Origin of the sequence: Arthrobacter sp. N199823 (genome assembly GCF_002929705.1) — a bacterium.
Taxonomy (GTDB): Bacteria; Actinomycetota; Actinomycetes; order Actinomycetales; family Micrococcaceae; genus Specibacter.
The window spans coordinates 115,056-165,607 of record NZ_PJIN01000008.1; the positions used below are offsets into that span (position 1 = coordinate 115,056).

Here is a 50,552-nt window from a genome sequence, read left to right on the forward strand (position 1 = left end):
CGCCCATGCGGCCAGTCCTGTGGCCAGGCCGCCGCGGCGCCGCAATTCCAAGACCTGGGCGGGGCACCAAAGTTTGCAGTGGACGCTGGACGCAGTCACTGCCGGCCCAGCGTTCGTCCGCAACGGACGTATGGACATCTTGGCCGCCAACCCGCTGGCCCGGGCGTTCTACAAGGACGTCTATGACATGCCGGGCCAGCCGCCCAACATCGCCCGGTACACCTTCCTAGACGAGCGGGCACACGACTTTTATCCCGATTGGGAGTTATTTGCGGAGGTGACGGTCGCTATCTTGCGCACGGAAGCGGCCCGCGACCCGCATAATAAGGACCTTCACGATCTGATCGGGGAGATTAGTACCCTCTCCGAGGACTTCCGGCGACGGTGGGGCGCGCACAACGTTCGCCATCACGGGACCGGATCCAAGACCTTCCACCACCCGGTTGTTGGCGAGCTCACCCTCGCATTCGAGGGCTTGGAGATGGCTGCCGAACCTGGTCTGACACTGACCATTTATGCCGCCGAACCTGGCTCCGCCTCCGAACAGTCGCTGCGCCTGCTCGCCTCGTGGGCGGCTACCGAATATGGTGCCCCGACGTTACCTGTCCACACGTCGGCAGTCCAAAACCCGGCTGTACAGACCTCCGCAATTCCGGCACCGGAATCCACTGACCGCTGACGGTGACGCTGACGCTCCACGATTCTTCACTGCCCGCGAGTTGACCGGCCTTGACAGTCCGGTTGCGGGCTGTCAGGCAATATGTGGTTGCTCATGCTTTTGCGTGGCAGCGTAGCTGCTCTGACGAGGAGCCAAGGAGTAATATGTCGCCATGACCAGCACGGAGCATGGCAAGGACGCTGCCACACATTCAGCCACGTCCAGCGCGGCCTCAACCAATGGCAGCTTTGAGCTGCGCGATGCCATGACAGGTAGGGCAAGCCCCGCGAAAGCGGCGGTTGGCGACAACCCGGTGTTCGCGTATATCGCCAGTCTTCCGGAACCGCAGCGTGGAATTGCCGAGGCCGTTGATGCGCTGGCGGCCAAGACTCTGCCGGGTCTGGAACGCTCCATTAAGTGGGGCATGGCCTACTACGGCATAGGCAAGGGTTGGTGTTTCAGCAGCGGTGCGTTCGTGGGCCACATCAAGCTTATGTTTGTGAACGGAGCAGCGCTCCAGCCCGTCCCGCCGGTGACGCCGGTGGGCATGGGCAAGGCGACGCGGGGCGTAGAGATCGCGTCTCTAGCCCGGATGGACCATTCCCAGATTGCTACGTGGATGCAACAAGCCACCGCCGTGCCCGGTGTGGGTGGGAAACGGACTTGACCGCGCCGTCGGCGATCGCTTTCCCATAGGCCTCAAGATTCTAGCTCGTGCAATCGGTTGCCAGCTACTATGGTGGGTCTGACAAGTCCACATGATTCAAGAGCTAGGTTGGCTGATATGGCAGAGACATTTTTTCAAGTTGTTGTCCGATATACCGTTAAATCCGGCGAGGTTGACACGGTGCTGGCGTTGCTCGGTGAGATGGCTGCTGCCACCCGCCAGGAAGCCGCAAACGTGTCCTATGATTTCTTTCAAGGCGCCGAGGACCCTGACCACATCGTCATCCTGGAACGCTACACCGACGCCGAAGGATTTGCCGCACATCGCGAGTATGAACATATTGCGCGGATTGGCGCGTCGCAGATCATCCCGCGCTTGGCCAGCCGGTCCATCCAGACTTTTGCGAACCCCACCGATTCCTAGTCAGGGCACTCACAGGATCTTCAGCCGTGTTGCTAAATGGAGCTCAAGGACGGGGGAGCGGCCGCCAAGAGTGAACGCGTGTACTCATGCGCCGGCGCAGTGAAGACCGATTCGGTAGTCCCGGATTCAACCACTTCCCCTGCGCGCATGACCAGCACGTGATCGCTCATGTGCCGGATGACCGCAAGGTCGTGGGAGATGAACAGGTAGCTCAGGCCAAGGCGCTGCTGCAGCTCATCCAACAGGTCAAGGACCTGGGCCTGCACGGAGACATCCAGCGCCGAGACCGGTTCGTCGCAGATCAGCACCTTCGGCTTCGGTGCCAGCGCGCGGGCTATGGCCAGGCGTTGGCGTTGTCCGCCCGAGAGCGTGGCCGGACGGCGTTGTGCCATGTCCGGCGCCAAGCCCACCAAACTAAGTAATTCAGAGATTTGCTGCCTATGGGCTCGGGGGTTGCGCGTGGCGCCAAGGCTCAGGGCGTCAGCCAAAATCGCCTCGGCACTATGTCGCGGATCAAACGATGACAGCGGATCCTGATACACGGCTCCCAGCGAGGAGCGTCGGTTTCGGCGGGCTGATTCGGGCACCTGGCTCCACGGGCCGCCGAGCAGTTCCACAGTTCCCGCGTCAGTCCGCAGCAGCCCCAAAGCCATGCGGGCAGTGGTTGTCTTTCCGGAACCGGATTCGCCCACCACGCCAAGAGTTTGACCCGGCAATAGATCGAAATTGACGTTGTGCACGGCCCGGAAATTCTCCGTTTTGGATAGCGGAAAGTTCTTGATCAGCCCCCGTGCGCTCAAAACTGGAAGCACGACGCCGTCTTCCTCACCCTGATGCACCGTCGCTTGCTCGGGTTGCAGCGGAGGCGGTTTTGGATGGGTGCTCGCGGGTGAGAGCTTGGTAAAACGGGGTTTGCCAGCGGGAGCGGCCGCCAGCAATGCGCGGGTATACGGGTGTTGGGGACTGTTGAGGACTTGTTCGCGCGTTCCTCTTTCCACGATGCGTCCGGCCGCCATGACGGCAATTGAGTCGGCCACACTGGCCACAGTGGCAAGGTCGTGGCTGATCAACAGCATTCCGGAACCTGCCCGGCGTAAATCACCCAGTAGATCCATGACGGATGCGGCAATCGTTGCATCCAGCGCAGTAGTGGGTTCATCGGCAATGATCAGCAGCGGATCGAGAGCAATGGCTGATGCAATGAGTGCCCGTTGGCGCATCCCGCCAGAGAGTTCACCTGACCTTTGGGAGGCCCGCCGCAGCGGATCGTCCAGGCCAACGGCTTCCAGCAGTTCAACCACGCGGGCAGCGCGCTGGGAACCGGAACCACTAGAATGCAGGCGCAAGGCATCGTCAATCTCCTTACCCACGGTCCGCAGCGGATCCAGCGACGTTAGTGCGTCTTGCAGGATGAACCCCACCTCTTTGCCACGCAGTGAGCGCCAGCTTCGCTGTGAGAAGTTCCGGGCGTCCTTGCCCGCGACATCTAGCGCAGTGGCGCGCACATGCGAGCCGGGTCCTGCCAAACCGAGGAGCGACCTGGCTGTCACGGATTTACCTGAGCCGGATTCACCCACCAGCGCCAAGCATTCGCCGGGGTTCACGGTGAAAGAAATGCCGCTTACCACGCTGTTTCCGCCAAAGGAAACGTCCAAATCCTTCACTCGCAAGAGAGGTTCACTAGCGCTCATCGGCTTCCTCCAGCCTTCATCGATCGAGACAGGACAGTCGCGGCGGCGGCCACCAGCACAATGGCCAGTCCCGGGAAAAAGGTCATCCACCACGCCAGCGACAGATAGGTACGCCCGGCAGATAACATGGTGCCCCACTCAGGGGCCGGCGGAGGCGAGCCCAGCCCCAAGAAGCTCAACGACGCCGCCCAAAGAATCGCCTGCCCCAGCCCCAGTGTTGCTAAAACTGCCAAGGGAGCAAGAGCGTTAGGCAAGATGTGAACGAGAAGGATCCGTGACCGGCGTCGTCCCAGCACTGTGGCAGCCTCAACCATGGCAGAGCTGCGCAAGGCGATAATCTGCGCACGAATCATGCGGGCATATCCGGGTGCCCAGGTCAGGCCCACGGCGATGACGGTGGTGGTGACTCCGGGCCCGGCCAGGGCAATGAACACCAGTGCCAGCAGCAGCCCGGGCAAGGCAAAGAGCACCTCGAGGATGCGGCCCACGCCAAAGTCCAGCCATCGTCCGCCAAAACCCGCAAGGGTGCCCAGTACTAACGCCAGGCCAAGCCCAATCGCGGTAGCCGCAGCGCCAATGAGCAGCGAGGACCGAGCACCGTGAATGATGCGTGAGTAAATATCACGTCCCGATTCATCAGTGCCCAGCAGATGCCCTGGCCCGGGCGCCGAGAACGCCGCGGCAGGATCAATGGCCAGCGGATCAACGGGTGCTAGAAGGTTGGGTGCAATAGCTGCCAGCAGAAAAAAGAGCAGAAGGGCAGCGGCCAGAAGCCGGGGGAGCTTCGCTAGATGGGTGCTCATGATCTGCCGATCCGAGGATCAACCAGGCGTTCGGCAAGATCAGAGAATGCCATGATCAACACGTAGGCGGCAGCTGAGAACAGGGCAACGCCGGTGACGAGAGGGATGTCCCGTGCCGTGACGGCTGAGAGCAGGGATCGTCCCAGCCCGGGGCGGGCAAAGATGGATTCAACCACTACCGCGCCAGAGAGCAGGGACCCTAAGGCCCATCCGGAGAGTGCAATGCCGCCCAGTGCCCCGTGCCGCAGGGAATGCCGCAGGAGTACCCCGGTCTCCGATTCTCCGCGGGCCCGGGCAGACAACGCAAAGGCGGAACGTTGGGCTTCGGCCATGCTGTCTCGCATGACCTGACCCATAAATCCAGCCAGCGGCAGGGCCAACGTAATGATGGGCAGCACTAGACCGGCCGGGGTATTGGTACTCACCGGCGGAAGCCAGCCCAGCATCGTGGAAAATAGCATGATCAGCACGCTGGCCAGCCAAAAGTGTGGCACGGCAGCTGAGATGATCTCCAGTCCCGAGCCCAGTGCAACACCCACGGCCCCGCTGCGTGTGGACAGCACGGCAAGCACCAAGGCCATGGCCCAGGCTACGAGCAGAGCCAGCCCGGCAAGGATCAGCGTGGGCGGTAGCAGCTCGGCAAGAACCTCCACCACGGGGCTCTTCAGCGAATAGGATGTGCCCAAATCACCCTGAACCAAGCGCCACAACTGAGCAAAATACTGAACGTAAAGCGGCTGGTCCAAGCCGTACTGTTCACGCGCCGCAGCCAAGGCCTCGGCTGAAGCCTGCGATCCCGGACCGCCCATGATGGCCTGTGCCGGGTCCCCGGGAATCATCCGGAGTCCAAAGAATATGGCCGTGAAAACGGCCCAGAGCACAAAGATTCCGCCCATGATCTTGCTCAGCAGCCAGCGCGCGGCGGACCTGGTGCCATGGGAGGTCCCCGCCACACCGGATGGGCTGCTTTGAATCTTGGCAAAATCACTCATGATGGGTTTGGCTCCAAGGGAGCTTAGTTAGCCAGCCAGGTATCAAAGAAGATGGGCGAGGCCACGGCTGTGGTGGCACCCACGTTCTTCAGTTTCTCTGAGTACAAGAAGTGGTTTTGCTGATCATAGAGCGGCAAAAGGTAGTAGCCCTCGAGCACCTTCTTCTGGGCCTGGGTGTAAAGGTCCTTACGCTGGGCCTCATCCTTGGTGGAACCTGCGGTGTTCAGCAAGGCATCCAGGGCCGGGTCCTTAACCTGGGAGAGGTTGGCGAAGTATCCCGACGGTGCAGGGATGGTGGAATCAGAATGGAACAGGATGGACAACACGCCAGGGCCCACCTTGGTGTACGGGGCGGAGACCAAGTTGTAGCTGTTGGTAAACAGCTCACCGTACCAGCTGGAGATATCCAGCAAGTTGATCTGAACCTCGATGCCTGATTCCTTAGCCGTTGCCTGTATCTGCTCAAAGAGCGACTGCTCGGCGGGGATGGACTGGCTGGTGCTGACGGGGAAGGTCAGGGAGAGCCGGACGCCGTTCTTGACACGGTAGCCCTGCGCATCACGTTCACTCCAACCAGCTGCGTCCAACAACGTGCCAGCCTTCGTGGGGTCGTAGTTGAACAGTGATTCCTCTGAGTAAGCCAGGGGTTCCACGCTGGACAGCGGCGAGTATGAGCGTTTAGCCGAGCCAAAGAACAATGAATCGACGCTGGCATTGATGTTCACCGCGTGAATGAAGGCCTCGCGGACCTTTTCGTCGTTGAACGGGGCCTTGGAGGAGTTCAGCTCTATCCGGTTGGAAGCACCAGGGCGCGGTGCATCCAAATGCTTGATGGTTGAAGTCTTGACAGCTGTGGCGATGGCATCTGGCTGGGCGTTGTCAATGATGTCGACTTCACCGGCCTGAAGGGCTGCGTAACGCGTAGCTGCCTCGGGGATGAAGCGCCAGGTGATCGAGTCCAGGTAGGCCGGCCCCGCATGGGCGGCCCCTGCGACCGGAAGAACGTAGTCTGCGTTGCGGACCATTTGCACGGAGTACTGCTTCTTCCAGGATTGAACCTTGAACGGTCCGGTGCCCACGGGAGCAGCACAGTTTTCTTCCTGGGTGCGCTTCAAGGCTGTGGGGGATTCAATGGCCACCCACGGCATGGAGAAGGATTCGAGCAGGGAATTATCCGGAGTCTTCAGCTTGAGCTCGAGTGTGCTCGCATCAACAGCCTTCATGGACGCGATCTTGCCCAGGGCCAGGTATCCGGTGGAGGATGCCGTTTTGGGGTCCAAGAGGTGTTCAAAGTTGGCCTTGACGGCAGCGGCGTCCAAGGCGGTGCCATCGGTGAAGGTGATACCGTCACGGATCGAAACAGTCCGCGTCAGCCCGTCGTCGGACACGGTGGAGTCCGCAGCGAGCCAGGGGATCAGCTTGCCTTCGGCGTCCTTGGTGTACAGCGTCTCCAGATACTGCGAGGCAACCAAAGCCTGGGGATAGTTGCCGCCAACGTGCGGATCCAAACAGCTGGGTTCGGCATCACCGGAAGCGTACACAAGGTTCCCACCGGTGACGGGTGAGCCGGGATCGGAGCTGGCGTCCGACGTTGTGCCTGAGGGCGTGCAGCCGGCCAGAACCAATGCTGCGGCCAGGGCCGTCGCGATCGGAAATAGCTTGGTGGCCAAGGGGCGAGCGAGAGTCATGAGGGTCTTCCTGCGAACCGGTGAATGGAGCGATGCAGGTGCTCTCTCCCTCGGTCCTCACAGGTTTTAGCCTGGAGGCACGCGTCAGCGGGCACCGCCAACCACTTTAGCGGCTTGAGGGCCGTGTGCGCAGCGATATATGAGGCACATCATAGGTGCGGTGGACTTTCCCTCAGCTACCGACTTTTCGCGTGAAGTTTACGTGGATGGTGCCGCTCTCGGCCACCTCGGTCCGCACATCATGGGTGCGCTCGAGTCCGTCCAGCCCGTCCCAGAGCCGAGTTCCCCGCCCCAGAATGATCGGAGCAATCAGCAGATGCAGGTCATCGACCAAGCCCGCCCGTAAGAAGTTGCGTGCCGTGCCAACCCCACCGCCGATCCGCACGTCCAAGTCGCCGGCGGCCAGGCCGGCTTCGGCGAGCACGTCCTCGAGTGCGGCGTTTCTGAAATGGAAGGTTGTTCCGCCCTCCATGGGAATCATGGGACGCGGCGCGGTCTTGCTGAGAATATAGACCGGGCACCCGAAAGGTGGCTGGGCACCCCACCACCCTTGCCACTGCGGATCATGGGGGAATGTGTGGAGGCCGAACATGCCCGCTCCCATAATCTCGGCGCCGATACCGTCAAAGAACGCGCTGGCGTAGGCATCGTCGACGCCGGAGGTACCCGCTCCGCTGGTGTCATTGAAGACGTGTTCGCGGAACGTACGGGTTGCGGCGTAGTTCTCTGTCAGGCGGCCCCAGTCCTCTCCCATGGGATTTTCAGCGCTTTGCTTGGTCGAAGAGGTGAACCCATCCAGTGAGAGAAACAGGTCGAGCCGAACGCGAGTCATTCTCATGCTCCCATCGTGGGGTGTCTGAGGGACAGCGGCGTCCACCATCATTCACTGTACTGCTGGGGTGTCAGGGCTGGGAAGGGCTTGGTTCACTCGCCGATTGAATGCCGGTCAGCTCCACGATGTGCGCTTCTTCCGGTTGTGGCCGTGGAATGCACAGGGCCAGCGCCCCGGCGAGCACAGTGGCGCCAAGGGCGATGGCAAAGCCCAGCTGGAATCCGGCCGCCGTGGGTGCTGAGTGACCGGCACTGGATGCTGCAAGAATGGCGCCCATGACTGCCGCTGCGCTACTGGTACCCAAGGCACGCATGAGGGAGTTCAAACCGTTCGCGGCGCCGGTCTCGGTGGGCTTGACAGCGCCCATAATGAGCATGGGCATGGCGGAGTAACCGATGCCGATCCCGGCCCCCACCAAAGCATTCGCGAGAAGAATGTGCCAGATTTCCGTGGATGCCAGCAGCGCTAATACGTAGGCGAATGCAATGACGACGGCGCTCAGGACTAAGGTGGCACGGCCTCCCACGGTGCCATTCAACCGAGCTGCTACCGGCGCCATGGCAATTTGCACCAGTCCGGCAGGGGCAAGGATGAGACCGATGGTGATGAGCGTTTGGCCCAGTCCGAAGCCGGGACTTGTGGGGAGTTGCAGAATTTGGGGGAACAACACTGCGGATGAAAAGAACGCAAAACCCAAGGCTATCGAGGCGAGGTTTGTCATCAGCACGGCCGGACGTGCGGCCACGCGAAGATCAACCGCGGGGTCCTTGAGCCGCAGTTCAAAAGCTCCCCAAGCCAAAAGCACCAGAACGCCGCCAATGCCCAAAATCAAGGTCGCCGGTGAGCTCCATCCCCACGCGTTGCCCTGGGCGACGGCTACGAGAATTGCGGACAAAGCAATGGACAGGCCAACTGCACCCACGTAGTCGAAGCGCCCGGCTGCGAATTCCGTATCCTTGGGCACGATCCACGCCACGAGCGCAAACAACACCACGCCGAGTACCGTAGCGGTCCAGAACAGGGCGTGCCAGTCAAGGGAATCTGCAATGAAGGAGCTGATGGGCAAGCCAAGTGCGGCACCGAAGCCAAAGGACGCGCTGATCAGCGCAACGGCACCACCCACTCGCTTTGCCGGCAAATGATCGCGGAGGACGGCGATGCCCAGCGGGATGACTCCTGTCATGAGCCCCTGCAGTGCGCGCCCCACCAGCAGAACGGTCAGATTAGTTGAGGCGGCTGCCAGAACGTTGCCGACAATCAGGGCGAGCAACAGCACCAAAATGATCTTGCGTTTGCCCAGGAGATCCCCCAGACGCCCGGAGATAGGAGTAACGACGGCCGAGGTCAACAGCGTAATGGTGACCACCCACGCCGTGGCTTCCCGTGGTGCGTTCAATAGTTCCGGCAATTGAGCCTGGATCGGCACCACCAGAGTAAACATGAATGATGCGCATGCACCAGTGACTGCTAGGACGGCAATGAGTGGCCACGAGCGGCGGACTGTGGTGGCGGGTTGAGCTGTTTTCATTGCTTCCTTTGGTGCGGGCAGAAGGTGGTGCCGGGAATTCCTTGAGGGGCTAACCTTGACTGGTTAATTCTGTGTTGGCGCCGCCATCTGTGGCAATCGGATGCCAAGGGTTGATTATTCCCATTGTCGCCGCTGGTCCACGCTGTGGAAGGGTGGCGCGCCGTGCATAAGTCGCCGAGTCAGACGGAGGCCCGCCGAGTCAGACGTGGCGCAGCGTCTGACTCAACGGGCCTCCGTCTGACTCGAGGAACTACGGCGTGCGCTTGCTGTGGTCCTTCTGACTTGAGGAACCGCGGCGTAGTCCTCGAACCCGCGCGGGCTCGAGCGCCAGCAGTGACAGGGGCGCGGCAATGGTGAATCCGTCTAGTTCGCCAGGCGTTTCCAGCCCAATAGAGGCGCTGGTGACGATGACCAGCGGTTCGTCACCAGCTGTGAGGGTGACGCTCGTGGGCTGTGAGACTGGTAGATCGAGCGGTTTGGCGCGGCGTTCTCCGGGCGCGTAGACGTCCAAACGGTTCCCGCCCCACACGGCATTCCAGAGACGGCCCTCGCAATCCACGTGCACACCGTCAGGTGATCCGCCGTCGACCGTGACGAACGGTTCAACGCTGGAGCCGGGCACCAGACTCTTGCTTAGAATCTTGCCAGCTACAGTGTCTGCGATCAGCATGGCCTCAATTTCCGGCAAAAAGACCGGTCCGTTGGGGATCTCGATCCCGCTCATCATGCAGCTCGTCTCGCCGGTCTCGGGGTCCCAGCGCCAGAGGTGACCATCGGCCGGCGAGCCGTCGTGCACCATGGTGCCGAACCAGCACGATCCGTCCGGGGCGAACGAGCCGTCATTGACCCGGTGGCGGCTGGGATTGAGCCCGGTGGAGGCGATTTCGGCAACGCTCCCATCCTCACGGAGCCAGGAAAGCCCAGTTCCGAGGGCCGCAATCAAACGTCCGTCGGACGCCTTTTCCACGAAGCCCAGCGGAGCGTCGAAGGTGCGCACTAGTGTGGCCCTATCCGCCGAACCCGGTGTCCACGCATAGAGCTCGCCGCGGAGCAAATCCACCCAGTGGACGGTGCCGTCAATGATGCGTAGGCCTTCGCCTAGTTCCAGGCGTGACGGGCTGATGGGTTGCCAGGGGGAGTGGGTCATTGATTGCGCTTCCTGTGTTGCGGATAGATTTGTCTGGGGTGAGCTACGGGGAGCTCGAAATTCCGGAGTCGGCAGTGGTGAACCCTGTGGACTCACGTTTCACTATGGAGAAGCCAGCTTTGACTGTTTGCGGTGCTGAGCGCGGCCCCTTTTCATTGATGCGCTCCACCAGCATGGTCAAGACCACATCCTAGGGTACGCGCCGGTTGGCGTGCACGGGCGAGCCCGGTTTCCTTGGTCCATGTGCCACCTCGCACCGCCATGTGCGGGTACTTCTCGATGCCTGCCGCGGCAAGAGGGCCTGTGCCATCCGCTATCGGATGGCACAGGCCCTCTTGCCGCCACAAAGCCTAAGAAGCCGAACGGGTTTAGTCGTCGGAGACCGTGATGGTGACCTCAATGTTGCCGCGGGTGGCGTTGGAGTAGGGGCAGACCTGATGAGCGGCATCGGCCAGTGCCTGAGCGGCAGCGTGTTCAATGCCCGGCAGGACAACTTCCAGAAGCACGGAGAGCTCAAATCCGCCGTTGCCGTTGGACCCGAGGTGGACCTGGCCGCCCACTGAGGAATCGCTGATGTCGATCTTCTGCGTGCGGGCAACCATCTGCAACGCCGAGTGGAAGCAGGCCGCATAGCCAGCGGCGAAAAGCTGCTCGGGGTTGGCACCTTCCCCTGATCCACCCATGGATTTCGGGATGGCAAGTTTGAGGTCAATGCCCCCATCGGAGGAGCGGACGTGACCATCACGGCCGGCTCCGGTGGCGATGGCTTCGGCGGTGTACAGGGGTGTCATAGTAGTGCCTTTCGTAGACATTAGTGCGGATTTAGGGTGCTGGATTAGGGGTGCTGAGGGGACGTCAGGGCGCGCATGCCGTCAGTGATGCGGTGCAACTCCTGGACTAATGCGCGGGCTTGCTCGGGGGAGTCGAAGCCATACGCGCCCCGGAGTTCCTTCAGGGCCACCAGTACCTCTTTGAGTACCGAAGTGCCACTGTCGGTGAGTGCGGCGGTCACCACACGTTCATCCGGGGAGGTTCGGGCTCGGGATACTAGTCCACGGTCATCAAGCCTGCGCAAAACCGGGGACAATGTCCCGGAGTCAAGGCTCATGCGTTGGCCCAGTTCGCCCACGGTCAAACCCTCCGACACAGTGCTGATCTCCAGCAGTGCTATGTACTGCGTGTAGGTCAGCTCCCATGGTTCCAAGGCGACTTTATGAGCCTTGGCCACAGCGTTTGACGCGGAGTAAATAGCGAAGCAAACCATGGAATCGAGGTGGTATTCGTTGTCCAGCATGATTCAAGTGTACGCAATTAAGTTGTGCACAACCAATTGCGGAGAAGCCACGGGAGATGACAGTGAATCAATGTCAAAAATAGGCTGGCAGAGCTGAACGCGGAGAGCTCCACCAGTGCAGAACTAGACCAGCGAGTCCTGCCAGGCGCCATGCATCGTGGCAAAGCGCCCGCCGCTTGCTATCAACTCTGCCGGGGAGCCGTCCTCCACAATGCGGCCCTCATGAACCACCAGGATTCGATCAGCCATGACCACTGTGGATAGTCGGTGTGCAATGATCAACGCAGTCCGGCCGGTTGCGCCACGATCGGTGCCCGTGATTCCTGTCCCATCTGCCGCCCCAGCAGCACCCTCAGTCCCCAACAACTTCTGCAAGCCGCCTTGGACCAGCCGCTCCGATGGAATATCCAGCGAAGAGGTTGCCTCGTCAAGAATGAGCACGGCAGGATTAGCCAAGAAGGCTCGGGCAAAGGAGATCAGTTGCCGCTGCCCAGCAGAGACGCGGCCACCGCGCTTGTTCACGTCCGTGTCGTAGCCTTCCGGGAGGGCTCGGATGAACTCGTCGGCACCCACATCGCGGGCGGCAGCCTCGATCTGGGCCCGGCTGGCTCCCGGGTTACCCAGGGCAATATTGTCTGCCACCGAGCCGCTGAACAGGAATGCCTCCTGCGTCACCATAACCACAGCACGGCGCAAGTCGACGCTGGAGAGCTCACGCAACTCCACGCCGTCGAGCGTTAACGAGCCAGCGCTCACGTCATAGAAACGGGCCAGGAGTTTGGCCAGTGTGGACTTTCCGGCGCCCGTGGCACCAACCACCGCTACCGTCTGACCGGCCGGAATATGCAAATCCAAACTTGGCAGCACCAGGGGTCCGGTGGCATAACGGAACTCGGCGCCAGTGAAGCGGATCGCGCCACGTGCCGCCGGCAGCGGGCGGGGATGGCGCGGCGGTCGCACGGTGGGGACTTCCTCTAACAGCCCGGAAACCTTTTCCAGCGCAGCCTGGGCTGACTGGAACGAGTTGTAGAACATGGCCATCTGGCTCACGGGTTGGAAGAAGCGTTTGGTGGCCAGAAGGAGGGCCAGGAGCGCTCCCACCTCCAACGCGCCACCGAGCACGCGGAAACCACCGGCGAGCAAAACAACCGCAACGGCCACATTGCCAATCAACACCAGTCCCGGCTGGAAAACCCCGTTGAGGTTGATGGAACGGACTGTGACGCGGCGGTAATCTTCTGCGAGAGCATCGTACTTGGCCGCGTTCTCCTCTTCGCGCCGGAAGGCCTTGACCGCACGGATGCCTGTCATGGTCTCGATGAAGTGCACAATCAGCGCCGCGGACACCACGCGCGAGGAACGGTAGGCGGCCTGCGAACGCTTTTGGTACCAGCGCGAGAGCAGGAGCATGGGCACCGCCGACGCCAGCACCAGCAAGCCAGTGATTGGATCCAGCGCGAAGATCGACACAGCCGTCAACGCCATGAAGACCAGGCCCGAGGCGAGCGAGGAAATCCCTGAATCGAGCAGCTCGCGCAGGGCCTCCAAGTCCGATGTCTGGCGCGAAATAATGCGTCCAGATGTGTATTGCTCATGAAATTCCATGCTGAGCCGCTGCGTATGCCGGAACACCTGAATGCGCAGATCCAGCAGCATCGCCTGACTCAGCCGCGCGGTCGCCGTCAGATACGCCGCCGTCAGCCAGGAGCCGATCAACGCGGCCATGATGTAGCCGCCGCCAGTGATAATGAGCGGCAGGGGAGAGGAGTCAGGCTTCATGGTGAGCGCGGGCAACGCCGTATCAATCCCGTAGGCAATAAGCAGTGGACCGGCAACTTTTGCCGCCTGCGAGAGCACCACGAGCGCCACGGTGATGGCGAATCGCAAGCGCACAGGACGCAGCAAAGCCCTCAAGAGCCTCACTGATCGACGGCGCACGGCACGGCTGGCCTCGCGGCTCAGATCTACTCGATCCTCATCCATGGTTCCCTGCGGAGCGACTTTTGCGCTCTTCAGTGTGCCTGTTTTCAGCTTGCCTGACTTAATGGTCGACGCCGGAGCGTCCTTGCGCTTCTTGCCGCGGCTCATGCGCGTGCTCCCTTGGGTCGGTGCGCGCGTGCGTCTGCGGGTGCCGGTGCCGGTGCGTGGCGCTCGGCGCCAAGGTCATCGGGTAGTTCATCATCTGGCTCGCTGTCCAGATCGCGCGGTTCCTCCGTCAGACTTGCCAGGACGTAGCGGTAGTGGCTGTTGCCGGCGAGCAGTTCGGCGTGGGTTCCCACGGCTGAAATGCGGCCATCTTGTAACAAGGCCACCCGGTGGGCCATGGCTACAGTTGACGGGCGGTGAGCCACAATCAAGGTGGTGGTGCCTGCCAATTCTTTCTGTAGTCTGTCGCTCACACGCTCTTCGGTGTTCACATCGAGCGCCGACAACGGGTCATCCAACACCAAAACGGCGGGCTTGGCGGCGATGGCCCGGGCTAGGGCGATGCGCTGGCGTTGGCCACCGGACAGGCTCAGGCCTTCCTCGCCAATCAAGGTCTCCACGCCGTCGGCGAGAGAGTAAGCAAATCCTGCCTGCGCCACCTCCAAGGCCCGTTCCAGCACCTGATCTTCGGATAATCCGGGGTGATCGGCCGCGCCCAACAAAACGTTTCCACGGACTGAGTGGGAGAACAAGGTGGTGTCTTCAAAAGCAACGGAGACGTGCCGGCGCAGCTCGGCCAGGGGCAGCTGGCGGATGTCGGTACCATCGAGGAGAACCGTGCCGGAGGTGACGTCATAGAGCCGGGGCACTAGATTGAGCAAGGCACTTTTGCCGCTGCCGGTCACACCCACCAGCGCCATGGTTTCGCCCGCCTGCAGCGTCAGATCGATCCCGTTCAGTAGATCGGGTGTGCCATCCAGGCTGTCAGGGAAACGGAAGTGCACGTCCCGAAATTCAAGCTCGCCGCGTACGTGATTTAGCGTCGAAGGCGACTTTGGATCGGTGATGGTATTCACCGCATCCATAACTTCGAAATGTCTGTCCAGAGCGGTTTTGGCGGCAAACGTCATGGCGAGCAGCGGGCCCATCGATTCCACGGGGCCAGCCACCACGGCAGCCGTGGCGAAAAACGCAACCAAGGCTCCGACGTCGAGCCTTCCCTCCGAAACTAACAGGATGCCCACCACCAAGCCTGCGCCCAAGGCGAGCTCGGGCAGCAGCGAGACCACCAGAGAGAAAATGGCGAGAGATTTGGCCTTATGAATTTCGGTGGCCTGCAGCTCCTGCGCCTGGGACGCAAATGAATCCAGCGCTTCCTGACCGCGGCCAAACGCTTTCAGTACGCGGATGCCATGGACGGACTCCTCCACAGTGGTGGCCAGATCCCCGGCCTGATCCTGGCTCTTGCGGCTGACCCTGCCGTAGGAGCGCCGGAAGCGGTAGCCGAAAATGACTATCGGCACGGCGGCGGCGAGGAAAATCAGGCCCAGTTCCCAGCTCATGGAGAACATCAGCACCACGCCAATGACTACCGTCAGCGCCGTCACCACCAGCATGATGGCGCCAAAAGCCATCCAGCGGCGCATGAAGTTTAGATCGCTCATGGCCCGGCTCAGCAGCTGTCCTGAGCCCCAGCGATCGTGAAATTCCACGGCGAGTTGCTGCAGGTGACGGTAGAAGGAGGTACGCATGCGCGTTTCCACGGTGGTGACCGGGACCAGCACAAACTGGCGGCGCAGGGCGATCAGGCCGGCTTCGAGGATGCCCAGGACCAGGACCGTGGCGGCCCCAATCCACAGTGCCTGCGCTCCGTTGCCGGGAAGAAACGCCGTGTTGACGAGGGAGCGGTACACCTGAGGGATGGCCAGGGCCACGGCGCTGGCCGCCAGGGCGCTGAGGAATCCCCAGATGAGGGGCCACATCATGGGCCGGAGCGCCGGGGCCATTCGGCTTAGGGAAGTCCACAGTGTGGTGGTGTCGTTGTTAGCCATGCGTTGGTGTATCTGCCCCCAGATAAGGATACTTTTTATGGTTTTTCTACCCTACGCCAGCCATCTTGGGGCAGTTGACATCTGCTGTTGCTGGAGCGCCACAACGCTCTATTAAGTCCTTTACTGGGCGGGCCTGTTGACGCGCTGCGTAATAGTGGCACGATTGCTGTCACGGGCCGTGAACGTAACTTATATTAGTCACTAAACAAAGTGTGAGGGTTTAGGAGCCAGTGTGGAAAAGTCTCAACAGCGCAGCATTCTATTTGCCGGAGATAGCGTTACCGATTGTGGCCGTCGTGAAGACCCTCGAAAGCTGGGTGATGGGTACGTCAACGTCATCGCCGCCGAAGTAGCCAAGCGAGGGATCGCCGTCAGTAATGTGGGCATTGGTGGAGACCGGGTGGTTGATTTGCAACGACGTTGGGCCGGGGATGTGCTTGGCAGCAGTGCGAATGTGCTCTCCATTTTGGTTGGCATCAATGACACCTGGCGCCGTTTTGATGGCAATGAGCCCACCACCGCGGAGGCCTTTGAACAGGGGTACCGTGAGCTGTTGACGCAAGCCGCGCCGCACTTTGAGCTCATCGTCCTAGTACAGCCGTTCCTGCTCCCCGTCACCGAAGACCAGCAGGATTGGGCGCAGGATCTGCAGGACAAGCAGGACGCCGTTGCACGTTTGGCAGCCGAATTCGGTGCCGCTCTGGTCCCTTCCCATGAGCGGCTGACTGCCTTGGCACCCCATCACGGTGGCAACGCAGCTCTCGCGCACGACGGCGTCCACCCCACCTCTCTGGGTCATGCCGAGCTCGCCAACATCTGGTTGGCGGCCGTCAATGTCTGAGCTCACGCTGTCTGAGATCACCGTGTCTGAAACCAACCTGTCTGAAACTAACCTGTCTGAGCCCACGCTCCTCCAGTTGCGTGCGGGCAACACCGGAGTTGTCCTCCGATTAGCAGAGGACGAAGTGCCACAGATCCTGCACTGGGGCCAAGACCTCGGTGAGGTGACCGGCGTCGACCTTTCAGACTTTGCCAACAACGCCCAACCAGGACTTGAGAATTCCGTTGATGTCCCTGTGCGAGTCAGTGTGGTGCCCGAACATTCCGCCGGATGGATGGGTATTCCCGGTCTGCGCGGCCACCGCAGCGGGCAGGCGTGGACCCCCCAGTTTAGCGAATTCGTCCACACCATCGAGGGTAACCTCGTCAGCTCACGCGGGACTGATCGCCAAGCGCAGCTGGCACTTTTCGTGGAGATGGAGCTGCTGGACTCCGGTCTGCTGCGCCTGCGAGCCACCGTACAAAACCTGGGGGAGAGCGATTACAACCTTGAGCAGCTGCTCGTGGCCCTTCCGGTATCTGGCAGTGCCACCGAGATCCTGGACCAGGCCGGACGATGGAGTAAGGAACGCGTTCCGCAACGCCGTGACATCACCGTTGGCACGCATCTGCGCGAGAATCGTCGCGGGCGCACGGGGGCCGATGCGGCAACGGTGCTGATCGCCGGTGAGCAGGGTTTTGGTTTTGGGCACGGCGAAGTGTGGGGCCTCCATGTTGGCTTCAGCGGCAATCACGTTTCCTATGTTGAGCGGACCGCAACTGGCCGGACCGTCGTGGGTGGTGGGGAGCTCCTGCTGCCGGGTGAGGTGGTCCTCGCGGCAGGTGCCAGCTACACCATGCCTTGGGTTTACGGCTGTCACGGGGTCGGCTTGGATGCGGCTGCACACCAGTTCCACAACTACTTGCGCGCCCGTCCGCAGCACCCGCGCACCCCGCGCCCCGTCACGCTCAACACCTGGGAGGCCGTCTACTTCGATCATGACCTCACCCGGCTGCTGGCCCTGGCCGACAAGGCCGCCGAAATGGGTGTTGAGCGATTTGTGCTCGACGACGGCTGGTTCCGCGGGCGGCGCGACGATTCCGCAGGTCTGGGGGACTGGTTCGTGGACGAGGATGTCTGGCCGGACGGACTCCACCCGCTCAGCAATCATCTGGCGGCGTTGGGGATTGAATTCGGGCTGTGGTTCGAACCCGAAATGATCAATCCAAAATCCGATCTGGCACGCAAGCATCCGGAATGGATCCTCCAACCGGCAGGCCGGCTTCCGCTGCCAGCGCGGGCGCAACAGGTCCTGAACCTTGCCATCCCGGAAGCGTTCGCGTACATCTTGGAGCGCATCAGTGATCTGGTGAGCACTTACAACATTGTCTATATCAAGTGGGACCACAACCGTGACTTGCTCGAAGCTGGATCCACGGCAACGGGAAGCGCAGGCGTCCACGAACAGACGCTGGCTGCCTACCGGTTGCTCGCTGCTCTGAAGCAGACGCAGCCGGGATTAGAGATTGAATCATGTTCCTCAGGTGGCGCACGGGTGGATCTGGGCATTCTGGAGCACACCGACAGGATTTGGGCCAGCGACTGCATCGATCCGCTGGAACGCGCCCAAATTCTGCGCTGGACGGCTCAATTGCTGCCGCCGGAGCTGGTCGGCAGCCACGTGGGCAGTCCGCAGTCGCACACAACCGGACGCACGCACGCGCTGTCATTCCGGGCCGCCACAGCGCTCTTTGGCCACTACGGCATTGAATGGGACATCACCACCCTCACCCCCTCGGAACAGGCAGAATTGACCAGCTGGATTGACCTCTACAAGGAACAACGGGAGCTGCTGCATGGCGGTGACGTGGTCCGGGTGGACCATCCAACCCCGGAAATCAGCGCCCACGGCGTCATTGCTGCAGACCGTTCGGCTGCCCTCTTCGAGCTCGCTGTCCTGTCCCGGCCCAGCTGTTGGCCGCCTGCCCCGGTGCGGCTGACAGGCTTGGACCCGGCGCGAAGCTACGCCGTCAGCCATGTTGGCCCCAAGCCCCCTTTGGGGACCAATAATGATTCGCCTGCTTGGATGAACGACGGCGGGATTCGGCTCAGTGGGGCCATGCTCGCTGCGGCTGGACTCGCCATGCCGCCACTCCAGCCTGAGCACTCAGTGGTTGTCTTGTTGGAGGGGCTCGATGCGGGCGAAAGTGCCTCATGAGTGCCACTAGTATCGAATCATGATCAAGGTTAAGGCTCCGCTCCGGCAAGATTCCCGCGGCAGGGTGCTGGATATTATCCGAGCCACCGAACCCACCAGCAGGATCGAGCTGGTTCGGGAAACGTCGCTAACCCCAGCCTCCATTACGCATTTGGTGCGTGACTTGTTGGTTCAGGGATTGGTGCGAGAGGTTGGGCAAGCGGAATCCACGGGAGGCAAGCCACGCACCTTGCTGCGCCTCAACCGCGATTCCATGACGGCCATTGGCGTGCAGCTCGGTGCTGCATCGGTGGCACTTGTCGCGGCGAATCTGGCCGGAGACATTGTGGGCCGGCAGGTTTTGCGTGGTGTTGCGGACCTGGATCCACAGGTTATCGTCGCATTTCTCGCCGATGCCGTGGCGGAACTCATTGACAACCTTGGCCTGGACCGCAGCACCATTGCCGGAATTGGCGTCGCGATGCCGGGCCCGCTGGATATCTCCGGTGGCTACCTGCGCAATGTCTCCTATCTGGAAAACCTCTCCGGCTTTGCCTTGGCTGATGAGCTGGAGACGGCAACGGGTCTGCCGATCGTCATTGACAACGACGCCACGGCAGCCGCCGTCGGCGAATATTGGTTGGGGACCACGGACAGGCACGCCGCTTACGCCACGGTGTACTTGGCGACGGGCATTGGCTCGGGGCTGGTGGTCAACGGAATGCCGTATCGCGGCAGCAGTTCCAATGCCGGTGAGCTGGGGCATGTGAGCGTGGACTTCCGTGGCGCAGAATGCACCTGCGGCAATCGGGGCTGTTTGGAATTAGTGGCAGCACCTCCGGTTCTTGTGGAGCGGGCCAGGCAGGCGCCGCCGTCGGCCGGTTTGGGGGAGATCTCCCGAGGCAATGTTGAGGACGCCATGTCCCAGTTGGGCATTCTCGCCGCGCGGGGCAACGAGGCGGCCCTGACCATCATTCGCGACGGCGCGGAATTGCTGGCCTGCGGCATTGTCACGCTCGTGAACCTTTTTGACGTGGACATGGTGGTGCTGGCTGGACCTGGATTCACATCGTGCGCGGCTATTTATCTCGAGGCTGCACAAAAGGCGCTGGATTCACGCACTCTGGCCAGGGGGGTGCACACGGTGCGGGTGGTTCCCTCGGCCAGCCCGCGCGATGCCGCAGCTCTTGGCGCTGCAACGTTGGCTTTGCAGGACAAGCTCGAACGGAAGCCCGTAGCTGCCGCGAAGAAATAGAACTCACGGAGCTCTGTTGCCCCGTCCCAGCAACTGTTCGCTCCGGCCCACCTGGTTGAGTCATCCTCCGTGCCAACTCGGCTCGAGTGTCCACTTAACGTACGGTTGAGGCCCAATTGCCGGCGCAAACGTACATTAACTGGACACTCGAGTCCCGAATCACGGTCCAGGGCCTGAATTCCGCCACCGCCACGGCAACCCGGGCCCATCCAGTTCTCAACTTGGCCTGCCCTGCAACCCTGAACAGTCCCATCTTGGCCTGCACTGCCCTGCTCCGGGCCTGCCAGCCATGCTCGGTCCGTCTAATGCCCCGCCCAGCCCGGCCGAGTCATCATCCGTGCCAACTCGGCTCGAGTGTCCACTTAACGTACGGTTGAGGCGCAATTCCCGGCTCAAACGTACATTAAATGGACACTCGAGTCCCGAATCACGGTCCAGAGCCTGAATTCCGCCACCGCCACGGCAACCCGGGCTCATCCAGTTCTCAACTTGGCCTGCGCTGCAACCCTGAACAGTCTCATCTTGGCCTGCGCTGCCCTTCTCCGGACCTGCCAGCCCTGCTCGGTCCGTCCAATGCCCCGCCCAGCCCGGCCGAGTCATCCTCCGTGCCAACTCGGCTCGAGTGTCCACTTAACGTACGGTTGAGGCGCAATTCCCGGCTCAAACGTACATTAACTGGACACTCGAGTCCCGAATCACGGTCCGGGACCGTCGCCGCCTCCAGCCCCAGCCCCAGCCCCAGCCACTATGGCCCATGTCACATTAAGACTCAATTAGCAAGCTCGGATCCACTTTGAAAAACATTGTTGACAGACTTAATTAAGTCCCATATAAAAGTATCTATGCGTTTCAAACGGCGCACACAGTGCGGTGGATCACATTCGCCTCGATGCGCTGTGAATCTTCAATGAAGGGTCAAAGATGTCTCATCTCAAGAAGCGCAAACTCGCCATGAGTGTTGTGGCTGTTGCTGCAGCCTCGCTCCTGGCTTTGTCCGGCTGTGGCAGTGACACAGGCAGTTCCAAGAACTCAGCCGGTGGCGGCGACTCCGCTATCACCGTCTTCAATGGCGCAACCGGAGCCATCTCCGAGAACTGGAACCCGTTCTCACCCACCATGCTCCAGCCCACCCAGGGTGTCATCTACGAGCCACTGTTTTACTACAACCTCGCGGCCGCCTCTGACCCGCAGCCCATCCTGGCCACCGCGTACAGCTGGAATGATGCCGGTACCGAGCTGACCATCACCAACCGCGAAGGCGTCAAGTGGTCCGACGGCCAGCCGCTGACCGCCAAAGACGTCGCCTATACGTTCAACTTGATCCACGAGAACCCGGCATTGAATACGAGTGGCCTGAACGCCACCGCAAAAGCCACGGACGATAAGACCACGGTGCTGACGTTCGAGAAGAGCTCGTTCATGCAGGAACCGCAGATCCTGGGTAACCAGGCCATCATCCCCGAGCACATTTGGTCGAAAGTTACCGATCCCACCACCACCATCAACGCAAACCCCGTGGGCACCGGCGCGTACAAGGTGAAATCATTCAACGCACAGTCCTACGTGTTGGAAAAGAACCCCAATTACTGGGAAGCCGGTAAGCCGGAGATTGACAATGTTCAGTACATTTCCCTTGCTACGGCTGATGCCGCCAGTGCAGCTCTCGTGGCCGGCAAAGTGGACTGGATGAGCTCCTTCCTCCCCAATCTCAAGCAGATGATTGGGACTCAAAAGAACCTCAGCTACGTCAACACCCCAGCCATGACAACATCGCTGTTCTCCTGCTCCAATGCCGCCCTGGGCTGCAAGGGTGCGCAGACAGATGTGGCCGTCCGCCAAGCCATCTTCAACGCCATGGACCGCACCCAGCTGAACAAGCTGGCCGCAGGAGATTTCGCTGCTGCAGCTTCTCCCACATTGCTGCTGCCGGAGCGTGACAAGAAGTGGATCGCCAACCCGGACGACGTCGAAATTAGCCAGAGTGCCGACGTCGCCAAGGCTACCGGCATCTTGGAAGATGCAGGCTACGCCAAGGGTTCCGACGGCATTTATGCAAAGGATGGCCAGCGCGTCAGCCTCACGGTTCAGGTGGTAGCCGGCTGGAGCGACTACATCTCTGCCGTGCAGGTCCTGACCAGCCAGCTCAAGGAAGCCGGCATTGAACTGAAGTCCGTTCAACTTTCCTACAACGAGTGGAGCAGCAACCAAACCAAGGGCACCTTCGAGCTGACCTTGGATGCCATTGGTCTGGGCGCCTCGGACAACCCGTACTACACGTACCAGCCGCGCTTCAACAGCTCCACCACGGCCAAAGTTGGCCAGGACGCCTCCACCGGTGGCAACTACGCCCGCTACCAGAACAAAACGGTAGACGCCGAACTGGCCAAGGCTGCCTCCACTGAAGACGCCGAGGCACAGAAGGCTTCCTACGCGGTCATCCAGAAGGAGATTGTCCGCGATCTGCCCTACATTCCGATGTACGTGAACTCAACACTGACCGAATTCAACACTGACCGTGCCACCGGCTGGCCCACCAATGATGACAAGTACGCGTTCGCTGCGTCGTGGAAGTCATGGGACAACGGCATTGTCTTGAAGTCCCTGACTCCGGCCAAGAAGTAGCCGTGGCGTTGGTGTCGAGCAACAGAACGGACGGTTGAGCAGTAATGCGGTTTTACCTTCAGAAACTGATTTTCTATGTGGTGGCCCTGTGGGCGGCCCTGACTCTGAACTTCTTCCTGCCCCGGTGGATGCCGGGTAATCCGGTAGACATCCTGATCTCCAAGCTCTCCGCGAAGGGCCCCGTCACGGAGTCCACCCGGCACGCCCTGGAGCTGCTGCTCGGCACCAACTCCGACCAACCTCTCCTTCTTCAATACCTGAGCTACTTCGGCAGCGTGTTCCGCGGTGACTTGGGGGTATCGGTCACGTACTTTCCCGCCAACGTCACCAACATCATTGGCGAGGCGCTACCTTGGACCATCGGTCTGATTGGTGTGGCCACCATCATCTCCTTCGTAGTGGGCATTGGACTGGGCCAATTGGCAGGCTGGAAGCGCGGCTCCTGGCTGGATAACGTCATCCCGGTCACCACCATGTTCCAAGCCGTCCCGTACTTCTGGCTCGCACTGGTGCTCTTGTTCCTGCTGGCCAGCAAGGTCCAAATGTTCCCGCTCAGCGGCGGCTACGACGTCTACTCTGTCCAACCCGGCATGAGCTGGGACTTCATCTCCAGCGTGTTCTATCACGGCGCTTTGCCGGCCCTCACCATCGTCCTATCCTCCATTGGTGGCTGGATGATGGGCATGCGCAACATGATGGTCTCCACTCTCTCCGAGGACTACATCGTCACCGCCGAAGCGAAGGGCCTGCACCCGCGCCGCATCATGACCTCCTACGCAGCCCGGAACGCGGTATTGCCCTCCCTCTCAGGGTTCGCCATCTCACTAGGCTTTGTGGTCTCCGGATCCATCGTCACAGAAATGGTCTTCTCTTACCCGGGCATCGGCTCGGCCTTGTTGACGGCGGTCCAGAGCAACGACTACGCACTCATGCAAGGCATCTTCCTCGTCATCACCATCTCCGTCCTGGGCGCAAACCTGCTCGTGGACCTCCTCTACGCCCTCATCGACCCCCGCACCCGCGTGCGCGCTTAGCCGGAAGGAACACAATGGAAACAACTCTTGAAGTAATCAGTCCCGCCGCCCCTGCGCCTGCGCCCGTGACGGCGAAGAAGGTACGACGTCGGCCCCGCTCAGCTAAGCTCGTGGCTGGCTTGGCGATCGCTGGGGCCATCACCCTCTTTGGCCTTGTGGGTCCGTGGGTCCTGGGTGATCCCAATGCCATTAGTAATGACACCTTGGCCGCACCCGGAAACGGCATGTGGCTGGGTACTACCCAGACCGGCCAGGACGTGCTGGCTCAGTTGGCTTACGCCACTCGAGGATCGCTCATCATTGGTGTGCTTGTTGGCCTGATGGCCATCGTTGCCTCGGCCTTCTTCGGCATTGTGGGTGCCTACATTGGCGGCTGGGTCGATGAGGGGTTCTCCCTCATCACCAACGTCATGCTTGTCATCCCCGGGCTGCCCTTGGTCATTGTCATTTCCAGCTACGTCCCGGACAAGGGTCTGTTGCTGATCGCCGGAGTCTTGGCGCTGACCAGCTGGGCCGGCGGTGCGCGCGTGTTGCGCGCTGTCACCCTGAGCCTGCGCAACCGCGACTATGTGGCAGCATCCAGAGTCTCCGGTGAAAAGACGTGGCGCATCCTGTTGATAGAAATTCTGCCCAACTTGATGCCCGTGCTGGCCTCACAAATGGTGTTCGCCGTCATCTTCGCCATTCTGGGTGAGGCCGGTCTGGCCTTCATTGGTCTGGGCGCCTCGGGCACCTGGACTTGGGGTTCCATGTTGTTCTATGCCCAGAACGGCCTGGCCTTGCGCTTGGGCGCCTGGTGGTGGTTTGTCCCACCGGGACTGCTCATTGCCGTCTTTGGTGCCGCACTGTCTCTGATCAACTTCTCCATTGACGAGATCATCAACCCCAAGCTGCGCGATCAAACCTTGGCCACCCGCAAGCGCTGGGCCAAGAACGCGCCCAAAGTCACAGTGACAACTGGAACAGGAAGGTAAGCGACCGTGAAAGCAACGGAACAAGAAGCAGTCCTGACCATTGAGGACCTGAGTATTGACTACCAGGGCGAAAAGACCGTCCACGCCGTCAAGAACGTCACACTTTCCTTAGCTCGCGGGGAGATCCTGGGCCTGGCGGGGGAGAGCGGCTGTGGCAAAACCACGCTGGCTTACGGAGTGAACCAGCTGCTGAAACCGCCGGCCAAGATCGTTTCCGGCCGAGCCATCTTTCACGATAAGGACGGCGGGGACATTGTCCTGAGCGATCTCAAGGGTGAGCCACTACGAGCGTTTCGATGGAACAAGATCTCCATGGTTTTTCAAGGGGCCATGAACTCCCTGAACCCGGTGTTGAACATCCAGTCGCAACTCGAGGACATCTTCACCACTCATCGCCCCGCAATGAGTAAGGCCGAGCGACGCGAACTCTGCGGGGATTTACTGGAACGTGTGGGTGTCAACCGCATCAGGGTCCGTTCCTTCCCGCATGAACTCTCCGGTGGCATGCGCCAGCGCGTCATGATCGCCATGGCCATGGCACTGGATCCGCAAATCATGATCATGGACGAGCCCACTACCGCCCTAGATGTGGTGGTGCAACGTGAGATATTGCGGGAAATCACCAGACTCCGCGAGGAGCTCGGCTTCGCCGTCATTTTCATCACCCACGACCTGCCGCTGCTGCTGGAAATTAGCGACCGCATTGCCGTCATGCGCGGCGGGGAAATTGTGGAACTCGGCGACGCCCGCCAGGTCTACACCAACCCCACCCACGAGTACACGCGCAAACTCCTGAACTCGTTCCCCAGCCTCACAGGTGAACGCGGAGACTTCATCCGCCACGGACGCACCTTGGAAGGAATCTCATGAGCACCCTTGAGTTTCACAATGTCGTCAAGGAATACCGGCTCCGCGGCGGCTGGCACGGACGCGCCCTGAAGGCCGTCAAAAATGCAAGCTTCACGGTGGAATCGGGAAAAACCGTCGCCTTGGTGGGTCAAAGCGGCAGCGGAAAATCTACCATTGCCAAGCTGCTCATGCAGCTGGAGCGGCCCACCTCAGGAAGCATCATGCTCGACGGTGTCCCCGTCCAGCGCCGCGGTGCCGGCCTGCGCCAATACCGCCGGGACGTTCAAATGGTGTTCCAAGACCCCTTTGCATCACTAAACCCCTTCCACACCGTGGGTCATCATTTGGCCCGTCCGTTGAAGCTCCACGGCAAGGCGAAAACGCCCGATGAAGTTGATGCGGCCGTTGCCGAACTCCTGACCCGGGTCAGTTTGGATCCCGAAGCAGCCCACAAACATCCCCACGAAATGTCCGGTGGACAGCGCCAGCGGGTGGCCATTGCCCGCGCTTTGGCACCTGAGCCAAAGATTCTGGTGGCAGATGAACCAGTCTCCATGCTGGATGTCTCCATCCGCCTCGGCGTGCTGAACTTGTTGGCGGATCTGCAACGCGAAAAAAACCTAGGCGTCCTGTACATCACCCACGATCTGGCCACGGCCCGGCACTTCTCCGACGAAATCATGGTCATGTACCAGGGTGAAATTGTTGAAGCCGGCCCGTCCGATGAGGTCATCCTCAACCCGCAACACCCCTACACCCAACTCCTCGCAGAAGCAGCACCCAACCCGGAAAAGAGACTTGCCCAGTGACTATCGTTACCACTGACCTGCTCGCCGCACCCACCGTGACCGATCTGAGTAGCGCTGGCGGTTCCCGCTGGCAGCTCCGTCCCACCACTGCACTGCCAGCGGGAGTGACGTTGGATGCGGAGGCAATTGACGCCGTCGTACCTGGCGAAGTGCACACTGATCTGCTGCGGGCCGGACTCATCCCGGACCCCTTTGACGGCAACAACGAACAGAAGCTGGCCTGGATCGGGCTCACGGATTGGCAGTACCGCAGCGTGTTTACGTTTGCGAACGGCCAGCATGCGCGCCACGATCTGCTCGCTGACGGGCTGGATACGGCAGCCACCATTCGCCTCAATGGCCAGGTGGTGGCCAGTACGGCGAACCAGCACCGTTCCTACCGCTTTGATGTGCGCGAGTTCCTGGTCCAGGGCGAGAACGAGCTGGTCATTGATTTCCGTGCCCCCGTGACGTTCGCAAGGGAGCAAAGTGAGCTGATTGGGCCGCGGCCGCAGGTGAACCACCACCCCTATAACGCCGTCCGCAAAATGGCCTGCAACTTTGGCTGGGACTGGGGCATTGACATTGCCGGGGCCGGAATTTGGAAGGGCATCCGGATCGAATCGTGGTCTGGGGTGCGTATTGCCTCGGTCCGCCCGCTGGCAACGCTCGATTCCGACGGCACCGGTGTGCTGGACACGCACGTGGAGCTGGAATGGGATGGCGGCACCGCTGCGGTGGGAACGGCCGAGCTGAGCGTTTCCGTGGCGGGTCAGCGAAGCGTTGTGAGCGTGGGATCGGCCGACGGCGTTGCCACCTCGGTGCTGCGGGTGCCGGATGTTGCCCCGTGGTGGCCGCGCGGACATGGCGAGCAGGCGCTGCATGAGGTTCACGTTGAACTGAGCGATGCGGGCACCGGCAGCTGGGCGTCACGCGTGGGCTTCCGCACCATTGAGGTGCGTACCGATCCTGACGCCGATGGCACGACCTTCAAGTTCCGTGTCAACGGCGCCGACGTGTACATCCGGGGCTCGAACTGGATCCCGGACGACGCGCTGGTCACCCGGATCACCCGCGAAAGCCTTGAGGCTTCCATCCGCGATGCCGCTGAGTCGGGCATGAACCTGTTGCGCGTCTGGGGCGGCGGCATGTACGAATCCGAAGACTTCTACGACGTATGCGATGAGTTGGGCATCCTGGTCTGGCAGGACTTCCTGTTCGCTTGTGCTGCCTACTCGGAGGAGGAGCCGCTGCGCTCGGAAGTCATTGCCGAGGCACGCGAAGCCGTCACCCGGCTCAGTGCTCACGCATCCTTGGCGCTGTGGAACGGCTGCAATGAAAACATCTGGGGCTGGGTGGAGTGGAATTGGCAGGTTCCGCTGGCCGGGCGTACCTGGGGAGAGGGCTACTACCGGAAGATCTTGCCGGAAATTGTCGGCGAACTTGACCCGCGCACCCGGTATTCAGCCGGTAGCCCCTTCTCCTATGGCGACCACATGCACCCCAACGATCCGCGCCACGGGACCACACACATCTGGGACGTCTGGAATGAAAAGGATTACTCCCACTACGCCTCCTACAAGCCACGGTTCGCCTCTGAATTCGGCTTCCAGGGCCCACCGGCCTGGTCCACCCTGACAAGTGTTGTTCACGATGAGCCCTTGGCCCCGTACGGGGAGCAGATGCTGGTTCACCAAAAAGCTCATCAGGGAAACCTGAAGCTGGAGCGTGGCCTCGGCGAACACCTGCCGCAACAGGATTCCATCGAGGACTGGCACTGGGCCACACAGCTAAACCAGGCCCGTGCGGTGGCGTTTGGCATTGAACACTTCCGCAGCTTGTTCCCGCTCAACCAGGGAACCGTCACCTGGCAGCTCAACGATTCCTGGCCAGTGGTTTCCTGGGCCGCTGTGGACAGCCACGGTATTCGCAAGCCCCTGTGGCACGCGTTGAAGCATGTGTACGCGCAGCGCTTAGCGACCATTCAGCCGCGCGAGGACGGCCTGTCCGTGGTGCTGCACAACGATACGGATGAGCCGTTGACGGCGGAGTTGGCGCTTCAGCGTTTGGCTACCGGCGTGGGTGGGGCTGTCTTGGCGGAGGAGCTCCTGAGTGTTTGCGTTCCTGCCCGCGATGCGGTTACCTACGTATTGCCCGCTCAGATTGCCCAGCCCGGCGATGCCACTGCCGAGTTCATTCACGTACGCGCAATCGATGCCGGACTCGGGCTGGCGCCTGCCTTTGGCTACTTTGCTGAGGACACGGCGTTGGCTTTGGCGGATCCGGCAGCGGCCTTGAGCGCATCTGCCCAGCTGGTTGAGGGCGGCGTTGCCGTGACCGTTCGTGCCCACGCTCTGGTCAAGGATATTGCGTTGTTCCCGGACCGGGTGGATGCTGCGGCGCGGGTGGATACCTCCCTGATCACCTTGGTGGCTGGTGGCGAGCACACGTTCCAGGTGACGGGTGAAAAGCTGGATCCAGAAGCGCTCTGCAGCGCCGCTGTGCTGCGTTGCGCCAATGATCTGGTGCAAGGGTAGTCTGATTGCATGATGAGCCTAGGGAGTACCAAGTCACTGCCCAAGGGCTCCGTTAATCCGGCGAGCGATCCGGTGGGCTTGGTGCTTCTGCGTTCCGCTCAGCCTGGCCAACTGGACTCTTATCATCAGGAATTTATTCGTGGTGTGGAGTCACGGTTGGCTGAGGCTGGGCGGAGCCTTTTGGTCATGCTGCAAGCAGATCCGCAGAAGGAAATTGCCACGTATCGCCGTTGGGCGCAGCAGGGTGGGATTGCTGGGGTCATACTCATGAACCTGCGCCAAGATGACGACCGGGTGCCGCTGTTGCAAGAATTGGGGCTGTCAGCAGTGGTGATTGGCGATCCGCAGATTAGCGATTTTTACCCTGCAGCCTTCACCGACGATAGGGCTGCCATGGTCGAGGCGCTACGGTACTTGATGGCGTTGGGTCACCAGCGCATTGGGCGGATTGCAGGCCCGCCGGAGCTGTTACACACGCTCCAGCGCACCGAGGTTTATACGCAGATGGTGGCGGCCGCGGGGGGAGTCGGGTGCCAGCGCAACGGCGAATATAGTTTTGACAGTGGCAAAGCATTGACGGCTGAACTTTTCGCCGCGGCGCCTACCTCAGTCGCCAGCCCCGAGTCGACCTCAAGTACGGCCGGGGCAAGCACGGGGCAGGGACAACCCACAGCGATTATATACGACGACGCCGTCATGGCCATGGGCGGCTTGGCGGCCCTCGCCGAACTGGGCCTCTCCGTGCCGGAACAGGTTTCCGTTCTCGCATGGGACGATTCGGTGCAGTGCCAGTTAGCTGGCGTCTCGGCGCTGTCTCATGATGTGGCCGCCTATGGTGAGCTTGCCGCAGACCTGCTCCTTTCTCATGTGGGGCAGACAGCTCAGCCGTCGGGGGAGTCCGCCAAGAGCTGTGCGGCGCAGGTGCCAACACTCGTGAAACGACGCTCCACAGGGCCGGCACCGCTCTCCGGCCAGGCATAGCTCGGGGGCGGTACTGTGCTCCCTGTTCCGTTTGCTGTGGCCATCCCTGAGTTCTGATGTCATCAAGCCACGGCTCGCTGAAACGCTCGGGGGAGGCTTGAATCCGCCAGCGCTGAAGAAGTGGAACAAACAGCAACCTTCGACGCCCAAGGTCGCTAAGGCCGTGGCTGCCCTGCGCAACCGGAGCAACAGCGTCGCTCCGACGACGGGCCCAACAGTTTCAGGGCTGACTCACAGTCCCGTGGTGCGGTCCGTGGTGTTTGATTGTTGACCCACACGCAACGCAGTTGGCATGCTGAGACGCACCGGTCATTTCAAGAGAAGGGGATCCCATGCGAAGGCTTGTTTACTATGTGGCGACGACACTGGACGGGTATATCGCGGCCCCCGACGGTGGAGATCCAAGCGGTGCTGAATTCTTTCCGCTGACACCCGATGTCATCGCGTTCATCGTCGAGCAATATCCCGAAACGCTTCCCGGACCTGCTCGTGCAGCCATGGGTATCGACGGCCCCGGCAAGGTGTTTGATACCGTATTGGAAGGACGGGCGTCCTATGAGATTGGCCTTGCTGCTGGGCTGACGGATGCCTACCCGCACCTTCACCACCTCGTCTTCTCCACCACGCTAGAAAGCCAGAACCCGTCCGTCGAGATCGTTCGCAGCAACGCACTGGACCGAGTGCGCGAGCTGAAGGCTGAGGACGGCAAAGACCTATGGCTGGTGGGAGGCGGCACGCTGGCCCATTCCTTGTTGCCAGAAATTGACAGGCTCATACTCAAACAAAACCGGTCCGTTATCGGTTCGGGCATCCCGATCTTTAACGGTCCATTCCAATCACACATGTTCCATCCTGTCGATGAGACGCTGCTCGACTCAGGCATGCGAGTTCTGCGCTACGACCGCGCCTGAGCCATGGCGCGTGGCCCTGCCAGCCAATAGGCTTTTGATTGGGCGTGAATGGACAGGCGTGAACAGTCCGGCCCAACTCATACATCCGTTACACACAAAGGGGAAGCACACCATGGCGTTCATCGAAGTGGGATCGCACAACAGCACAGAGATTGAGTTGTACTACGAGGATCACGGCACCGGGCAGGTAGTGCTCCTGATTCATGGCTATCCGCTCGACGGCCACAGCTGGGAGCGTCAAACACGTGCGCTGCTGGAGGCCGGCTACCGGGTCATTACCTACGATCGTCGAGGTTTTGGCCAGTCCAGCAAGGTGACTGACGGCTACGATTACGACACCTTTGCAGCAGATCTCAACGCCATCATTGAAACTCTTGACCTCAACGATGTGGTGTTGGTTGGCTTCTCCATGGGCACGGGCGAATTGGCGCGGTACGTCTCCACCTACGGCCATGGGCGTATTGCCAAGCTCGCATTCCTGGCGTCGCTTGAACCGTTCTTGGTAGACAGCGACGGCGTTCCCCAGGACGTCTTTGACGGAATCGAGGCCCAGGCCAAGGAGGACCGCTTCGCCTGGTTCACCAGCTTCTTCAGCAATTTTTACAATCTGGAGGAGAATCTCGGTTCACGCATCAGCCAAGAAGCAGTGACCGCAAGCTGGAACACGGCAACAGCCAGCGCACCCACGGCTGCGTACGCCGTCGTTCCAGCATGGGTGGAAGACTTCCGTGCGGATGTTGACGCCGTGCGTGCCAGCGGAATACCTGCGCTGATCCTGCACGGCACCAAGGACAACATCCTGCCCATCGATGCCACAGCACGGAAGTTCCGCCTTACTTTGCCGGACGCCGAGTATGTGGAAGTTGAGGGGGCTCCGCACGGTCTGCTCTGGACGCACGCGCAGGAGGTCAATGCCGCGCTGCTGAGTTTCCTCGGCAAGTAGCTGCGGCCACTCCGGGCGTCTGGGCTGTAAACTTCAGTTGAATTTGCATCTCAGTGGGGCTGCCGTCGAAGTCGAACACGACGGCGGCCCGGCTGATGAAAGACACTAACAAGGAGTTTTGGCATGGCCGGTGGCCTAGTAGCACTACTGGATGACATTGCAGCACTGGTCAAGGTCACCGCGGCGTCTCTGGATGACATTGCCGTGGGAGCTGCCAAGGCAAGCGTCAAGTCACTGGGCGTGGTGGTCGACGATGCAGCAGTGACCCCGCAATACGTCCAAGGCTTGTCACCCAAGCGTGAGTTGCCGATCATTTGGAAGATCGCCGTAGGTTCCATCCGGAACAAGCTGTTGATCATCCTGCCTGTCATCTTGCTGCTGTCACAATTCGCCCCGTGGGCGTTGACGCCGATCTTGATGATCGGTGGTACTTATTTGGTCTTCGAAGGCGCGGAAAAAGTGCTCGAGGCCGTGGGAGTCATCAAGCATCACGGCACCGGTAGCGCCGATGGTGTGCGGGATGAAAAGTCGATTATCGGTGCAGCCGTACGGACCGATCTGGTGCTCTCCGCCGAGATTATGGTCATCTCACTGAACGAGGTAGCCCATGAAACCCTGCTCAACCGGGCCTTGATTCTCATTATGATCGCCTTCGCCATGACGGTGGGTGTGTACGGGGTCGTCGGCCTGATCGTGAAGATGGATGATGTCGGCCTGCATCTGGCGCAGAAGTCCTCCAAGTTCGCGCAGAAAGTTGGACGCGGACTGGTTAAGGGCATGCCGATTCTGATGTCTGTCCTGGGCAAGGTCGGCGTCGTGGCGATGCTGTGGGTGGGTGGGCACCTGCTGCTGGTCGGCATGGACGAGCTGGGCTTCCACGCACCCTACGGCTTCGTTCACCACATGGAAATTCTGGTCCATGACGCCACAGGATCCGCCGGTGCGGTGCTGGGCTGGCTCGTGAACACGGCGTTCTCCTGCGTGGCCGGCTTCATTGTGGGCTGCGTGGTCACCGCAGTGGTGCTGGGCATCAAGAAGCTGCGCGCTAAGCACTAGTTCGCTCGGTTTTCGTTTTTCAAGTACGACGGCGGGAGCCCACCCTTTCCTCAAAGGGTGGGCTCCCGCCGTCGTACTGGGGTGAACCAGGCCGGGAAGACTAGGGCAAGAGGTGCCGTGATTCCAGCAGCAAGGTGTTCTGCAGATCCCCCCGAACGTAGCCGGTTCCGGGGGAGAGCTGCTCGCGGTTGATCCGGGCCATGTCCGGGCGGTCGGTGACCAGGCCGTCGATGCCCTCACGGAGCAATGCGCGCATGGTGGGCTCGCCGTTGACCGTCCAGGCGTACACGGCACGCCCCGCCTGATGAGCATTCCGGATCATTTCAGCGCTCAGCGAGGCTTGCTCAATGACATAGAAATCACAGGGTGAGTCCGGGAGAGGGCCGTAGAGTAGGCCGATGGTCAGCCCCACACGGAGTTGCGGCCGTTGCGCTTTAATGGTCTGGACCACTGACGGATCCAGCGAGTGGAACCTGTTGCCGTTCAAGGCGTCAAGGTCGTCCAGTTCGGCGAGAAAGGCCTCCACAAAACCAGCCTGCTCATGGCCGGTGACTTTCAGTTCAATGAGCAGCGGCATGGTCAGTTCCCGGGCCCGGGTGACGTAGGTGCCCAGCGTGGGAATCCTCTCGCTGTGGCCCTTCATGGTCACCGTGGTGGAGGTGACCTCTTCAGTAGTCAGTTCATAAATATTCTTGTTCTTACCAGAAAGCACCAGCAGGTTCGTGTCATGGCTGGCGACAAACCCGCCGTCGGCAGTCTGTTGGAAGTCCGCCTCCACAACATCGGTGTGCAGGGCAGCGGCAGCCTCGAGACCGCCGATGGTGTTTTCCACGCCGCCGGAATCGTAGCCGCGGTGCCCAATCACCAAGGCTTGTGAGGCGGTTGCCGAGCCCGCTGTGCCCGGGGAATGGTTCACACTGCCCGGGCTCCCGGCACTGTCAGGACTGCCGGCACTGCCCGGCCAGGCTGCGGCACATATGGCACAAACGGCTACTACTGCCACCAATGAGCTCAGCGCCGAGCGGACCTCGGAACCGCGGGCCAGCAACGGCCGCAGGCGAAAGCCACCGCTGGGCCGCACATGGAAAGTGGGCGTGGCCCGGGTGGCTGGCAGGACTGGCAGAGCCAAGTAGTTCCGGGCCTCGCCAACGAACAGGAAAGCAAATCCCTGCGCAGTAGCGACTGTCAAGGATCCGAAGGCCAGCGTTGCACCAAGAACGGCGGCGCCAGTGTTGGACATGACCGAATCCAAGGCGTCGACCGCCTGGCCCAGCAAGGTGGCTCCGAGCCGTGAAGCAAAGAGTGCACCAAGGGAGGCAATGGCGAACACCAAAGGCAGCCTGATCCCGCCCTGCCGGGTGGCGCGAAGGCTGAATCGAAAGCTTTTCGAGAGTTGCTGGCGGCGGACCAATGAGAACGGCAACGTCAAGATGGTTTTGTACAACCCGTAGACAATAAACGCGGCCATGGAACACCACAGCAATGCCGAGAGCGGTGTTTTCATATATTCACGCCCAACGAACGGCGGAATGCCCAAGCTGCCTGTCACCGGGGCAAAGAGTGTGAATCCCACCAGGGGAGCCAGCAGACCCAATTGCGCGGCCACCAAGAAAGCACCGCCACGGTATTGCTTGTTGATGGAACGGCGCAGGCGGACCCCCACGGTGACAATAGAGGGCCGTGCTCCGGAGAGTTGCAGATCAGCGATGACCAGTAACGTGGCAAAACAGATCAGGGTAGCCACGGCCACCAGAAGGAACGCGGCGCCAAGCAATCCCACCGAGATTGGAGAGGAGAACAGCGCGCCGATGGTGCGGTCCGTGAGAGTACTTAGACCCGCACGATGAACCGCTGCCAGCAACAAATCATTGATGAGCGGGCTGACCCCCAGTGCCAACACGGCAAAAACTCCGCCGCTGAGGAACCAATAGCGCAGCGGAAGGATGCACAGTTCCCTCATTGATCGTCCAAGCAATACAGGTTTGGACGGCAAGTAATTCTTAGGCATTATTCAAGTATTCTCACTTTGGCCAGCGAGCCCGCATTTTGAGTGGATGATCTTCGTCTCCACCTGGCGTGAGCCACGCCGCTGCCCCTTGGTGCCTGAGCGTTACTCGCAAAGTCCACCACGGCGTCAACCCCGGCCACGACGCCCAGTGCCGCCACATCCGAGGCACCGACAATGAGCACAATTTCCTCGACCGGGACGCTGGGCGCCGGGGAGGCTCACATGCCTACGGGGGCGCCGGGGCCCCACGGGATGCCCAGCAGGAACCAGGCTGCGAAGATGGCGATCCAGGCGACCAGTAGCCACATCGTGTAGGGAACCATAAGGGCGATCACCGTTCCAATGCCAGCGTCCTTCTTATACCGCTGGGCGATGGTGACGATGAAGGGCATGTAGACCATCAAGGGGGTCAGTACGTTCATGGGTGAATCACCCACGCGGTAAGCGGCCAAGAGCGTTTGCGGTGCCACATCCAGAGAGGCAAAGATGGGCAGGAATATCGGGGCGAAGATGGCCCACTTGGGCACCAGACCGGGCAGGATGATGTCCAGCAAGAAGATCACCAGAATGAACGCGATCAGCAGCAGCACGGCCGGGATGCTGGCCCGTTCCAACAGTTGCGCAGCCTCTACCGCGGCAACGGTGGGTATGTTGGTCCAGTTGAACAGGGCGATGAACTGGGAAATCATCAAGAACATGATCAGCAGGCCGCCCAGGCTGCCAAAGGTTTTCGCGATCGCCCCAACCACTGCGTCGCCACCCTGCATGGTCTTGGCTCCCATGCCGTAGAAAATGCCGCAGACCAGGAAGGCCAGCGAGATGATGAAGATCAAACTGGCCATGAACGGGGTGGCGCCAATCAAGTCACCCGTTTCGGTGTCGCGGAGCGGCGCTCCCGGCGGCAGTGAAATTGCCAGGACGCCAATGATCACCACCACCAAGGCCCAGAGTGCGAACTTTAAGCCTCGAGCCTCGGCTGCAGCATCGACGTCTTCCTCAGCGTTGTTGGAGAGCGGATCGGCTAGCTCATACTTGCCCAGCCTGGGCTCCACAATCTTCACTGTAACCAGCACGGCTACAAGCGCCAGCACCACTGAACAGACAATGCTGAAGTAGAAGTTGGCTGTGACGGAGAGCGGTTGTGCACCAATGTTCCCAAGTGCCTCGTTGGTTATTTCAGTCATCATCGAGTCAGTAGGTGTGATCAAGATATTGACGCCAAATATGGCGCCAACACCCGCGAAGGCCGCCGCCATGCCGGCCAACGGGTGTCTGCCCACTGAGAGGAATGCCGCTGCCGAGAGGGGGATCAGGATCAGGTATCCGGCGTCGGAAGCTACCGAGGAAACCACCCCAACAAAGATCAGGATGAAGGCCAGTGACCAGCGCGGGGCTACCTTTACGATCTTTCGAATCAACGCCGCCATCAGGCCGGCATGCTCGGCTACACCAACGCCCGCCATGGCAACGAGTACCACCGCGACCACGCTAAACGCCGCGAAGTTGTCCACGAAGGATGAGAAAAAGACCTGCAAGCCGTCAGCGGATAGCAAATTTCGCACGGCGAAGGTTTGCTCAGAGACGGTGTAGTCCGGCAGCGTCACGGCCAGGCCGGTTGCGGTGTCAAACGGTACGAGCGTGCCGCCCAAGGCGTCGTTGAGATGCTGGAGCTGCTCGGTGGGCACCGGGGTCATCACGGTATCGGTCACCTTCACATTTGCCCACGACATGAACGCCGATAAAACGGCAATCAAGGCGATCAAATAGACAAACATGATGGTGGGGTTGGGGATTCTGTTCCCCAGACGTTCAATTGAATTCAGGAATCGACCCGATTCATTATTTTTGCCGGCCGTATTGGGTTTTGCCGTGCTTTTCCCACTCTGTGCCATGAAACGCCCCTAATAGCTGACGGGGCTATCTATAGCGATAACACCGGCTCGATTCGTGCAGATTATCCTTAGAGTAAGACCGTGGGTAGGCAAACACAAGGCTTTTTTGGGCTTGGCACAGCAGCGCTCCTAGGAAATCGAACCGTTCGATTTCCCCAAAATCAACGGCCCTAACAGGATGCGGCAATCGTCAATAGATTTCGCGCCATTTGCCCTAATTATGACCAGTCGGGTGCGCTGGATATTGCGGGCGGAATTCATCCCTGTTCGGTGTTGCTGCGTAGAGCATTGCTCGCCACTGATCTGATTGCTTCCACGGACACCAACACCAGGCCCAGTTCCCTGACCTTGACCAGGAACCCGTGCAGTGCGGCTTGATCGGGGATGGTCCCGGTAAGACTTGTGGTCCCATCGCTGAGGTGGGCCACGGTGAGACCATCGAACCACGCCGACCAGTGGTCCCCCAGGAGCCCGCGAACCCGAATCTGGTAGTGGGCGGGCTCCCCAAACACGGGTGAGCTGCTCATGGGAGGCGAGTATCCGCCGTCGACCGTCCCAAACGGGTCAGTGCTGAGGGGCTCTTAGGCGAGGGTTCGGGCAAAGACCCGGCCGCGGGGGTTCGGTGCCACAATGAGTAGCCGAGCCCAATTAACGCCACGCCGGTGGGGACTGCGAACAGCCTTTCGTTGATCATGGGCAGGAACGGGATGGCAAGCGTTGCGCCGGTGCCAACAGCGAGCATTATGGCAGCCCATCGGGCCAGCACGGTGGCCCTCACGAGGGCGATTCCGAACATCACACCGCCGCCGATATAGGCGAACCCCATGGCCGCGTTGAGGGACGCCAATGCCCCGATGTTGCCGGCTGAATGGCCGCCCATAGCTACCGCGAAAACGTCGTTGACATAAGCCGGAGCGCGGGTGGCCAGGGTGGGGATGACCACGGCGCCAATGACTTCCACGCTCATCATGATCAGGTAGCCAGCGCCGAACACGAGGTAGCCGATCAGGCCAAGCCCTCCCATCCGCTTGGCGTGCGGCACATACATGCCAGTGATCCCGATGAGCGAGAGCACCGCCATCACCACCTTCACGGATTGGCGCACCGTGTACTCGGCGGAGGTGGCGAACGCGGTATCAAGCTGTGGATGGTTGATCTGGATGCCGATGAAGAGCAGGCCCGCAACAACGGCGCTGATGCCGGCCGTGCGGGTAAGTGTGCTGGGGTTGATGGACATGTGGACTCCTGGGTTCGCAGCTTCTCCGGCACGCTGCCGGGGGACATCTCAAACATAGGAACCGAGTGGGTGAGCGGGCATCACCCCATGATGTGAATGACTGCGTGAAAATCCACTTTTCTAGATAGGCTCAGTGCAGCTAGATGAGGCCTGTTTCGCGTGCCAGGCGGACTGCGGCGCGGCGATCGGTGACTCCAAGTTTGGTGAAGATGTGCTTGGTGTGACTGCGCAGCGTGTTGTAGGAGATGAATAGTTCTCTAGCAATCTGTGGCCCGCTCAGCTCACCACCCAACAGACGGAGGACTTGGCGTTCCCTTTCGCTCAAAAGGCTCATGGTCGACGCCGGATACTGGCGTTGCGGGGGATTGGCGCCTTCCAGCCGGCCCACCATGGGTGGTCTTCCGCTGCCCTCGCCACCCTTGGTGTCTACCTTGCCTTCGCCACCCACTGCCCATACCGCACCTTCGTTTCGCAGCAGCCACAGGTACGCGTCTGCTTCGGGGGCTTCGGCGATGACCTGGTCTACCAACAAACGGGCCTTGGAAGGTTGTCCCTGCGCTTCGTGGGCCAATGCCAAAAGCAGCCTGATTTCTATGATGCTCGCGGTGCGGCCGGATTCCGTGGCCTGGACCAGGTGTTTCTCCAGCAGCGCCTGCGCTTGTGCAGCGGCGCCGGAATGGGGCCGTGCCCGGTGCTGGGCAACTAACAACCGCACCAGGGTGAGGTGGTCGAATTCGTTCGGAAAGTTGGGCTGATCGGTGACGGTGACACCCTGGTCGTGCGCCCAGTCGCCAGCGTCTAGAAGTTGGCCCTGACTGATGTGGATTCTGGCCCTCAAGGCAGGGATTGGCCGAATGTTTGGAAAGAATCCACGCCGGAAGAGCGGTTCGGCCTGCTCCAAGAGATCCAGTGCCCGTTCCGGGGCGCCCTCGGCCCAGGCCAGTAGGGCGCTGGCTACAAACCAGCGGTATCGGCTCTCGGTCAGTGGGGCGTGCTCCTGCAACTCCGCCGCAAATTCCAAGTGGCGCCGAGCACTGGCAAGGTCATCCGTTTCACAGTCAAGCTCACTCAGGGCAACATGCAATTCGGCCGTTGCCCGCTCAACCGGCAGGCCCCTTGCCTGAGCTTTTTTTAGCGTGCTGTGTAATAGCTGGCGGGCTTTTCCGGGGCGGGCAGCCGCGCGCCACAAATCTGCCAGAACTACCGTGCCGCCCAACTCGTCAATCACGTTGCCCGCCGCCCGCAGGCTTGCCACAGATGCCGTGAAGGTCGACAGTGCCGTTGAAATATCGCCTCGTGCCCAAGCGGACAGGCCTAGGAAACCCGAAGCGGCACCGCGCGTCAAATGATCTCCTGGGCGGGCAAGAGCCAAAGCCTTTTGGGCGTACCCCACGGTCCCGGTGTCGTCGCCACGCGCCTGGGCCATGGAGGCGCGGTAGATGGCGATGGTGGCAGGCAGTCTCTGATATTCGTCTACCTCGGACCAAGGAGATTGCGTTCCTGTTGGGGCAGCCTCCATGGTGCGTTCGGCCTCCTGGAGGTAGGGTTCCACGTCGTCGAGCCTGCCGGCCGACATGCGGCTGAAAGCTTGGAAAACTGTGAGCACCGGACTGCGCCGAATTCTCTCGTGGGGCAGGGCGTTGAGCCAACCTTGAAAGAGGGCATCGCGCCGATCACGCCTGATTTGCGGTGCCGCCAGCTCGATCAGGTGCGCGGCGCGATCAAAGTTCCGGGCTGCCAGCGCATGCTCGATTGCCTCCGCCGGCATGGCCTGCTCCGCAAACCAGAGGCTGGCGCGATCATGCAACAGTGGCAGTAGCTCCGGTTCCTCGCTCAGGAGTCGGGCGCGGAGCATCTCCGCGAACAGGCGGTAGTATCGGTACCACTGGCGCTGGTCATCCAAGGGGATCAGGAACAGATTCTCTCGTTCCAGGGCCGCAAGCATGGACTCACTGCGCACGCCGCTGGCTGCTGCAGTACTGCCCATCACCGCGTCGCACAGTGGGCCGTTCAGTCGGTCAAGAATGACGCTGTGCAGCAGGAAGGATCGGATTTCCGGGGGCTGTTGTGCCAATACTTCCTCGAGTAGGTAGTCCAAAATGTACCTGTCGTTGCCGGCGAATCGGGCGATTAACTCTGCACCATCGCTCCGTCCTCTGAGTGAAAGGCCGGCCAGCTGGAGGGCCGCAATCCACCCTTCGGTGCGTTGCGACAAGGCGTCAATATCCACGGCAGCCAAGTCGACCCCCGGCACGCCCCGGAAGTACTCGGTGGTCTCCTCGGGTGTGAAGCGGAGGTCTGCAGTGCGGACCTCTACAAGCTCTCCGCGTGCTCGCAACCGCGAAAGCTGCAGGACTGGGTCCGCTCGGGTACTGATCACCACATGCACGTGAGGTGGAAGATGTTCCAACAAAAAAGCCATACCTGCAGCTACCTCACGGCCGTCGGCCAAATGGTAGTCGTCAAGGACCAGCCACAGCTGGTGGTTTGGCTGCCCTGTGGGTGGCCCTTTCCCAGTGCCTATTGGCCGGGGTATCCCTCCAGCGAGCTCGTTTAGTACTGTGGTCAGCACCCGCTCAGTAGCTAACGCAGACCTCAGCTGCTCCAGCGCCTCGGGCGCGAGGCCGGGAACTGTTTTTTGAAGTGCACTGATGACACTCGTCCAAAACGTGGCAGGGTCACTGTCTGAGGAGCCCAGCGAAAGCCACGTCACTCGACTCCCTTTTTGAGCTATCGGGGTCACCCACTGCGCCAGGAGTACAGTCTTGCCGAACCCGGCCGAGGCGGAGAGCAACGTCAACTTCAAACCGGCGCTGCGGCGCAAAAAGCCTGCGAGCCGGGGACGCGAAATAAGCTCGTTCTTGAGCGAGGGAATCAGCAACTTGCTGGCAATGACCTCAAGGGCCACAAGAACGCCTCCTTGGCACGGGCAACAACAGAGTATTTGTTTGCCGCTCACACCAGCCTAAAGCCGCGCCAACAAATCTGCCCAGAGTTTCTCAGCTACGGATTAAGAGGCGGTACGGCGAAGGCGGTCAAGCATTGTGCGTCACACTTTGGGATTTGTTGGTTCCAACTACCTATCCCCGCTAATATCCGAACATAGATCACGTGGGCAGGCGGCTTGGTCGGTTGTAGGTTGGGGAAGCTCCGTGGTTCGTGACTCATGACTTTTTAACATGTCTGCCCCTTTTCGGCCTAAGGAGCTCTCTCAAAACAATGGCAACAAAATCCCCTTCCTCTTCGGGATCTGCGGCTGCATCGGCAGCTAAAGCGGCATCCTGGTTACCGCTCATCGTTGTGGTGTTGACCCAGATTCAGGCGTCGTTCGCCGTCAATGCGCTCACTGTCTCCATGCAGGGCATCACCACCGACCTCAATACTCCTGCCACCTCGGTGGGAACCGCCATCACGGCGGGCACCTTCTCGATGGCTGCATTCGTCCTTCTGGGTGCCAAGATTGGCGCCCGCTACGGAACCCGTAAAGTCTTCCAGATTGCAGTGGCCATACACGCGACCGCCATGGCGTGTGTAGCCCTGAGCGTCAGCCCCGCTATGTTGTTCATCGCGCAGGCCTCCTCCGGCGCCGTTATCGCCCTCGTTGCCCCTGCTCTGACAGTCTTTATTGCCACCAGTTACAAGGACGCGCAGCAGGCCAAGGCAATCGGCTTGCTGGCCGCGGCCATCCCCGCAGCAGGAGTTTTGGCACTGCTGATCGCGGGCTGGTTCGCTACCACCATTGGCTGGCGTTACTCGTTCGGCATCATGGTGGTACTTGGTGCCATCAACTTGCTCTTGAGCTTCAGGCTCAAGTCAATCCCTGCTCAGCCCAACCTGAAGATCGATTGGACTGGCGCACTTATTGCCGCCGCCTCTATCATCTTCCTCAGCTTCGGGTTCAGCGGCATGGCCAGCTGGGGTGTCTGGTCAGCCACCGATCAGGCACCGTTCGCAATCTTGGGCGTCTCGCCGGCTCCGCTGTTGATCCTGCTTGGTTTGCTGGGTGCACAAATCTTCTTTGCGTGGATCCGCAAGCGCCAAGGCGCCAAACTGCCCCGCATCTTTGATTTGCGGGTGCTTGCTTCCAGTTCCGAGTTGGCCATCACTGCCTGCATGGCCATCATGCTCTTCGTTGGCACGGCAGCTAACTTCCTGATCCCGCTGTACATGCAAATGGTCCAGGGGCGCTCCGGTATTGAGACCTCGTTCTCTCTGATTCCCTACACGCTGAGCATCTTCCTGGCTAGTACGTTTGTTGCCTACCTTTACGACAAATTCGCCCCGAGCGTCATTGCCAGGATGGGCTTCATTGTTGTTGCCGCTGCCTTGTGCCTGATTGCCTTCACCATCAAAAATGACTGGGGCCAGCTGTTTGTGGTTCTTGGGCTCATCTTGCTTGGACTGGGACAGGGCGCCATCGTTGCCCTGGTCTTCAACACGCTGCTCAGCTCTGTGCCCAAGCCGTTGGCTGGCGACGTCGGCGCCTGGCGCGGTCTGGTGCACAACCTTTCCGGCTCTGTCGGCATTGCCGTGGCCAGCGCATTCGCTGTCGCCATGCTCGCCTCGCAAGTATCTCTGGGTGCCAGCCAGCATCCCGAAATTTCCGATCAATTGATCTCCGCTGTCAACATCAGTGATACGAACTTTATGACAAACGCGCAACTGGAAGCGTCCATCAAGGACAGAACGTCCAGCCCGGAGGAACTTGCTGCCGCTGTGGCGGTCAACGCAGAAGCGCGACTGCATTCACTGCAAATCTCACTGCTGGGGCTCGCCGGATTGGCGTTACTAGCCATTGTCCCCGCAGGCCGCATGCCCAAGCGTCGGCAGGATGGCTTACCTGAACAAATGGAAGCCGACGATCCGGACGCCCTGGCGCTTGATGAACTCGATCTGAAGGCCTAACCACCTCAGATGTGCTGGTCAAACACCGGCGGGCACCTGTCCGCCGGTGTTTGATGTTAATATTCGTCCACAAACCTTGAGAAGCACGAACCTTGAGAAGAAGGAAGCCGATGGTTTTTCCTCAGAGTGGCAAAAACTCCACTTCTCCCCAACTAGGTGAGCATCATGGCAACAGCTAAACCCCAGAAGCATAAATACCATGCTCAGTTCTTCTCGGAATCTGCCATTTACGGACTCATCACCGTGTCGGCACTGATCATCGTCACTGGTAGATACGACATTACGGCCTATGCAATGTTCCTTAAGGTCTTGCTGGCAGTGGTGGTTTTTTGGGTTGCCCATTTCTTCGCCAACGTTGTTGCACATCTGAGCGAGGCGCCAGATGGTGTGCCGCACTTCAAGGAATCGTTCAAATACGCCATGAGCCATTCCGTGGGTCTGCTGCTGGCAGCCGTTATTCCTTTGACGATCGTTCTGTCAGGCGTTCTCGATCTAGTTAACGACGACACTGCCGTCTGGGTTGCCCTCTGGGTCGACGTAAGCATGCTGGCACTCTTCGGATTTCTCAGCTCCCGAAGCTGGACACGCAAGCTGCATTACCGCTTCGGTGCGGCACTTGTGACTACGCTCTTAGGTGTTGGCATCGTGTTCCTCAAAGCACTCATTCATTAGAGGAGCGTGCACTAGAAAATTACCCATCAGCGTCAGGAACGGGAGAGTTGGACATGAATGATTCCGGAACACTTCACCCCTTTGTCACTCCAACGGTGAAAGTCAGCCGGCTCTATGAACAGTACGACGCTGTGATCTACGCAAAATTGGACCTGCTGCAACTTGCCGGCAGCACCAAGGAACGCACTGCACATGGCTTGATTGAAGAGTTGCTGCGCTCGGATCGGCTGCAACCTGGTGGCATGATCATTGAATCAACGTCGGGGAATTTGGGCATTGCGCTGGCCAGACAGTGCGTGGTGCGAGGCATCCGTTTCACAGCTGTGGTCGATGAGAACGCCAACCCTCTCGCTTTGGAGCTTATGAGGACCTACAGTGCCACAGTGGATCTTGTGGAGACACCCGACGACGGTAACAAGCTTGCTGCGCGCCGCCGGCGAGTTCACGAACTGCTGTCTGCGAACCCCGGATCTGTGACCACCAACCAGTACGGGGCGCCAGCAAATCCGCGGGCACACTTCGAATCCACCATGCCCGAGATCATGGCCGGTTCCGGCGGAGACCTTGATTATCTGTTCATTGCCACCAGCACCACCGGCACATTGCTGGGCTGTCAGCAGTACATTCGCGAGCATGGGCTGAACACCAAAGTAGTTGCCGTGGATTCCGTGGGCTCTGTACTCTTTGGCGGGCAATCCGGGATCCGGCGGCTTCCCGGGCTCGGCGCGGGTGTCTTGCCGGAACTGGCTGCAGGCGCCGAACCGGACCTCGTTTTTCAAATGGAGGAGATCGAGATGGTGCGCGGCTGCCGGCTGCTGGCCAGCCGTGAGGGCATCTTGGCCGGTGCATCCACGGGCGCCATCGTTGCGGCTATGGGGAAACTACTGCCCTCCCTCGAACCGGGTGCACGCATCGCCTTCATGGTTCACGATACGGGCGTGCCCTACCTGGAAACCGTCTATAACGATGATTGGGCACGTGCCACGTTGAAAGCAGAACCGAACGCCGGTCCGCTGGTGCAAGCAACCCTGGACCAGCGCACCAGCGCCGAAAAAGTCACGGGCCCGTGATTCGTATTGCCGTGGTGGGCGGAGGCCCCAAAAGCTTGTTCGCCCTCCTGGCACTCCACGACAGGCTTCCTGCGCACGCTCAAGCCGACATTAGCGCTGACGTCTATGACCCATTCCCTCCTGGCTCTGGCAGTGTGTGGCGAGAAGACCAGCCGCACCTTCTGCGCCTGAACGTGAACGCTGGCATTGTGGATGCCTCCTCAACGCTGAACGAGGCTGACTTTGCGGGGTGGCTGGCACACAACGTCCCTGCGTTCACTGGTGAAAAGTATCCGCCCAGGGCGATGGTGGGCCGCTACCTGCGGGAACAATTTCAACGTCTGGAAGAGCATGGCAACGTGGCCGTGACCCACGCACCCCATGCCGTGACCGCCGTCGACCGTGCAGGTGCAAAGTGGCAGGTGCAGGGAGCCTTCGGCAGTGCACTCTACGACGAAGTTCTGCTGGCAACGGGGCACGGGCTGGGGGACGCAGAGCTCGGCCGAACACTGCCCGGAGCGCTCAATTCACACCCACTCATTGGCGACTACAGCTCCTTGACCACGGCTGACATCGGCGCCGATTCCAACCTCTGGATTCGGGGCTCCGCGTTGACGGCTTACGACGTGGCGCTGCTCCTTACCGAGGGCCGTGGCGGTTCATGGCAGGGCCCCACGAGCGGTTCGACAACACGGGAATTGCGCTACATCCCCAGCGGACGTGAGCCGCGACGCATCACTTTTGCCTCACGCAGCGGCCTGCTCATGGACCCCAAAAGTGAGGCTGTTCCCCCAGCAATTACCGCCTGCCTTGATCGATTCAAACCCCCTTTGCGCCTGTACGGCAGTCACCTTCGTACGGCCATGCACGACGTCGGACAGCTGAGTGGACTCTGGGTGGTGCTGCTTCGCTGTGCCCAAGAATGTGCCCTGATCATGGGCACGCCAGTGAGTGCCTTGGCTCTGTGGCGCACGGCGCTGACAGGCGTGTCCGTGACGGCCGGAAGCGGCTGCCTCTCGGGGTCAGGCTCACGCGGACCAGAAGAATCCTTGCCAGTAAAACGACAGCCAGCAGATGAACTGCGGAACAGCCTTCTGGTCAACCACTGCCAGGCCCCCGTCACCACGGGCTGGTTGTGGGCTCGGATATGGTCGGGGCTGTATGCGGACTTGATCGCGGTGCTGGATCGGGTACCCAAGAGCGTCCAGACGGGGCAGCAATTTGCTACTGTGGCCCGCAATCTTGAACGGTTCGCCTTCGGCCCGCCAGAGATCACGGCCAGGAAGCTGTTGGCGTTGTTCGATGCCGGCATTCTTCACATGGCCGCGGACGGTGAGGAACCGGGCCAGGGGGCAGTGCTCATTGATGCTGTGACTCCTGGACCCGGTGTGCTCAGCCATCCAGCGCCGGAGGGTGGTCCACCAAGTGGGCTTTTCGCCGGTCTGCTGGCCGCCGGTCATATATGGGTCAGGGCAGGGGAACGAGGTGTGCTGACTGATCCCGATGGGACGTGTCTGGCTCGCGACGGCTCCAGAACCCTATCACTGGCTGCCGTGGGACGCCCTACCGAGGATCCCACGCTGGGCCATGACACCCTCAACCGAGGCTTACATGGGGAACACCAACAGTGGGCGCAGCGAATTGCCGCACGTGTCACCGCGCTTGAGTCAACACCCGCCCAACGTCCTGCACTGAAAGAGTGATGATGCGCCAGAAAATGTCCGGTACAGCCCCGCTGTCAGCCCGGCTGGAACCGTGGATGGAGGATTTACTCAATGATCCTGAGCAATGCGAGGCGTTGCTTGATGCCCACGGGTCACCTGTCAATGTTCACCATTTCGGTGCCATGGGACGCAACGTGGGGGAGTTGCGCTCCGCTGCGGAGACCCATGGGATCGACTTTCAGATCTATTTTGCCCGCAAGGCCAACAAGACTCTGGGAGCCATTGATCAGGCGATTCGCGAGGACTGTGGGATCGATGTAGCCAGCTTGAACGAACTGCGCCAGTGTTTACAACGAGGTGTCCCGGCAGACAGGATCATTGTCACGGCGGCAGTGAAGTCCACAGCGTTGCTGAGCCTGGCCATCGAATCTGGGGTGACTATCAGCGTTGACAACGAAGACGAGTTGCGCGATGCCCTTGAATTGACAGGTACGGAACGACAGCCACTCAGGGTGGCGTTGCGCCTGGCCGTCAGCCATGCCTCAATTCCGCCCACGCGCTTCGGGCTCAGGGCACCCCAGTGGCTGGAGATTCTGCGTGACGGTGAGAAGGTAAGCGGCGTCCAAGTAGCCGGCATCCACTTTCACCTCAACGGCTATGAAGCCCGCGCCCGAGCCATCGGCATTGGTGAATCCCTCGGACTCATCGAAAAGTTACGCCAGCTAGGCCACGCTCCGCGTTTCGTGGATATGGGTGGCGGCATTCCTATGTCCTACCTGGATAGTGCCTCAGAGTGGGAAGGATTTTGGTCTGCCTTGGAGGTTCTCCCTGCCGGGGATGAATCCCTTACCTGGAAGTCCGATCGGCTCGGCACCGGGGTCTACCCGTATCACCAGGAGCTGGTCCGGGGCGCGTGGCTCGACCAAGTTCTGTCAACTGTTTCTGACAATGGTTTGCCATCTGATCCCGTTGTACCTTCCGGACAGGATGGACAGTCCGTGGCCCAGGCGTTGAAAGCAGCGCAGATTGCGTTGCACTGTGAACCTGGGCGATCGTTGCTGGACGGATGCGGGCTGACACTTGCCGAGGTCGCCTTCACCAAGGAGCACAGTGACGGGGTGCCGCTGGTGGGCTTGCACATGAACAGGACCCAGTGCAGGTCCACATCGGCTGACTTCCTGCTGGATCCGGTACTCGTTCACGCGCAGCACCCGCGACGCGCGCGAACCTCTGGCAGTGCGTTTCTCGTGGGGGCTTACTGTATCGAGGAAGAGCTGTTGTTGCGTCGTCGCTTTGAGTTTCCGGCGGGAGTTACTGCCGGAGATCTAGTGGCCTTCCCCAATACTGCTGGTTATCTCATGCACATTGTGGAAAGTGCCTCACATCAATTGCCGCTGGCCGTCAATGTCCTCTGGGACGGTGGCCGGTGGGTGCTAGACGACATCGACAAGGTGTAGCGGGGCCTCGCCCTGAGAGATCCGGTGTATCTGATCAACCGTCAGCTCGGTCGCCAGACGTATGAATTCAGCGGTGTTGCCGGCCATATGCGGAGTGATGAGGCAACCAGGCGCATCCCACAAGGGGTGATCGGTAGGCAGCGGTTCCGGGTCGGTGACATCCAGGGCCGCGCGCAGCCGCCCCGAACTCAGCTCCGCCAGCAGAGCCTCCGTGTCCACTACGGGACCGCGCCCAATATTGACCAGCAGCGCCCCGTCCTTCATGCGTACCAGGAAGTTTGCATCCACCAAGTGGGCTGTTGAACCGTCATGCGGGAGCGTCACCACCACCACGTCCGCGTGCGGCAGCAGATCCGGCAGCTCCGCCGTCCCATGGATCTGGAGCCCGTCATCTAGGACCCGTGCGCGGCTGGCAACAGGAATCAAGGCGGCTGGGCGAAAGGGCTCCAGTCGCAAAAAGAGTTCCTTACCCACCCCGCCATACCCAAGAATAAGAACCACAGAACCGTGCACTGAACTCGTCCACAGCGGAACCCAGTCATGGCGGCGCTGCTGGAGGGCCGCCGTCGAAAGTTCACGCAGTGCCGCGAGAATCAGCGCCATGCCGTGCTCGGCCGTGGCGTCTTCCACGGCACCGCGAGAGTTGCTCAGTGTCACGCCAGTTGGCATGTGGGCCAGGATCCAATCGGATCCAATCGAGAGCAAGTGCACGTGGCGCAAACCCGGAATACTCGCCACCCGCGCCCGGCGCTCGAATTCACGCGGCCGTTCCGTGACCAGCACATCGGCAGCCGGTGGATCAGTCAGGCTGTCATTGATGTGCCAGAGAATTGCTTCAATCCCCGGGCCTTGGATCGCTTGCGCCAACTGGGCCGTGGGGACGAGAACGCGCAGTGTCAAAGTTCTTCCGTATCTTTTGCGTTTCAGAGGCCAACAGGATAATTCAGGCTCGACGGCGGTCCAGCCACATGCTTTTTGCAGGCTGTTGCCTATGGGCGAGGTGAGCCCGCCGCAAACCAGGCGTCGATGACTGCTGTGACAATCTCGGCCGATCGGTCGGCAGCATCATCCACATGCGTCACGAAGTCCGTTTCGGCAGCTGGGCCGCAAAGATCGGAGATGCCGCGGATGGCCAGGAACGGGGCGTTGTAGGCGTAAGCAATCTGCGCTATGGCCGACGATTCCATATCCGTGGACAGTGCGCCTTCAAACAAGCCCTTAATGACCACCGCGCGGCTTTGGTCAACGAACGAGTAACTGGAGACCATGAGTCCGTGATGGACTGTCTTGACCAGCTTGGCTGATGCTGAGCTGGATGTGCTGGATCGAGCCGTGCCGGCCGAGTCTGCGCTGCCTTCGGTGCTGCCCATGCCAACATTGCTGACGGCTGCCAAGTCATCTGGGACCGGATAGGACACCGGCATCCCCGGAACCTGTCCCAGCTGGTAGCCAAAGGCGCGGGCGTCAGCGTCGGCGTTAATGGTGTCGGTTCCGATGACAACATCACCGACCTTGACGTTTGCGCCCAGACCACCGGCAGAGCCGGCGCTGATCACTAGGGGAGGGGACGCGTCGTCGTTCTGCTGTTGGGTCAACAGCAGCGCAGAGGTGGCCGCGCCAGATGCGTTGACCAGCCCAATGCCGCCGTGCACCAGCAGGATGTTGCGGCCGTTGATGACGCTGGCGCGGTGGATGGAATTGCCCACCTGTTCCGGCTCGGTCACCGACTCGGCCAGTTGCAGGAACGGGGCCAATTCCTCTTCCATGGCCACGATAACAATGACCTCGGCGGGATTGATAGCGTTCACAAGCGAGGGGTTCACAGAAGACGTGCTCACGCGGTGACCTGCGCCCACTCATCGCGCTGTGCGAGGAAGGTCCGGGCTACGTCCTGTGCGCCGCTGAGGGAGTGATTTTCGCCCCAGCCGCACTGGACCTCGTTGGCGGCGGGGACTTCAGTGGCTTCCAGAACATCCTTGAGTGTGGCCTCGATCAGCTCCATCACGGCTGGAAGATCCGGCTCGCCCGCAAGGATGAGGTAGTAACCCGTCTGGCAGCCCATGGGGGAGAAATCGATGACGGAATCCGAGTGGTTGCGTGAACATTCGGCAAAGAGGTGCTCGAGCGAGTGAACGGATTTCATGTCCAGGTGGGCCACGTTGGGCTGTGTGAAGCGGACATCGTACTTGGTCAGGACGTCACCGTGCGGCAGCGCCTTGCGGTCGGCAACCCGTACGTACGGCGCAGCGACGGTGCGGTGGTCGAGGTTGAACGACTCGACGTTCATGCGTGAAGTATTCATGGGGTGCTTTCCTCCGTGGGTGTCGAAGCCGGGCTGCCTCGGGCCCGATTTAAGGCCACATTCATCTTAGCCGGTGGGTGTGGGCTTGGATGTGGGATCACGCCGGGCTCCACCGGATAGGTACGGCGCCGGCATCGTGGCAGGAAACGATTTCTGGTTCCAGGAGCGGCTCTGGGTCGCCTATCAAAAGACTCCGTGGAGGCCGCGGAACCATTGTTGTCCTGTGATGGACGACGGCGGTTCTTGCGTTAATCTCTTCTCCGCTGGTTGTGCTTTGTGCGTGGGATGGGGACGGGACGGGGTGGCTGGGTTTGGTGGGCAGGCTGGCCGGGTTGGGGCGGGCTTGGATGGCTGGTTGGTGCGGAATGGGCCGGGGTGGCGGGTTGGGTGGGGCGGGCTGGGCCGTGTTGGGTGGGCGGGCTGGCCGGGTTGGGATGGCCGCTTGGTTCTGCCCTCGGTGGGTTGCTTGGGCCGGGTGGTTCTGCCTGCAGTGTGGGCTGGCCTGTCCAGGTGAGATACTGCTGGCCTGTCCAGGTGCGATGCGATGGTTTGGACGTTCACTAAAACCCCACGCAAACCTTCTTTAGAGCACTTCCACACCACACTTGTTAGAAGTTACTTACTAGTAAGTATTGCGGTTAAGTATCGGTATGTTTAGGCTTGTTGTATGAGTATTCGGGAGGTGTTCCCCGGGGACCG

At 60.7% G+C, this 50,552-nt stretch carries 40 protein-coding genes (1 of these 40 only partly in view); 21 read left to right on the forward strand and 19 right to left on the reverse strand.

From position 1 onward, the window contains the following. From CXQ93_RS15930 to CXQ93_RS15940, 3 genes are all read left to right on the forward strand, one after another. On the forward strand, positions 1 to 679 hold the 3' portion of the coding sequence (locus CXQ93_RS15930) for a helix-turn-helix transcriptional regulator (RefSeq protein WP_104111406.1). 263 nt of this gene lie to the left of the window's left edge; only the last 679 of its 942 coding nucleotides appear in the window; its start codon lies beyond the left edge, outside the window; its stop codon occupies positions 677 to 679. A gap of 151 nt (positions 680 to 830) precedes the next feature. After that, a complete protein-coding gene (locus CXQ93_RS15935; RefSeq protein WP_104111407.1) occupies positions 831 to 1,325 on the forward strand; it encodes a DUF1801 domain-containing protein in 495 nt (164 codons plus the stop codon). A gap of 117 nt (positions 1,326 to 1,442) precedes the next feature. Then, entirely contained in the window at positions 1,443 to 1,748 is a 306-nt protein-coding gene (locus tag CXQ93_RS15940; protein WP_104111408.1) for a putative quinol monooxygenase, read from the forward strand. Between the two features lie 32 nt (positions 1,749 to 1,780). Here the strand turns inward: CXQ93_RS15940 and CXQ93_RS15945 are convergent, their stop codons facing one another. The 11 genes from CXQ93_RS15945 to CXQ93_RS15995 all read right to left on the reverse strand — a co-directional run bounded on the left by CXQ93_RS15945 (position 1,781) and on the right by CXQ93_RS15995 (position 15,700). After that, positions 1,781 to 3,439: an ABC transporter ATP-binding protein gene (locus tag CXQ93_RS15945; protein WP_104111409.1), complete on the reverse strand. Its 1,659-nt coding sequence runs from the start codon at positions 3,437 to 3,439 to the stop codon at positions 1,781 to 1,783. Further along, complete coding sequence (locus CXQ93_RS15950) at positions 3,436 to 4,242, reverse strand: ABC transporter permease (RefSeq protein ID WP_104111410.1); 807 nt, start codon at positions 4,240 to 4,242, stop codon at positions 3,436 to 3,438. Before CXQ93_RS15950 ends, CXQ93_RS15945 begins: the two co-directional genes overlap by 4 nt. After that, positions 4,239 to 5,234 carry an ABC transporter permease gene (locus CXQ93_RS15955; protein ID WP_104111411.1) on the reverse strand — a complete coding sequence of 332 codons (996 nt, stop codon included), beginning with the start codon at positions 5,232 to 5,234 and terminating at the stop codon, positions 4,239 to 4,241. Before CXQ93_RS15955 ends, CXQ93_RS15950 begins: the two co-directional genes overlap by 4 nt. Positions 5,235 to 5,257: 23 nt before the next feature. Continuing rightward, positions 5,258 to 6,922: an ABC transporter substrate-binding protein gene (locus CXQ93_RS15960; protein WP_104111412.1), complete on the reverse strand. Its 1,665-nt coding sequence runs from the start codon at positions 6,920 to 6,922 to the stop codon at positions 5,258 to 5,260. 172 nt (positions 6,923 to 7,094) lie between these two features. After that, on the reverse strand, positions 7,095 to 7,754 hold the full coding sequence (locus tag CXQ93_RS15965; protein ID WP_104111413.1) for a dihydrofolate reductase family protein: 660 nt from the start codon (positions 7,752 to 7,754) through the stop codon (positions 7,095 to 7,097). 70 nt (positions 7,755 to 7,824) lie between these two features. Beyond that, entirely contained in the window at positions 7,825 to 9,282 is a 1,458-nt protein-coding gene (locus tag CXQ93_RS15970; protein WP_104111414.1) for an MFS transporter, read from the reverse strand. 250 nt (positions 9,283 to 9,532) lie between these two features. Continuing rightward, positions 9,533 to 10,429 (reverse strand): SMP-30/gluconolactonase/LRE family protein, encoded by an 897-nt coding sequence (locus CXQ93_RS15975; protein ID WP_104111415.1) that lies wholly within the window; start codon positions 10,427 to 10,429, stop codon positions 9,533 to 9,535. A 368-nt stretch (positions 10,430 to 10,797) separates the two neighbouring features. Next, positions 10,798 to 11,220, reverse strand: coding sequence for an organic hydroperoxide resistance protein (locus tag CXQ93_RS15980; RefSeq protein ID WP_104111416.1), 423 nt, complete (start codon positions 11,218 to 11,220; stop codon positions 10,798 to 10,800). A gap of 44 nt (positions 11,221 to 11,264) precedes the next feature. Then, a complete protein-coding gene (locus CXQ93_RS15985) occupies positions 11,265 to 11,723 on the reverse strand; it encodes a MarR family winged helix-turn-helix transcriptional regulator (RefSeq protein ID WP_104111417.1) in 459 nt (152 codons plus the stop codon). Between the two features lie 123 nt (positions 11,724 to 11,846). Beyond that, entirely contained in the window at positions 11,847 to 13,706 is a 1,860-nt protein-coding gene (locus CXQ93_RS15990; RefSeq protein ID WP_181036189.1) for an ABC transporter ATP-binding protein, read from the reverse strand. Positions 13,707 to 13,807: 101 nt separating this feature from the next. Next, complete coding sequence (locus CXQ93_RS15995; RefSeq protein ID WP_104111419.1) at positions 13,808 to 15,700, reverse strand: ABC transporter ATP-binding protein; 1,893 nt, start codon at positions 15,698 to 15,700, stop codon at positions 13,808 to 13,810. Between the two features lie 232 nt (positions 15,701 to 15,932). On the opposite strand from CXQ93_RS15995, the gene CXQ93_RS16000 reads away from it, so the two are divergent. The 13 genes from CXQ93_RS16000 to CXQ93_RS16060 all read left to right on the forward strand — a co-directional run bounded on the left by CXQ93_RS16000 (position 15,933) and on the right by CXQ93_RS16060 (position 32,667). Beyond that, positions 15,933 to 16,541: an SGNH/GDSL hydrolase family protein gene (locus CXQ93_RS16000; RefSeq protein ID WP_104111420.1), complete on the forward strand. Its 609-nt coding sequence runs from the start codon at positions 15,933 to 15,935 to the stop codon at positions 16,539 to 16,541. After that, entirely contained in the window at positions 16,534 to 18,738 is a 2,205-nt protein-coding gene (locus tag CXQ93_RS16005; RefSeq protein WP_104111421.1) for an alpha-galactosidase, read from the forward strand. The genes CXQ93_RS16000 and CXQ93_RS16005 overlap by 8 nt, the downstream gene beginning before the upstream one ends. A 19-nt stretch (positions 18,739 to 18,757) precedes the next feature. After that, a complete protein-coding gene (locus CXQ93_RS16010) occupies positions 18,758 to 19,972 on the forward strand; it encodes an ROK family transcriptional regulator (RefSeq protein WP_104111422.1) in 1,215 nt (404 codons plus the stop codon). Positions 19,973 to 20,893: 921 nt separating this feature from the next. Then, the gene (locus tag CXQ93_RS16015) at positions 20,894 to 22,594 is read left to right on the forward strand and encodes an ABC transporter substrate-binding protein (RefSeq protein ID WP_104111423.1); all 1,701 of its coding nucleotides are present in this window, start codon (positions 20,894 to 20,896) and stop codon (positions 22,592 to 22,594) included. 44 nt (positions 22,595 to 22,638) lie between these two features. Then, positions 22,639 to 23,628 (forward strand): ABC transporter permease, encoded by a 990-nt coding sequence (locus CXQ93_RS16020; RefSeq protein WP_104111424.1) that lies wholly within the window; start codon positions 22,639 to 22,641, stop codon positions 23,626 to 23,628. A 14-nt stretch (positions 23,629 to 23,642) separates the two neighbouring features. Then, positions 23,643 to 24,602 carry an ABC transporter permease gene (locus CXQ93_RS16025; protein ID WP_104111425.1) on the forward strand — a complete coding sequence of 320 codons (960 nt, stop codon included), beginning with the start codon at positions 23,643 to 23,645 and terminating at the stop codon, positions 24,600 to 24,602. Between the two features lie 6 nt (positions 24,603 to 24,608). Next, a complete protein-coding gene (locus CXQ93_RS16030; RefSeq protein WP_104111426.1) occupies positions 24,609 to 25,472 on the forward strand; it encodes an ABC transporter ATP-binding protein in 864 nt (287 codons plus the stop codon). Continuing rightward, a complete protein-coding gene (locus CXQ93_RS16035; RefSeq protein WP_104111427.1) occupies positions 25,469 to 26,260 on the forward strand; it encodes an ABC transporter ATP-binding protein in 792 nt (263 codons plus the stop codon). The genes CXQ93_RS16030 and CXQ93_RS16035 overlap by 4 nt, the downstream gene beginning before the upstream one ends. Further along, entirely contained in the window at positions 26,257 to 28,776 is a 2,520-nt protein-coding gene (locus CXQ93_RS16040) for a glycoside hydrolase family 2 protein (RefSeq protein WP_219817374.1), read from the forward strand. The genes CXQ93_RS16035 and CXQ93_RS16040 overlap by 4 nt, the downstream gene beginning before the upstream one ends. Positions 28,777 to 28,785: 9 nt before the next feature. After that, on the forward strand, positions 28,786 to 29,757 hold the full coding sequence (locus CXQ93_RS16045; RefSeq protein WP_104111428.1) for a LacI family DNA-binding transcriptional regulator: 972 nt from the start codon (positions 28,786 to 28,788) through the stop codon (positions 29,755 to 29,757). Between the two features lie 332 nt (positions 29,758 to 30,089). Continuing rightward, positions 30,090 to 30,668, forward strand: coding sequence for a dihydrofolate reductase family protein (locus tag CXQ93_RS16050; RefSeq protein ID WP_104111429.1), 579 nt, complete (start codon positions 30,090 to 30,092; stop codon positions 30,666 to 30,668). A 112-nt stretch (positions 30,669 to 30,780) separates the two neighbouring features. Continuing rightward, entirely contained in the window at positions 30,781 to 31,611 is an 831-nt protein-coding gene (locus CXQ93_RS16055; protein WP_104111430.1) for an alpha/beta fold hydrolase, read from the forward strand. A 123-nt stretch (positions 31,612 to 31,734) separates the two neighbouring features. Further along, entirely contained in the window at positions 31,735 to 32,667 is a 933-nt protein-coding gene (locus tag CXQ93_RS16060) for a DUF808 domain-containing protein (RefSeq protein WP_104111431.1), read from the forward strand. A gap of 100 nt (positions 32,668 to 32,767) precedes the next feature. Here the strand turns inward: CXQ93_RS16060 and CXQ93_RS16065 are convergent, their stop codons facing one another. From CXQ93_RS16065 to CXQ93_RS20705, 5 genes are all read right to left on the reverse strand, one after another. Next, positions 32,768 to 34,675, reverse strand: a complete 1,908-nt coding sequence (locus tag CXQ93_RS16065) for a glycerophosphodiester phosphodiesterase family protein (protein WP_104111432.1) — start codon at positions 34,673 to 34,675, stop codon at positions 32,768 to 32,770. Between the two features lie 218 nt (positions 34,676 to 34,893). Further along, positions 34,894 to 36,567, reverse strand: a complete 1,674-nt coding sequence (locus tag CXQ93_RS16070) for an AbgT family transporter (RefSeq protein WP_104111433.1) — start codon at positions 36,565 to 36,567, stop codon at positions 34,894 to 34,896. A 257-nt stretch (positions 36,568 to 36,824) separates the two neighbouring features. Then, positions 36,825 to 37,094: a hypothetical protein gene (locus tag CXQ93_RS16075; protein WP_104111434.1), complete on the reverse strand. Its 270-nt coding sequence runs from the start codon at positions 37,092 to 37,094 to the stop codon at positions 36,825 to 36,827. Then, entirely contained in the window at positions 37,091 to 37,804 is a 714-nt protein-coding gene (locus tag CXQ93_RS16080; RefSeq protein ID WP_181036186.1) for a hypothetical protein, read from the reverse strand. Before CXQ93_RS16080 ends, CXQ93_RS16075 begins: the two co-directional genes overlap by 4 nt. Before the next feature lie 139 nt (positions 37,805 to 37,943). Then, positions 37,944 to 40,712 carry a LuxR C-terminal-related transcriptional regulator gene (locus CXQ93_RS20705; protein WP_104111435.1) on the reverse strand — a complete coding sequence of 923 codons (2,769 nt, stop codon included), beginning with the start codon at positions 40,710 to 40,712 and terminating at the stop codon, positions 37,944 to 37,946. 311 nt (positions 40,713 to 41,023) lie between these two features. On the opposite strand from CXQ93_RS20705, the gene CXQ93_RS16090 reads away from it, so the two are divergent. The 5 genes from CXQ93_RS16090 (at position 41,024) to CXQ93_RS16110 (ending at position 47,551) form a co-directional block, all read left to right on the forward strand. After that, positions 41,024 to 42,709 carry an MFS transporter gene (locus CXQ93_RS16090; RefSeq protein ID WP_104111436.1) on the forward strand — a complete coding sequence of 562 codons (1,686 nt, stop codon included), beginning with the start codon at positions 41,024 to 41,026 and terminating at the stop codon, positions 42,707 to 42,709. A gap of 165 nt (positions 42,710 to 42,874) precedes the next feature. Next, positions 42,875 to 43,381, forward strand: coding sequence for a hypothetical protein (locus CXQ93_RS16095; RefSeq protein ID WP_104111437.1), 507 nt, complete (start codon positions 42,875 to 42,877; stop codon positions 43,379 to 43,381). A 53-nt stretch (positions 43,382 to 43,434) separates the two neighbouring features. Next, entirely contained in the window at positions 43,435 to 44,451 is a 1,017-nt protein-coding gene (locus CXQ93_RS16100; RefSeq protein WP_104111438.1) for a pyridoxal-phosphate dependent enzyme, read from the forward strand. Further along, positions 44,448 to 46,133 (forward strand): FAD/NAD(P)-binding protein, encoded by a 1,686-nt coding sequence (locus CXQ93_RS16105; RefSeq protein ID WP_181036187.1) that lies wholly within the window; start codon positions 44,448 to 44,450, stop codon positions 46,131 to 46,133. The genes CXQ93_RS16100 and CXQ93_RS16105 overlap by 4 nt, the downstream gene beginning before the upstream one ends. Next, positions 46,133 to 47,551 carry an alanine racemase gene (locus tag CXQ93_RS16110; RefSeq protein WP_219817375.1) on the forward strand — a complete coding sequence of 473 codons (1,419 nt, stop codon included), beginning with the start codon at positions 46,133 to 46,135 and terminating at the stop codon, positions 47,549 to 47,551. The genes CXQ93_RS16105 and CXQ93_RS16110 overlap by 1 nt, the downstream gene beginning before the upstream one ends. On the opposite strand, the gene CXQ93_RS16115 is transcribed toward CXQ93_RS16110, so the two are convergent. From CXQ93_RS16115 to CXQ93_RS16125, 3 genes are all read right to left on the reverse strand, one after another. Beyond that, on the reverse strand, positions 47,528 to 48,451 hold the full coding sequence (locus CXQ93_RS16115; RefSeq protein ID WP_104111439.1) for a 2-hydroxyacid dehydrogenase: 924 nt from the start codon (positions 48,449 to 48,451) through the stop codon (positions 47,528 to 47,530). The two genes, CXQ93_RS16110 and CXQ93_RS16115, sit on opposite strands and share 24 nt — an antisense overlap. 89 nt (positions 48,452 to 48,540) lie before the next feature. Beyond that, positions 48,541 to 49,389, reverse strand: coding sequence for a 5'-methylthioadenosine/S-adenosylhomocysteine nucleosidase (gene mtnN, locus CXQ93_RS16120; protein WP_258069066.1), 849 nt, complete (start codon positions 49,387 to 49,389; stop codon positions 48,541 to 48,543). Further along, a complete protein-coding gene (locus CXQ93_RS16125) occupies positions 49,386 to 49,853 on the reverse strand; it encodes an S-ribosylhomocysteine lyase (protein WP_104111440.1) in 468 nt (155 codons plus the stop codon). The genes mtnN and CXQ93_RS16125 overlap by 4 nt, the downstream gene beginning before the upstream one ends. Positions 49,854 to 50,552 lie beyond the last annotated feature (699 nt).

Bases quoted from the DNA above. Each gene is read 5' to 3' on its own strand.
- CXQ93_RS15995 (WP_104111419.1), bottom strand. From the start codon at position 15,700: ATGGCTAACAACGACACCACCACACTGTGGACTTCCCTAAGCCGAATG.
- CXQ93_RS15990 (WP_181036189.1), bottom strand. From the start codon at position 13,706: ATGGATGAGGATCGAGTAGATCTGAGCCGCGAGGCCAGCCGTGCCGTG.
- CXQ93_RS16060 (WP_104111431.1), top strand. From the start codon at position 31,735: ATGGCCGGTGGCCTAGTAGCACTACTGGATGACATTGCAGCACTGGTC.
- CXQ93_RS15955 (WP_104111411.1), bottom strand. From the start codon at position 5,234: ATGAGTGATTTTGCCAAGATTCAAAGCAGCCCATCCGGTGTGGCGGGG.
- CXQ93_RS16050 (WP_104111429.1), top strand. From the start codon at position 30,090: ATGCGAAGGCTTGTTTACTATGTGGCGACGACACTGGACGGGTATATC.
- CXQ93_RS15970 (WP_104111414.1), bottom strand. From the start codon at position 9,282: ATGAAAACAGCTCAACCCGCCACCACAGTCCGCCGCTCGTGGCCACTC.
- CXQ93_RS15965 (WP_104111413.1), bottom strand. From the start codon at position 7,754: ATGACTCGCGTTCGGCTCGACCTGTTTCTCTCACTGGATGGGTTCACC.
- CXQ93_RS15975 (WP_104111415.1), bottom strand. From the start codon at position 10,429: ATGACCCACTCCCCCTGGCAACCCATCAGCCCGTCACGCCTGGAACTA.
- CXQ93_RS16080 (WP_181036186.1), bottom strand. From the start codon at position 37,804: ATGTCCATCAACCCCAGCACACTTACCCGCACGGCCGGCATCAGCGCC.
- CXQ93_RS16045 (WP_104111428.1), top strand. From the start codon at position 28,786: ATGATGAGCCTAGGGAGTACCAAGTCACTGCCCAAGGGCTCCGTTAAT.
- CXQ93_RS16065 (WP_104111432.1), bottom strand. From the start codon at position 34,675: ATGCCTAAGAATTACTTGCCGTCCAAACCTGTATTGCTTGGACGATCA.
- CXQ93_RS15960 (WP_104111412.1), bottom strand. From the start codon at position 6,922: ATGACTCTCGCTCGCCCCTTGGCCACCAAGCTATTTCCGATCGCGACG.
- CXQ93_RS16055 (WP_104111430.1), top strand. From the start codon at position 30,781: ATGGCGTTCATCGAAGTGGGATCGCACAACAGCACAGAGATTGAGTTG.
- CXQ93_RS15940 (WP_104111408.1), top strand. From the start codon at position 1,443: ATGGCAGAGACATTTTTTCAAGTTGTTGTCCGATATACCGTTAAATCC.
- CXQ93_RS16090 (WP_104111436.1), top strand. From the start codon at position 41,024: ATGGCAACAAAATCCCCTTCCTCTTCGGGATCTGCGGCTGCATCGGCA.
- CXQ93_RS16075 (WP_104111434.1), bottom strand. From the start codon at position 37,094: ATGAGCAGCTCACCCGTGTTTGGGGAGCCCGCCCACTACCAGATTCGG.
- CXQ93_RS15935 (WP_104111407.1), top strand. From the start codon at position 831: ATGACCAGCACGGAGCATGGCAAGGACGCTGCCACACATTCAGCCACG.
- CXQ93_RS15980 (WP_104111416.1), bottom strand. From the start codon at position 11,220: ATGACACCCCTGTACACCGCCGAAGCCATCGCCACCGGAGCCGGCCGT.
- CXQ93_RS16125 (WP_104111440.1), bottom strand. From the start codon at position 49,853: ATGAATACTTCACGCATGAACGTCGAGTCGTTCAACCTCGACCACCGC.
- CXQ93_RS16110 (WP_219817375.1), top strand. From the start codon at position 46,133: ATGATGCGCCAGAAAATGTCCGGTACAGCCCCGCTGTCAGCCCGGCTG.
- CXQ93_RS15950 (WP_104111410.1), bottom strand. From the start codon at position 4,242: ATGAGCACCCATCTAGCGAAGCTCCCCCGGCTTCTGGCCGCTGCCCTT.
- CXQ93_RS16020 (WP_104111424.1), top strand. From the start codon at position 22,639: ATGCGGTTTTACCTTCAGAAACTGATTTTCTATGTGGTGGCCCTGTGG.
- CXQ93_RS15985 (WP_104111417.1), bottom strand. From the start codon at position 11,723: ATGCTGGACAACGAATACCACCTCGATTCCATGGTTTGCTTCGCTATT.
- CXQ93_RS15945 (WP_104111409.1), bottom strand. From the start codon at position 3,439: ATGAGCGCTAGTGAACCTCTCTTGCGAGTGAAGGATTTGGACGTTTCC.
- CXQ93_RS16015 (WP_104111423.1), top strand. From the start codon at position 20,894: ATGTCTCATCTCAAGAAGCGCAAACTCGCCATGAGTGTTGTGGCTGTT.
- CXQ93_RS16095 (WP_104111437.1), top strand. From the start codon at position 42,875: ATGGCAACAGCTAAACCCCAGAAGCATAAATACCATGCTCAGTTCTTC.
- CXQ93_RS16070 (WP_104111433.1), bottom strand. From the start codon at position 36,567: ATGGCACAGAGTGGGAAAAGCACGGCAAAACCCAATACGGCCGGCAAA.
- CXQ93_RS16010 (WP_104111422.1), top strand. From the start codon at position 18,758: ATGATCAAGGTTAAGGCTCCGCTCCGGCAAGATTCCCGCGGCAGGGTG.
- CXQ93_RS16035 (WP_104111427.1), top strand. From the start codon at position 25,469: ATGAGCACCCTTGAGTTTCACAATGTCGTCAAGGAATACCGGCTCCGC.
- CXQ93_RS16025 (WP_104111425.1), top strand. From the start codon at position 23,643: ATGGAAACAACTCTTGAAGTAATCAGTCCCGCCGCCCCTGCGCCTGCG.
- CXQ93_RS16005 (WP_104111421.1), top strand. From the start codon at position 16,534: ATGTCTGAGCTCACGCTGTCTGAGATCACCGTGTCTGAAACCAACCTG.
- CXQ93_RS16100 (WP_104111438.1), top strand. From the start codon at position 43,435: ATGAATGATTCCGGAACACTTCACCCCTTTGTCACTCCAACGGTGAAA.